At 37.4% G+C, this 57,671-nt stretch carries 51 protein-coding genes and 1 riboswitch (2 of these 52 cut by a window edge); of the genes, 26 read left to right on the plus strand and 25 right to left on the minus strand.

Annotation, left to right across the window (positions count from 1 at the left end; all coding sequences use genetic code 11):
- On the plus strand, positions 1–287 hold the end of the coding sequence (locus U859_RS0111450) for a hypothetical protein (protein ID WP_162799919.1). Its footprint begins 445 nt before the window's first position; the window shows 287 of its 732 coding nt (coding positions 446–732); the start codon falls outside the window, past its left edge; it ends in the stop codon at positions 285–287.
- A 124-nt stretch (positions 288–411) separates the two neighbouring features.
- On the opposite strand, the gene U859_RS0111455 is transcribed toward U859_RS0111450, so the two are convergent.
- Complete coding sequence (locus U859_RS0111455) at positions 412–2,148, minus strand: phospho-sugar mutase (protein ID WP_025143513.1); 1,737 nt, start codon at positions 2,146–2,148, stop codon at positions 412–414.
- Between the two features lie 347 nt (positions 2,149–2,495).
- Between U859_RS0111455 and U859_RS0111465 the strand changes: the two genes are divergently transcribed.
- On the plus strand, positions 2,496–3,809 hold the full coding sequence (locus U859_RS0111465; RefSeq protein WP_025143515.1) for an aspartate kinase: 1,314 nt from the start codon (positions 2,496–2,498) through the stop codon (positions 3,807–3,809).
- On the opposite strand, the gene U859_RS31985 is transcribed toward U859_RS0111465, so the two are convergent.
- The gene (locus tag U859_RS31985; protein ID WP_162799920.1) at positions 3,798–3,962 is read right to left on the minus strand and encodes a hypothetical protein; all 165 of its coding nucleotides are present in this window, start codon (positions 3,960–3,962) and stop codon (positions 3,798–3,800) included. The two genes, U859_RS0111465 and U859_RS31985, sit on opposite strands and share 12 nt — an antisense overlap.
- 165 nt (positions 3,963–4,127) lie before the next feature.
- On the opposite strand from U859_RS31985, the gene lysA reads away from it, so the two are divergent.
- The gene (lysA, locus tag U859_RS0111480; protein WP_025143516.1) at positions 4,128–5,297 is read left to right on the plus strand and encodes a diaminopimelate decarboxylase; all 1,170 of its coding nucleotides are present in this window, start codon (positions 4,128–4,130) and stop codon (positions 5,295–5,297) included.
- Between the two features lie 177 nt (positions 5,298–5,474).
- On the opposite strand, the gene U859_RS0111485 is transcribed toward lysA, so the two are convergent.
- From U859_RS0111485 to U859_RS0111500, 4 genes are read right to left on the minus strand one after another with little or no spacing between them, the layout of a single operon-like run.
- Entirely contained in the window at positions 5,475–6,170 is a 696-nt protein-coding gene (locus tag U859_RS0111485; RefSeq protein WP_025143517.1) for an ABC transporter ATP-binding protein, read from the minus strand.
- A 57-nt stretch (positions 6,171–6,227) separates the two neighbouring features.
- Positions 6,228–8,483, minus strand: a complete 2,256-nt coding sequence (locus tag U859_RS0111490; RefSeq protein WP_025143518.1) for a TonB-dependent siderophore receptor — start codon at positions 8,481–8,483, stop codon at positions 6,228–6,230.
- Between the two features lie 35 nt (positions 8,484–8,518).
- Complete coding sequence (locus U859_RS0111495) at positions 8,519–9,943, minus strand: DUF3526 domain-containing protein (protein WP_025143519.1); 1,425 nt, start codon at positions 9,941–9,943, stop codon at positions 8,519–8,521.
- Complete coding sequence (locus U859_RS0111500) at positions 9,930–11,369, minus strand: ABC transporter permease subunit (RefSeq protein ID WP_025143520.1); 1,440 nt, start codon at positions 11,367–11,369, stop codon at positions 9,930–9,932. Before U859_RS0111500 ends, U859_RS0111495 begins: the two co-directional genes overlap by 14 nt.
- A gap of 96 nt (positions 11,370–11,465) precedes the next feature.
- Here U859_RS0111500 and U859_RS0111505 point away from each other — a divergent pair, with 96 nt between their 5' ends.
- From U859_RS0111505 to U859_RS0111520, 4 genes are read left to right on the plus strand one after another with little or no spacing between them, the layout of a single operon-like run.
- Entirely contained in the window at positions 11,466–13,667 is a 2,202-nt protein-coding gene (locus U859_RS0111505; protein WP_025143521.1) for a peptidase domain-containing ABC transporter, read from the plus strand.
- A gap of 12 nt (positions 13,668–13,679) precedes the next feature.
- Positions 13,680–16,313 (plus strand): lantibiotic dehydratase, encoded by a 2,634-nt coding sequence (locus tag U859_RS0111510; protein ID WP_025143522.1) that lies wholly within the window; start codon positions 13,680–13,682, stop codon positions 16,311–16,313.
- 5 nt (positions 16,314–16,318) lie between these two features.
- The gene (locus tag U859_RS0111515) at positions 16,319–17,152 is read left to right on the plus strand and encodes a thiopeptide-type bacteriocin biosynthesis protein (protein WP_025143523.1); all 834 of its coding nucleotides are present in this window, start codon (positions 16,319–16,321) and stop codon (positions 17,150–17,152) included.
- A 2-nt stretch (positions 17,153–17,154) separates the two neighbouring features.
- Positions 17,155–19,023 (plus strand): lanthionine synthetase LanC family protein, encoded by a 1,869-nt coding sequence (locus U859_RS0111520; RefSeq protein WP_025143524.1) that lies wholly within the window; start codon positions 17,155–17,157, stop codon positions 19,021–19,023.
- A gap of 104 nt (positions 19,024–19,127) precedes the next feature.
- Here the strand turns inward: U859_RS0111520 and U859_RS0111525 are convergent, their stop codons facing one another.
- From U859_RS0111525 to U859_RS0111550, 6 genes are all read right to left on the minus strand, one after another.
- A complete protein-coding gene (locus tag U859_RS0111525) occupies positions 19,128–19,319 on the minus strand; it encodes a pinensin family lanthipeptide (RefSeq protein ID WP_025143525.1) in 192 nt (63 codons plus the stop codon).
- A 256-nt stretch (positions 19,320–19,575) separates the two neighbouring features.
- The gene (locus U859_RS0111530) at positions 19,576–19,791 is read right to left on the minus strand and encodes a hypothetical protein (protein ID WP_025143526.1); all 216 of its coding nucleotides are present in this window, start codon (positions 19,789–19,791) and stop codon (positions 19,576–19,578) included.
- 42 nt (positions 19,792–19,833) lie between these two features.
- Complete coding sequence (locus U859_RS0111535) at positions 19,834–20,646, minus strand: hypothetical protein (RefSeq protein ID WP_025143527.1); 813 nt, start codon at positions 20,644–20,646, stop codon at positions 19,834–19,836.
- A gap of 15 nt (positions 20,647–20,661) precedes the next feature.
- Positions 20,662–21,042: an SRPBCC domain-containing protein gene (locus tag U859_RS0111540; RefSeq protein WP_025143528.1), complete on the minus strand. Its 381-nt coding sequence runs from the start codon at positions 21,040–21,042 to the stop codon at positions 20,662–20,664.
- Positions 21,029–23,716: a DUF3857 domain-containing protein gene (locus tag U859_RS0111545; RefSeq protein ID WP_025143529.1), complete on the minus strand. Its 2,688-nt coding sequence runs from the start codon at positions 23,714–23,716 to the stop codon at positions 21,029–21,031. The genes U859_RS0111540 and U859_RS0111545 overlap by 14 nt, the downstream gene beginning before the upstream one ends.
- Before the next feature lie 13 nt (positions 23,717–23,729).
- Positions 23,730–24,920 carry an acyl-CoA dehydrogenase family protein gene (locus U859_RS0111550; RefSeq protein ID WP_025143530.1) on the minus strand — a complete coding sequence of 397 codons (1,191 nt, stop codon included), beginning with the start codon at positions 24,918–24,920 and terminating at the stop codon, positions 23,730–23,732.
- Between the two features lie 113 nt (positions 24,921–25,033).
- Here U859_RS0111550 and U859_RS0111555 point away from each other — a divergent pair, with 113 nt between their 5' ends.
- Both U859_RS0111555 and U859_RS0111560 read left to right on the plus strand, forming a co-directional pair.
- Positions 25,034–25,402: a dihydroneopterin aldolase gene (locus U859_RS0111555; protein WP_025143531.1), complete on the plus strand. Its 369-nt coding sequence runs from the start codon at positions 25,034–25,036 to the stop codon at positions 25,400–25,402.
- A gap of 1 nt (position 25,403) precedes the next feature.
- Positions 25,404–26,807, plus strand: coding sequence for an FAD-binding oxidoreductase (locus tag U859_RS0111560; protein WP_025143532.1), 1,404 nt, complete (start codon positions 25,404–25,406; stop codon positions 26,805–26,807).
- Positions 26,808–26,896: 89 nt separating this feature from the next.
- Here U859_RS0111560 and U859_RS0111565 read toward each other — a convergent pair whose 3' ends face one another.
- A complete protein-coding gene (locus U859_RS0111565) occupies positions 26,897–27,379 on the minus strand; it encodes an acyl-CoA thioesterase (protein WP_029985669.1) in 483 nt (160 codons plus the stop codon).
- A gap of 76 nt (positions 27,380–27,455) precedes the next feature.
- On the opposite strand from U859_RS0111565, the gene U859_RS0111570 reads away from it, so the two are divergent.
- Both U859_RS0111570 and U859_RS0111575 read left to right on the plus strand, forming a co-directional pair.
- Complete coding sequence (locus U859_RS0111570; protein ID WP_025143533.1) at positions 27,456–27,890, plus strand: Hsp20/alpha crystallin family protein; 435 nt, start codon at positions 27,456–27,458, stop codon at positions 27,888–27,890.
- Positions 27,891–28,184: 294 nt separating this feature from the next.
- Positions 28,185–29,501, plus strand: a complete 1,317-nt coding sequence (locus U859_RS0111575) for a hypothetical protein (RefSeq protein WP_025143534.1) — start codon at positions 28,185–28,187, stop codon at positions 29,499–29,501.
- A 325-nt stretch (positions 29,502–29,826) separates the two neighbouring features.
- Here the strand turns inward: U859_RS0111575 and U859_RS0111580 are convergent, their stop codons facing one another.
- The 7 genes from U859_RS0111580 to U859_RS0111610 form a co-directional block, all read right to left on the minus strand.
- Positions 29,827–30,525 (minus strand): LytR/AlgR family response regulator transcription factor, encoded by a 699-nt coding sequence (locus U859_RS0111580; RefSeq protein ID WP_029985670.1) that lies wholly within the window; start codon positions 30,523–30,525, stop codon positions 29,827–29,829.
- Complete coding sequence (locus U859_RS0111585; RefSeq protein ID WP_029985671.1) at positions 30,522–31,565, minus strand: sensor histidine kinase; 1,044 nt, start codon at positions 31,563–31,565, stop codon at positions 30,522–30,524. The genes U859_RS0111580 and U859_RS0111585 overlap by 4 nt, the downstream gene beginning before the upstream one ends.
- Before the next feature lie 152 nt (positions 31,566–31,717).
- Positions 31,718–32,941, minus strand: a complete 1,224-nt coding sequence (locus tag U859_RS0111590; protein WP_025143537.1) for an ABC transporter permease — start codon at positions 32,939–32,941, stop codon at positions 31,718–31,720.
- 12 nt (positions 32,942–32,953) lie between these two features.
- On the minus strand, positions 32,954–33,700 hold the full coding sequence (locus U859_RS0111595; RefSeq protein ID WP_025143538.1) for an ABC transporter ATP-binding protein: 747 nt from the start codon (positions 33,698–33,700) through the stop codon (positions 32,954–32,956).
- On the minus strand, positions 33,700–34,893 hold the full coding sequence (locus tag U859_RS0111600) for an efflux RND transporter periplasmic adaptor subunit (RefSeq protein ID WP_025143539.1): 1,194 nt from the start codon (positions 34,891–34,893) through the stop codon (positions 33,700–33,702). Before U859_RS0111600 ends, U859_RS0111595 begins: the two co-directional genes overlap by 1 nt.
- 45 nt (positions 34,894–34,938) lie before the next feature.
- Entirely contained in the window at positions 34,939–36,234 is a 1,296-nt protein-coding gene (locus U859_RS0111605; protein WP_025143540.1) for a TolC family protein, read from the minus strand.
- Between the two features lie 306 nt (positions 36,235–36,540).
- Positions 36,541–37,767, minus strand: a complete 1,227-nt coding sequence (locus tag U859_RS0111610) for a multidrug effflux MFS transporter (RefSeq protein ID WP_025143541.1) — start codon at positions 37,765–37,767, stop codon at positions 36,541–36,543.
- Positions 37,768–37,968: 201 nt separating this feature from the next.
- Between U859_RS0111610 and U859_RS0111615 the strand changes: the two genes are divergently transcribed.
- The 4 genes from U859_RS0111615 (at position 37,969) to U859_RS0111630 (ending at position 40,447) form a co-directional block, all read left to right on the plus strand.
- The gene (locus tag U859_RS0111615) at positions 37,969–38,739 is read left to right on the plus strand and encodes a queuosine precursor transporter (protein WP_025143542.1); all 771 of its coding nucleotides are present in this window, start codon (positions 37,969–37,971) and stop codon (positions 38,737–38,739) included.
- A 21-nt stretch (positions 38,740–38,760) separates the two neighbouring features.
- Complete coding sequence (locus tag U859_RS0111620) at positions 38,761–39,210, plus strand: hypothetical protein (protein WP_025143543.1); 450 nt, start codon at positions 38,761–38,763, stop codon at positions 39,208–39,210.
- 89 nt (positions 39,211–39,299) lie between these two features.
- A complete protein-coding gene (locus tag U859_RS0111625; protein ID WP_025143544.1) occupies positions 39,300–40,100 on the plus strand; it encodes a type II toxin-antitoxin system antitoxin SocA domain-containing protein in 801 nt (266 codons plus the stop codon).
- A 2-nt stretch (positions 40,101–40,102) separates the two neighbouring features.
- On the plus strand, positions 40,103–40,447 hold the full coding sequence (locus tag U859_RS0111630; protein WP_025143545.1) for a hypothetical protein: 345 nt from the start codon (positions 40,103–40,105) through the stop codon (positions 40,445–40,447).
- A gap of 76 nt (positions 40,448–40,523) precedes the next feature.
- On the opposite strand, the gene U859_RS0111635 is transcribed toward U859_RS0111630, so the two are convergent.
- The 3 genes from U859_RS0111635 to U859_RS0111645 form a co-directional block, all read right to left on the minus strand.
- Complete coding sequence (locus tag U859_RS0111635; RefSeq protein ID WP_025143546.1) at positions 40,524–41,768, minus strand: homoserine dehydrogenase; 1,245 nt, start codon at positions 41,766–41,768, stop codon at positions 40,524–40,526.
- A gap of 125 nt (positions 41,769–41,893) precedes the next feature.
- Entirely contained in the window at positions 41,894–42,991 is a 1,098-nt protein-coding gene (gene metX / locus U859_RS0111640; protein WP_025143547.1) for a homoserine O-acetyltransferase family protein, read from the minus strand.
- A gap of 45 nt (positions 42,992–43,036) precedes the next feature.
- Positions 43,037–44,368 carry an O-acetylhomoserine aminocarboxypropyltransferase/cysteine synthase family protein gene (locus U859_RS0111645; RefSeq protein WP_025143548.1) on the minus strand — a complete coding sequence of 444 codons (1,332 nt, stop codon included), beginning with the start codon at positions 44,366–44,368 and terminating at the stop codon, positions 43,037–43,039.
- A 262-nt stretch (positions 44,369–44,630) separates the two neighbouring features.
- Positions 44,631–44,741, minus strand: a riboswitch (SAM riboswitch).
- Positions 44,742–44,954: 213 nt separating this feature from the next.
- On the opposite strand from U859_RS0111645, the gene U859_RS0111655 reads away from it, so the two are divergent.
- Entirely contained in the window at positions 44,955–45,968 is a 1,014-nt protein-coding gene (locus tag U859_RS0111655) for a hypothetical protein (protein WP_025143549.1), read from the plus strand.
- Positions 45,969–46,111: 143 nt separating this feature from the next.
- Here U859_RS0111655 and U859_RS0111660 read toward each other — a convergent pair whose 3' ends face one another.
- On the minus strand, positions 46,112–47,227 hold the full coding sequence (locus U859_RS0111660) for a trans-sulfuration enzyme family protein (RefSeq protein ID WP_025143550.1): 1,116 nt from the start codon (positions 47,225–47,227) through the stop codon (positions 46,112–46,114).
- Between the two features lie 123 nt (positions 47,228–47,350).
- Between U859_RS0111660 and U859_RS0111665 the strand changes: the two genes are divergently transcribed.
- The 6 genes from U859_RS0111665 to U859_RS0111690 all read left to right on the plus strand — a co-directional run bounded on the left by U859_RS0111665 (position 47,351) and on the right by U859_RS0111690 (position 52,392).
- Complete coding sequence (locus U859_RS0111665) at positions 47,351–47,845, plus strand: hypothetical protein (protein ID WP_029985675.1); 495 nt, start codon at positions 47,351–47,353, stop codon at positions 47,843–47,845.
- A 424-nt stretch (positions 47,846–48,269) separates the two neighbouring features.
- Positions 48,270–49,463 (plus strand): aminofutalosine synthase MqnE, encoded by a 1,194-nt coding sequence (gene mqnE, locus U859_RS0111670; RefSeq protein ID WP_025143552.1) that lies wholly within the window; start codon positions 48,270–48,272, stop codon positions 49,461–49,463.
- A 103-nt stretch (positions 49,464–49,566) separates the two neighbouring features.
- Positions 49,567–50,193, plus strand: coding sequence for a histidine phosphatase family protein (locus tag U859_RS0111675; RefSeq protein WP_025143553.1), 627 nt, complete (start codon positions 49,567–49,569; stop codon positions 50,191–50,193).
- A 39-nt stretch (positions 50,194–50,232) separates the two neighbouring features.
- Positions 50,233–50,958, plus strand: coding sequence for a menaquinone biosynthetic enzyme MqnA/MqnD family protein (locus U859_RS0111680; protein WP_025143554.1), 726 nt, complete (start codon positions 50,233–50,235; stop codon positions 50,956–50,958).
- A gap of 55 nt (positions 50,959–51,013) precedes the next feature.
- Entirely contained in the window at positions 51,014–51,790 is a 777-nt protein-coding gene (locus U859_RS0111685) for a Fic family protein (protein ID WP_029985676.1), read from the plus strand.
- Positions 51,787–52,392, plus strand: coding sequence for a hypothetical protein (locus tag U859_RS0111690; RefSeq protein WP_029985677.1), 606 nt, complete (start codon positions 51,787–51,789; stop codon positions 52,390–52,392). Before U859_RS0111685 ends, U859_RS0111690 begins: the two co-directional genes overlap by 4 nt.
- Before the next feature lie 98 nt (positions 52,393–52,490).
- Here U859_RS0111690 and U859_RS0111695 read toward each other — a convergent pair whose 3' ends face one another.
- Positions 52,491–52,805 carry an HPF/RaiA family ribosome-associated protein gene (locus U859_RS0111695; protein ID WP_025143556.1) on the minus strand — a complete coding sequence of 105 codons (315 nt, stop codon included), beginning with the start codon at positions 52,803–52,805 and terminating at the stop codon, positions 52,491–52,493.
- 453 nt (positions 52,806–53,258) lie between these two features.
- Between U859_RS0111695 and mutS the strand changes: the two genes are divergently transcribed.
- The 4 genes from mutS to U859_RS0111720 form a co-directional block, all read left to right on the plus strand.
- A complete protein-coding gene (gene mutS, locus U859_RS0111700) occupies positions 53,259–55,871 on the plus strand; it encodes a DNA mismatch repair protein MutS (RefSeq protein WP_025143557.1) in 2,613 nt (870 codons plus the stop codon).
- A 75-nt stretch (positions 55,872–55,946) separates the two neighbouring features.
- Positions 55,947–56,474, plus strand: coding sequence for a C40 family peptidase (locus U859_RS0111705; RefSeq protein ID WP_025143558.1), 528 nt, complete (start codon positions 55,947–55,949; stop codon positions 56,472–56,474).
- A gap of 515 nt (positions 56,475–56,989) precedes the next feature.
- Complete coding sequence (locus tag U859_RS0111715; protein ID WP_025143559.1) at positions 56,990–57,457, plus strand: TlpA disulfide reductase family protein; 468 nt, start codon at positions 56,990–56,992, stop codon at positions 57,455–57,457.
- A gap of 6 nt (positions 57,458–57,463) precedes the next feature.
- Positions 57,464–57,671, plus strand: partial view of a thioredoxin family protein gene (locus U859_RS0111720; protein ID WP_025143560.1) — the beginning only. 398 nt of this gene lie beyond the right edge of the window; 208 of the gene's 606 nt are visible here — the first part of the coding sequence; it begins with the start codon at positions 57,464–57,466; the stop codon falls past the right edge of the window.

Genomic DNA, 57,671 nt, shown 5'->3' on the forward strand with positions numbered 1-57,671 from the left:
CTAAAATAAAGATAAAAGAGAATTTAGAGCCAATTAATGGAAACCCCGATCATAATTACATTTTAAAAAGTGATATTGAGGTTTTAAAAAATGGATTTTCAGAAATATTGAAGGTTCCATTTAATAATCAGCTTACCAACTTACATCTGGATAAGTTAGGAAGGCTTTATGTTTCTGCAACAAGGAGTATACATGATAAAAATACAGGGAAAGCCTTGGCAGCCGAAAAAAATGAACCCGCAATTATTTATATTTCTAAGAAAAATGTGAGGGAATTAATCGATTAATAGAAAAAATATTGCTCCGTGTTAATCTGAGTCTCCGTGACTAACTCTAATACGGTTAAAACAAAAAAACACAGATGAAGATCATTCATCTGTGTTCATCTTTTTTATCGCATAACGGATAAAACTATGCCTGCAAATCAGCCATTACCGCTTTAATTTTTTCTCCAAGCTGCGCATTAACCGAATCAAAATCTTTTCTATCTGCTAAAGGTGCATTTACACTGCAATAGAATTTGATTTTGGGCTCCGTACCACTTGGGCGTGCAGAAACAATACTTCCGTCTTCAGTAATAAACTGTAAAACATCAGAAGTCGGGTAATCCAATTTGGTCACTTTTCCTGTAGCTAAATCAGTTTCCTGACTTAATTCATAATCTTTCAATACCGAAACTTTCGATCCGCCTAATGTTGCAGGAGGATTTTCCCTAAATTTAACCATCATGGCTTTAATTTCTTCAGCACCTGATTTACCTTTTTTGGTTAATGAAACCAGATCTTCTTTGTAAAGGCCGTATTCTACATACATATCTAACAATGCATTGTATAAACTTGCGCCTTTATCTTTGTAATAAGCTGTCATTTCAGAGATAAAAGCAGCAGATACCACTGCATCTTTATCGCGTACCAAATCACCGATTAAATAGCCGTAACTTTCTTCACCACCACCGATAAAGTATTTTTTACCTTCTAGTTCTGTCATTAACTGACCGATGTATTTAAATCCGGTTAAAGTATTATAATAGGTTACATTTTTCTTTTTGGCAATGGCTTCGATCAGGTTAGAAGTTACGATGGTTTTCACAATAAACTGGTTACCATCCAATTTACCGCTGTCCTGCCAGGCTGATAACAGGTAATTGATCAATAAACTACCGGTTTGGTTACCGTTAAGCAATACCCATTCGCCATTATTATCTTTTACTGCAATACCTACACGGTCAGCATCAGGATCGGTTGCCAATACCAAATCAGCATCAATTTCCTTTGCCTTGTTCATAGCCAAAGTTAAGGCTTCTTTTTCCTCTGGATTAGGATAAACTACCGTTGGGAAATTGCCATCTGGTGTGCTTTGCTCTTCAACAACGGTTACATTTGTAAAACCAAACTGCTCTAAAGCTTTAGGCACCAAAGTAATTCCTGTTCCATGGATAGGAGAGTACACAATTTTTAAATCGTGTTGTCTTTTTATTGCTTCCGGAGAAATAGAAAGTGCAGTAATTCCATCTAAGTATAGTTTATCTACATCTTCACCGATTAGTTCGATATTGGCCTCCACACGGTCGAATTTAACTTCATCGATGCTTTTAATTTTGTTTACCTCATCAATCACCAATTTATCATCAGGTGAAGTAAACTGGCCACCATCAGCGCCATAAGCCTTATAACCGTTATATTCTTTAGGATTATGTGAGGCGGTTAACATTACACCACTTTTGCAGCCAAAATGACGCACCGCGAAAGATAATTCAGGGGTTGGTCTTAAGGCTTTAAAGAAATAAACGTGAATACCGTTTGCTGAGAAAACATCTGCGGTAATTTTGGCAAAATAATCAGAATTATTACGGCTATCGTGTGCAATAGCCACGCTGATTTTTTCTCCAGGATATTTGTTGTTTAAATAATTTGCTAAACCCTGTGTTGCGGTACCTATGGTGTATTTATTGATCCGGTTAGAACCTGCACCCATAATGCCGCGTAAACCGCCTGTTCCAAATTCTAAACTTCTATAAAATGCATCGGTTAATTCTGTAGTCGCATCTTTATCTACAAGGGCCTGTATTTCTGCCTTGGTATTTTCATCGTAATTTCCACTTAGCCATTGGTTAATTGTGGCCTGTGTTGATTGGTCAATTGCCTGCATTGAGCTGTTTTTTTTAATTTAATATCTGGTGTTGAACAAATTTTAACGGATGATGTTTGGTTGAAAGCCATTTATTTCAGCCCATCCAAATTTTATTTTGTTGAGGGTGTTGCTTTTAAGCTGCTTTTGTTTAATTTCACGCCCCGATACAATAATAAAGAAAATCCAGTATTAAAGTGGGGCGATTGTAACTTTTTTAAAATAGTTATAGAACTCGTAAAGTTCCCATCGTTCATCACGGGTAAAAAACAATTAATAAAATAGATGAAAACATCATGGTTTTTCAAATCACAATTGGGATAAAAAACTTGATCGCTTCATTACCGTTAAAAACAATAGGCAAGTAAATGAAAATTTTAAAATTTGGGGGTACTTCTGTAGGTAGTCCTGAGCGTATGACGAAATTGTTGGATATTATTAATCCAAATGAAGAGCAGATTGTAGTATTATCAGCCGTGTCTGGAACTACAAACAGTTTAGTAGAAATTGCAAATTATTTTTTAGCTGGAGATAAGAAGAAGGGAAGCGAGTGTGTCGAAAATCTATATCAGAAATATAAAGCTTTTGTTGTTGAATTATTACCCGCTGCCGAATTTCAGGAGCAGGGAAATGAAGTAATCGATTATCATTTTGGTTTCTTAGCCGGACTGGCAAACGATATTTTTACTTCAATAGAAGAAAAAGTGGTGTTAGCCCAGGGAGAGCTGTTATCTACAACTTTATACCATATTTATTTAAAATCAATAGGCGTGCCTTCAGTATTGCTGCCAGCTTTAGATTTTATGAAAACGGATGAAGATAACGAACCTGATATTCCGTTTACCACTAAACATTTAACGCCTTTACTGGAACAACATAAAGACAATAAATTATTCATTACGCAAGGATACATCTGCCGCAACAGTTTTGGCGAGGTAGATAACCTGCGCCGCGGTGGTAGCGATTATACTGCATCTTTGTTAGGTGCTGCAATTCTGGCCGAGGAAGTTCAAATCTGGACAGATATTGATGGAATGCACAATAACGATCCGCGTATTGTTAAAGGCACCAAACCAATTGCTCAATTATCTTTTGATGAGGCAGCTGAGCTGGCTTATTTTGGCGCAAAGATTTTACATCCTCAATCTGTTTTTCCTGCACAGAAATATAAAATCCCGGTTCGTTTGTTAAACACGATGGAACCTTCTGCAGCAGGGACTTTGATTACCCACGACAGCGAAAAAGGGAAAATTAAATCAATTGCTGCTAAAGATGGCATTACAGCAATCCGTATCCAATCGAGCCGGATGTTATTGGCTTATGGTTTCTTACGTAGGGTTTTTGAAGTTTTTGAGCGTTATAAAACACCGATCGATATGATTACCACTTCTGAGGTTGCCGTATCTTTAACCATCGATGAAACTGCTCATTTACCACAGATTATCGAAGAACTGGAAAGTTTTGGTACCGTTGAGGTAGATACCGATCACAGCATTGTATGCGTGGTGGGCGACTTCGGTTCAGAGAAACATGGTTTCGCCAGCAGGGTTTTAGAAGGCTTAAAGCACATTCCGATCCGCATGATTTCTTACGGAGGAAGTAATTATAACGTTTCGCTCTTAATATTAAGTGAGTACAAAACCGAAGCTTTAAGAAGCTTGCACAACAGGTTATTCGAATAAGAGGAAAAAAGCGCCTGCAGCTACCAGAAAGCCGATAAGGAAATGAAAAGCCAGAAAGCTTGCCGGCAGCAATCCGTTTTTATATTTTTTGTAAGAGTTATATAATCCTGCAGAAAGAATAAGGATGATAAATATGGCAGCTGCTATCTTCATTTTTTGATAAATAAGAGGAATAGAACAATGAGAAGTAACACGATAAAAAATCGGATTTTTCCGTTGTATTGTTTCTGGGTAATTCTTCCATGCTTTAAATCCAGGTAATTACCCAAATAAATTAGCCCGAAGAATAAAATTAAAATTATAATAAGGAATTTGAACATGTTCGCCGATAAAGATATATCAAAGTTTAACAATATTGAAACACCTTTTTACTACTATGATACCGATCTGTTGCAAAAAACCTTGCGCACCTGTGCAGATGCAGCGGCTCCGTATCAATTTCATATCCATTATGCACTAAAAGCAAATTTCAATTCGGTGCTTTTAAACCAGATCAAAGAGATCGGTTTCGGTGCAGATTGTGTGAGTGCAGGTGAGGTAAGAAGAGCTGTTGAAGTAGGCTTTGACAACAAAAAAATCGTTTTTGCCGGAGTAGGTAAATCTGATAAAGAAATTAATGAGGCTTTAGACCTTGATATTTTCTGCTTTAATGTAGAATCTATTCAGGAGTTAGAAGTTTTAAATGAACTGGCTGGTAAAAAAGGCAAAACCGCTCAGGTGGCTATTCGTATCAATCCTAATGTTGATGCACATACCCACCACAACATTACCACCGGTTTGGATGAGAATAAGTTTGGTATCAACTCATGGGATTTACCAGAGTGCGCCGAAACTTTAAAAGCTTCACCAAACCTGAAATTTATCGGTATTCACTTTCATATTGGTTCTCAAATCACTAATCTGGATGTTTATAAAAACCTTTGCGTACGCGTAAACGAATTTGCAGCCTGGTTTGAAGATAAAGGTTTTAACCTTAAAGTATTAAATGTTGGTGGCGGTTTAGGCATCGATTATTACAATCCTGACCATCAAATTCCTAATTTTGAATCTTATTTTAAGATTTTTAATGAATTTTTGACTGTTAAACCTGGGCAGGAAGTGCATTTTGAGCTGGGTAGGGCATTGGTTGGTCAATCAGCTTCACTAATTACCCGTGTACTCTACATTAAAAACGGTAAAAAGAAAAACTTTGTGGTTTTAGATGCTGGGATGACCGAATTAATGCGTCCGGCTTTATACCAAGCTTATCATAAAATCGAGAATCTTAGTCAGTCCGGAGTCGGAAGTCCAAAGTCTGAAGTCGTAAAATATGATATCGTTGGACCTATCTGTGAAAGCACCGATTGCTTTGGTAAAGAGGTTGAACAACCAGAATCTTTCAGGGGTGATATTTTCGCTATCCGAAGTGCTGGAGCCTACGGCGAGGTGATGGCTTCAAAATATAACTTAAGGGATGCAATAAGATCTGTTTATAGTTACGAGATATAATTTTTTAGTTTTTTGTCATCCTGAATGCAATGAAGGATCTTTAAACGAAAAATGCCTACTATAATAAATAACAGAACCTTTTTTCGTCATTGCGGAATATTTAACTGGTAAATCAAGACCCTGAAATGAATTCAGGGTGACGGCCAGAGTGATAGCTAGCAATGACGATTAATCATTTTAAATCGTCTCTAAATACAATTTCTGAAGATCAACTGCCGAAATATCCCTGGCATCCAAAGTATGTACAAGCGCTCCTTGTCGCATAATCCCAATCCTTGTACCCACATTTACCGCATTAAAAATATCGTGCGTGGCCATAAAAACACTTCGGCCATCGTGCGAAAGCTGTTTTACAATTTCACTAAATTCATCTGTAGCTTTCGGGTCGAGGCCACTTGTTGGCTCATCCATTAAAATTACCTTCGCGTTTTTAGCTACTGCAATAGCAATTCCTACTTTTTGCCGCATGCCTTTGCTGTAACTACCCACTCTTTTATGAAAAGCATCTGTCTGTAAACCTGCCTGCAATAAAAATCCTTCAAGTTCATTTGTTTTATAGGTGTATCCTGCGATACGGCTAAAAAAGTCGAGGTTTTCTATACTGCTGAGGTGACTATACAGCATCACCACTTCGGGGATGTAGGCTAAAAACTGCTTCGTTTGTTCATTGTTAGGGCTAACTACCAGGCCATTTACCTTCGCTTCGCCGCTACTGGCAGCTGTAAAGCCAAGAAAAAGGTTAATGGTAGTGGTTTTGCCGGCGCCGTTTTGCCCCAATAAACAAAATACTTCTCCGGCTTCTACCTTTAAATTCAGGTTATTCAGGGCAACATATTCCTGATACTTTTTAGTTAATCCGATTGCTTCTAACATATATAAATAGAATAAATGTATTATGGTCTGATTATCGCTAAACAGACCGCTTAAAAACTAAAATTTTACTCCCAGTGAAAGTCTGATGGTAAAAGGCTCACCTTCAATAAAGAAATAATTGTTACCTGTATATGGGAAATCAGTGGTAATATCTCCCGAAGCCATATAACGTTTATTGGTTAAATTGTCTGCAATTAGCCTAAACATATACTTCGGATTGCTAAAACTCAATCCTGCATCAAATTTTGTATAATTGGGTAAATAAGTATCTCTTTGGCTAATCGCCGAAAGTTTGATAATGGTGGTTTGGCCGGCGCTGATGGAAATTTTGTTGTAACCTTTTAAAGGGATGCTGTACTGCAGCCAGGTATTGAAAACCTGTTGAGGTACATCAGGCATTTTTTGCCCCACAATTGATGGATCATCAGCTGTTGGGTTCAGGTTATTATCTTTCGTTATCTTGGCATCCACATAAGTATAATTCGTGATTAGTGAAAGGCGATCGGTAATATTCCCGATTACATCCACTTCAAAACCATTGCTTACCACTTCTCCCAGCTGGAGGTAATAAGCAATTGCGCCTCCGGCAGCTGCATAACTTCTGAAATCTCTTGCTGCAACATTTCTTTTTACCGAATGGAAAGCATTTACAGTAGTTAACAAACGGCCATTAAACCAGTTCTTTTTAAGACCAAGTTCAAGGTTGGTGCCTAATTCAGGCTCAACAGGTTTTGATACGGTAACGGTTTTTTGTCCGGCCTGTGGGCCATCAACAGTTTCGGTTACCACCTGACCAGTTTTAGGCACAAATGACTGATCGAACAGAAAGTAAACGGAAGATGTAGAGTCAGGCATAAAACTTAAGGCCGCACGCGGCGAAAAAGCATGCTGTTTATAATAATCAGGTGTACGCGGACCTTTGGTTGTAGTTAAGATATTCCTGTTACGGTAATCCGTATAACGCGCACCAACGGTCAGCAAAAATTTATCAAGTGTTATGTTATCATAAACATAAGCAGCAGAGTAGTGAATGTGGTTTTCCTGTCTGATTGATCTTTTGGTAATGCTTACCGTATTCGCATCCACATAAAAATTAGGATTATTCCTTTCAAATGGGGTGGCATTGGTGCCATAATAAGTAGATAAGGAGTCCTTACCCGTGGTATAATCACTTCCAATCAGCAAAGTATGTTTTAATATACCTGTTTTGAATTTCCCCGATAAAAACAGATTGGTATTGTAGGTTTCGCCCAACAGATTCGAGTTGCTGGCAATACGGTTGGTTTTGCCCTGATCATTAAAACTGATCGAAGTCCGGTTGTTTGCCGATACCATGTACCATTGATTGGCCGGTGCCTTAACAAAGTTTGATTGTGAAGTAAGCTGCCAGTTTTCATTAAATTTATGCATGGCACTAAATCTGAAAGTATGTGTTTGCGAAACACTCAAAGGTAATCCAATACCTGCACTAAAATTTAGGCTGATCGGATCCTGCAATACATCTTTATCCTGGCGCAGTTTATTGATTGATGATCCGTTTTTAACTTCTCCGCGGATGTAATTGTATTCGGCTATCAAATAAGTGCGTGGACTAAAATTGTATTGTAATACCGGCGCGATTACATATTTGGTGGTTTTCATGTAATTGAGATAAGAATCCTGGTGCTGGAAAGCTGTGTTAAAGCGGTAAGAAAAACCTTTGCTTTTTAATGCACTCCCAATATCTGCAGTAGCGCGGAAAAGATTATAATTGCCGCCTGTAAGCTGCACATTCAATAGTTTTTCTTTTGGCGATTTGGTTACAATATTGAGCGTTCCACCTGGTTCGCCTAAAGCACTGATAAACCCTGCCGGACCTTTAATAAATTCAAGATTTTCGATGATGGATTCATCATCAAGCGTTGCACCTAAAACCAGGCGGTTTGGCATCCCGTTAATTGTAGTGGCGGCATTAAATCCCCTCACTTTTATCGATGCCGAATTATCAAAGGGTGAGCTGTTGTAGCCAAAATATACACCACTGGCATTTCTGGCCATATCTTTCAACTGCAATCCACCTTGTTGTTGTATCAGGGCAGAAGAAATGCTGATGATATTCTGTGGCATCTGTAATAACGGAACCTGCATCCTTAAGGTATTGGATAAGATATCCTTTTTTAGTTTCACCGCTTTTTGACCATCAATCCTAACCTCGTTAAGCTGGCGGACTTTCGCAGTGGAATCCTGTGCAGATCTGTTCCGTTTTTCGTGCTGTGCAAAAACCTGTTGTAAGGAAATTATTAAAAGTAAGGTGAGGTAAAGTGTTTTCTTCATTTTTGTGTGATTGGTGTTATATATTATTGTTTGAGTTAATTCTTGATACGGAATTTTGCAGAAAGAAAAATGATGCAAAAACTGATGCCCAACAGATAAATAATGTCCCGGATAATAATTGAGTTTTTGTTTGCTGCTGGTTTAAGTTTAAATTGAGGTAGATTTCTTAAATCATTTAAGCTTAGTTTTTTATCTGATATGATATAATCATTCATAAAATCAACCCAGATCTTCTGAAAAGCATTTACCTGATCCTGATAAGAGAGATAATCTTTTAGGCCGGTTTCTGCAATTCCGTTCAGCATATATTGTGTTTTGGTCGCCGGGTTGATCCAGCTTAAACGTACAGCTGCAGTATTTTGCTTTTCTGGATATTGATTATAGTTTTCGATACTACGCGTCATGCGTCGGCCCAAAAGATCATAATAAGCCGCAAAGCGTTTGTTGCTGTTTTCACTTGTATCTGATGGTACTCTTAAGCGGCGGTACTTAGGATTATTTAAGTAAAAAGTATCGATAAGTAGTTTGCGCGGCAGTGCCCAAACTGTTTCACTATTTTCTCTTAATGCAACAGCGGCATCTGTTTTTAAAGGAATTGGATGATACAACCTTATAGTGGCATTGCACAATGCCGGCAACAGCAGCAAGAAAAAACACCATAAACCAAACAGATAGAGAGCATTGTGTACGGAACTTTGATTCAATCTGATGATAAAAAAAACAATGGCAAACCAAAATAAAAGGTAAGCACTGATGCTGAACAGCCATAATATAGCGGCTATTGGATCAAAAGAAATCAGCAATACCGAACTGATAAAACCGATTACACTGAGCAACCAGGCCATTATACCAATCAGCACAAACCTAAAAACCAGTTTATAACTTATAATTCGGCTAAAATATAGACCTTGTAAGGAAAGTAATTTATCCGTCTGCTGTTCTTTTTCTTTAGACAGGGTGTTATAGGTTAAGGCAATGGCGAGTAAGGGAAGCAGATAAATAATGACATAAGCAAGATCGAAATTGCCAGATGCAAGCACCTCAGGATTTGAGATTTCGGCATTTGCACCCTGCATAAAATTGCGCTTGCGTGTAATTACATCATAATATGGTGCTAAATCGCGTTGCCCAATAGATAACATGCTTATTGAATGAGGTTTATGGATAGCATTTAAAGGGTTTTTATATTCAATTACAGCAGGGATACCAGCCTGATTAAATAGTGTTTTACCTTCTGCGGTAGTGGTATCAGCAGAAAAACTGGCCACAGCTTCATTATACTTTTTTTGATATCCGTGCTGAAGGCTATCAATGGCGGCTAACTGTTTCTGGGTAAAGCGATAGCCAGAATAAATACTATAAAGGCCGGCTGCAAAGAAAAAACCGATTAAGAAAACAATGAATTTTTGTCTGGCGAGCAGTCGTAGTTCAAATAGAAATATAGTTTTAAACAGATGCATAATTAAGGGCTAAAACACGTGAAGCAACAAATTGAAGTAAAAGAACAAGCATTAAAATCCATCCTGTTAAAGAAAGTATGGCTACTTTTTTTAGCTGCAATACCTCATTAAGCGGAGGTAACTGGTACTTGAAATCTTTAAGCCGACTGAAATATTTAGGGCCAACCGTATATTCACCTTTAACATCTTTGCTATGCATGGCCAGTTGCATGTTCAATTGCCTGATGAGGCTATTGCGGTAAACCTGGGCTTGTTTAAAAAAGGTTTCATGATGGTGATAATCTGAGCCTGCTAAGGCCATCGAAAGACGTTTTGTAGATAGAAAAGGATCAAAAATACCTGACAGACTTAAAAAATGTTGCTGTTTATTAAAAGTATTTTCAATCTCCCTGAAATAATGATTAAAAGCCATGGTACGGTAATCTTCATTAAACTGAAGCGTTAAGCCTTCAATGTTAAATGGCAATGCAGAAACACTATCCACGTGATATTTCTTTAGCAAACCGTTTATGTAGCATTCACCGCGAATATTGTAAGCATCTTTTCCATTTAATCCTTTTCTATAGCCTTGCTCAACTAAATCGCTAAATGCAGCACGCGACATTAATGGATAACTGCGATCGGCCACGCCAGTTATAACCTTCGGAAAAATAATGCTCATAAAAATCCAGAAACATAAGGCACCCAGCAATGCTTTTCCCGAATGGTTGCTTATAGCCGAAACAATGGTGCCTAATAAGGCAATTAACAAATAGTACAATAAGAAAGTAAGGAGTATCCACAGAAGCCTGGTTAAAAGCAAAGCCATATCTTCTGAACATAAAACAGCTATTGTCATTAATATAAAAAAAGGAAGTACAATAACTACGATAAGCAGGTAATTGGCCCAAACCTTTGCCCAGATAATTTTGCGGCTACTTAAGCCCTGGGCCAAAAGCATTTTAAGCGTGCCGCTTTCTTTCTCACCGGTAATGCTGGTAGAAGTGTTAAACAAAAGAAGTAAAGGGATAAGCAACTGTAAAATAAGTGCGAAAGTGAGGTTTCCAAAACGCATAGCAGTGTCATTGTTTTCAGCTTCGCTGTTGCTGATTTCGTGTTGAATATGGGCTTCTATGCGGTAGGTATTTCCTGTATAGTCGTTAATACCCGTATCAAAAACATTAAGCAAATTAACAGGCTTGAACAGGTAAGTTCCAAAGTGGGCTGCATCATGCGGATTGCGTTGTTGGTGTTCCCATTGCTGCCTGAATAAGGCATTGGCTTCCAATCGCTGTGTATGGCCTGAATTATAATTTAAGAACGTACAAACTGTAGCAGCTATAAATAACAACCATATCATAACTCCTGAAATCAGAACAGTTTTGTTCCGGTAGCTTAGCAATAATTCTTTTTTGATCAGCATCTGCCAGGTGGCAAAACTTTCCATTCTCATCTAAAATTTTATGTTTTATTTAATGCATCAAAGTTGCATTATATTTTACATATTTGCAACTGTATTGCATTTACTAATTTTCTTTTCTTCATGTTTAAAGATTTTATCCGTAGAAATAAGTATCCGTTTTATAAGCAACCTGATGCGATGGATTGCGGCCCCGTTTGTTTAAAAATGGTTGCAACCTATCACGGTAAAAATCTTTCCATGCAGTATTTAAGAAAGTTGTGTGGAATAGGAAAGCAGGGAACCACTATGCTTGATCTGATTGATGCTGCCAATCAGATGGGTTTTAAAACCCTTGCTGCAGAGCTACCTTTAGCTAAACTGCCTAATGTGCCATTGCCTTGTATATTGCATTGGCAGAAAGAACATTATGTTGTGCTTTATGAAGTAAATGATCAATATGTTTATCTGGCTGATCCGGCTTTAAATGGTAAAATTAAACTCGGTATAAAAGATTTTTTAGCCGGTTGGGCAATAAGTACGGAAAAGAAAACAGGCAGGGTTTTGTTGCTGCAGCCAGATCAGGCTTTTGTTGATTTAAAAGAAATTCCTGAGCATAAAACTTCGCTGTGGTCATTATTACCTTACCTCAAAATGAACCGTAAGGGCTGGCTGCCTATAGTAGTTAGTTTGCTTTTGGCGAGTGGCTTTTCGCTTGTTATTCCATTGCTTACCCAAATGGTGGTGGATAAAGGTATCAACGCAAAAAATACAAATCTGCTATTGCTAATTTGTCTTGGCCAGTTGATGCTTTTTTCGGGAAAGATGCTGATGGATTTTATGCGGGCCAGAATTCTGTTCAGGATTGGAGCTAAAACAAGTATCATCATGTTGAAGGACTTTCTTGCGAAACTGATGAAACTGCCTTTTTCATTCTTTGATAACCGGCAGGCGGGCGACAATATGCAAAGGGTAAACGATAACCAGCGCATTGAAGAATTTTTGACAAATTTTCTGATCAACTTTATCTTATCGGCCATTACCTTGTTGGTACTTGGTGGCGTACTATTCTATTACAATTGGAAAATATTTGTGCTTTTTATTATTGGTGCGGCAATCAGTATCCTTTGGTCTAATTCTTTCCGGCAGAAACGAAAAATCATCGATCAGAAAAAATTTAAAGTACTTTCTGCGAATCAGCAATTGCTCCTGGAGATTTTTTATGCCATGCAGGAGATTAAACTTACGGGTAGCGAGGAAGATAAAAAAGAACTGTGGGAAAGCCTGCAGGATCAATCGTTCGACCTCAAACTTGAAGCACTTCAGCTCGATCAGCGCATGCAAGGAGTAGGTTCTTTTATTAATGAGGTTAAAAATGTATTGATTACCTATGCTGCAGCTATGCTGGTCATCAACGATCAGATTACACTTGGAGGCATGCTGGCGGTTACTTATGTATGTGGTCAGCTAAATGCACCTGTAAATCAACTTGTAGAATTTTCGAGGGTATCGCAGAATACCAAATTCAGTTTAATGCGGATGGACGAGGTACAGCAGGAAGAAGAGGAAGATCTGGAGTTGAAAGAGCAGTTAAAAAATGCGGGACCTGTTGATATCATGCTAAATAAAGTTTCCTTTAAATATGGAAGCAGGCATTCGCCCTATGTTTTAAAAGATATTGATCTGTTAATTCCGGCAGGAAAAGTTACCGCAATTGTGGGCATGAGCGGTAGCGGTAAAACAACCCTTATTAAGCTGTTACTGAAATTTTACGCCCTCGCTGATGGAGAAATTGCCCTTGGTGAGCAAAACATCAGTCAGGTGAATGCCAAATCGTGGCGGAAACATTGTGGTGTAGTAATGCAGGATGGTTATGTTTTTATGGATTCTATCGCCAATAATATTTTCGCTGGGGCCGAAGTAAAAGATCTTAATCGCCTTTATGAAGCTGCAAAAATGGCCAACATGCACGATTTTTTCTCGTCAATGCCCTTTGGTTACGATACTGTAGTAGGAAGAGATGGTTACGGCCTTAGCGAAGGGCAAAAGCAGCGTCTTTTAATTGCCAGAATGATTTACCGTAATCCAGATTATGTATTCCTTGATGAAGCGACAAATGCACTTGATGCCCAGAATGAAAGGTCGATCGTAAATAATTTAAATACTTTTTTTAAAGGCAAAACCGTGTTAATTGTGGCTCATCGACTTAGTACTGTTAAACATGCCGATCAGATTGTGGTGCTGCATCAGGGTAGAATTCAGGAACAGGGCAGTCACGAAAGTTTACTCCTCAATAAGGGAAGTTATTATAACCTGATCAAAAACCAACTCGAACTGGGAAAATAAATACCTATCAATATGAGCTTACAGATTTTTCCTTATTCTTTGGTGCGTTACGCCGGATTGCATCATCAACTTTTTGATCAGCTAAAGCTAAAAGATTTAACCAATCTATTAAAATCTTATAATACAATAATCGCTGAAAAAGAGCAGTTAAAAAATAGTTTTTGCGATGCACTGTATCCCATAATAAATCAACAAAAAGATGATAAAGTAAGACAGCAGATGATTAATCTTAAACGGCAGATATTCAATGATAAAAAGATAAATTATGGTCATGTTGGTTTACTGCCAGAAGAACTGCAGATCAACCTGTACATTTATTTAAATAAGGTAGAAGAACTTACTGTTTTCGAGAATAAGAATGCTTTAAAATTTGATCAAGAACAAAATCTTCAGCGAAAATGGCTGCAAGAAATATCACAACTACCTGAACTTCAAAATGGTCTTTTATTGTCCAGTCCATTGCTATACGAGCAATTAAGCAGTTTTATTAAAAAAGATAGCGGAAGCTTTAAACAAAAGGAGCAACGCATCATGTTTAGCCTGCTACGCTACATCAGCAGGATGGCCTTTAAAACATCGCCTTTCAGTAGTTTTACCTATACAGGTTTAGCGACTTTAAGCACAGCAGGAAAGTTCAATCCCATTCATGAAGTTAATAGCCGCTTAAAATTAAATAATGCAATATTCGAATACCTCAAGTCAATATTAAAAAGACATCCCTTGTTAAATGAATATTTATTGATTAAACTGAATATAACCGCAGAAATTAGAGAAAATAAAATCTGCTTTTTAAGCAATTTCAATAACGTAGAATCTTTTCAGCAGATCAATGCAAATGGCTTACAGCTAATTATTTATCAATATCTGAATGAAAATCAGCATCCTGTTTCACTTAAAAGATTGATCTTAAATCTTGACCAATATCTGGAAAACCCAGATCACGAAAGCATCAAAATATACCTGTTAAAACTAATTGAAGCGGGAATGATCGAAATGGACCTGGGATTTTCAGGCATGGATCAGGAATGGGACCATAAACTATTGCTTTTTCTTGGATCCTTAAAAGGAGTGGAGCCATCGGTAATACCACTTATTGCACTTTTTGAAAATCTACAGAAACACCGGTTTGAATATCGCTCAGCCAATTCTTCTGCCCGTTATCGGCTTCTTCAGGAAGCAGAGAAAGAACTGAACAATGCCTTTGCTGCGTTACAGCAAGAAGCCGGACTTCCGTTTCACACCAGTGTTTCTGATCAGAAAATAGATCAGGAAAGCCCGGGAGCAGAAACATTTTCAGTCGATAAATTTGTACCATATTACTTTTCAGCCAGAAATATTTTTTTCGAGGATTGCTTTACTGCTGAAAATTTAATACTTCCCGAGTCAAAGATTAAAGATTTTGTCACTAAAACAGAAGAACTGATCAATTATCTGCTTCCGCTTGATGTGATGCGTAAAGAAAGGAATAAAATGCGTGATTTCTTTTTACAACATTATCATAACAATGAATCAGTTGCTTTAACAACTTTTTATAAGGACTATTATTTTTATGTTAAAAAACCCGAAAAAGAAAGCGAATTGACTCTGGAAACTAATTTTTTAGCCTTAAAACATTGGAAAAATTCCGTTTTAGTAAAATTATCGCAAATTGATACTGCTGATGAAAACCTTATTAAATTAGATAGTAATTTCTTTTCAGACCTTTCAAATGATCGCGATTTGTCGCAAAATTCTACAGCAGGGATGTTTGTGCAGTTTGCCGAGGATGAAAATGGTTTTTATGGTGTTATAAATGCTTTATTGCCCGGAATGGGCAAAATAAGTGGTCGGTTTTTATCGCTTTTTGATCAAAAACTTACAGAAAGCCTTGTTCAACATAACGAAAAACTGTATCCCGATAAAATTAAGGTGGAGTTGAATGATGCTTCAACATTCAACGCGAATATCCATCCACCATTATTAAACCATGAACTTGAACTTCCTGGGGGAAATAACATCTATCCACCGGACAAACAATTTAATGTGCACAACTTAAGGGTTCGATATGATGCTGAAAAAGATAAACTCACGCTTAATAAAGATAATTCGGAATTGTACAGTTACGATTTGAGTTTAGAATCTTTTTACAATAGGTCTAATCTTTATCAGTTGCTTGCGCATTTCAACCCTGATGCCCGCATCTCTCTGCAACCTTTTATTCAACTGGTCGATCAGTTTTACCAGGATAAGCTTCCTGTTCCGGCACCAGATTTATTTGTACTGCCCAGAATAGTTTATGCAGATAATGTGGTCATCAGGCGTAAAACGTGGCGTATAAAAACGGCTATTGTTCCACATCAGGAGCAGCTGGAAACAGACTTTGAATATTTTATCAGATTAAATAACTGGCTTATTGATCATGAAATACCAAAACAGATTTTTCTCTTCCTTCGGAAACGTGCTTATCAGGTTAAATCTGATGAAAAAAGGGAAGGTTTGCACGATGATTATAAACCACAATACCTTTCTTTTGATAATCCTTTATTGATAGCACTGTTTAAGAAATTGCTGTTAAGGGCTGGCCATTACATTACGCTGGAAGAGGTATTTCCGAAGCCAGATCAGCATCCGGTACGAGAATATTTAATACAATGGTACAATAATTAGTGGCTATGGAAAATCTTGAAGAAAAATGGCTATCAATATATATATTCTACAATGGAGATGCAGATCAACTTTTGAAACAGATGGTACATCCTTTTATCCGGCAAAGGGTTTACCGATGGTTTTTTATCAGGTATTGGGAAGGTGGGGATCATATTCGTTTGAGGTTAAAAGTTGCGGTTGATCAGCATGATTCTATCATTAAAAAGTTTAGTTTACAAAAAACACTGATCAAGTCGGTTCAAATTGCAGCATACGAGCCTGAAATAGAACGATATGGCAATATTCAAAGCATGGCCTGGGCAGAACACTATTTTGAATGTTCTTCTGTATACATCTTAAACTGGATTACGAAAAAGGAAGTAAATCAATCGGTACTCATACAAGCTATAAAACTACACCTCACCTTGTTATTTGCCTCAAAATATGATGACAAAATATTGATTGATATATGCAATTTCTTTTTAGAAGGCTGGCTACCTAAACTCTTCAACCAAACAGATCCGAAAGAAACGCAAAGGTTGTTTTGGCTAAATCAATTTGAAACGGTTTTCGAAACTTCAAAACATCAGATTATTAAAGCAGCAGATCAATTTTGGCAAAGGCTGAATAAGAGAGAAATAGATCATGATTTAGATGCTTATTTATCCGAAACCATCAGCGTGATGAACTTGTATAAAAGCGCTGTATTTGAAGAAGATAAGTTATTTCAGATAATTTCGAGCTTTATGCACATGAACAATAACCGATTAGGTATTTCGAATTATGAAGAAGCTTATATTATGTATTGCATTATAACGTGCCTTCAATTTATTCACGAAAATTCAGTCCATAAAGTTTAAATATGTTTACTGCAAAACAGAATGAAAACCTGGAAAAACAACTCTACGAAATTTACGGGGAATTGTATTTCAATCTTAGGGAAACTGATCAGGAAATCTGGTGGCCAACGCCATTTTACATTAACCCTGATGAATATGAGTTTAGGGAAAGTTATGACCTTTTCAACGGCAACTGTGGTATTATCCTGTTTTTTTTAGCATTATATAAATTCGATGGAAATATTGATCATTTGAGAATAGTGAATAAAGGAATGCACCGGATCTTAAATGCTAATGAGGTCCTTAACCCAAAATTCTTTGCCTTATATACTGGCTTGGGAGGAGTAGTTTATACCTGTATTAAAGTTTTTGAAGTTACAGGTGATATTTTCTACAAAGAAAAAGCACTTGAACTTACTTTGAAGAATCAATTGCAATTGACCACAGGTTTGTTGAAAACCGATCTTTTAAGTGGTTATAGCGGTAATTTATTAATGCTGACACTGCTTTATCATCATACCAACCATCCAGAAGTTTTAAATGAGGTTAGTTCATTAATCGATCGGTTAATTGCTGAAGCGCGGATTTCAGAGCAGGGCTTAAAATGGGATTATTCCAGCTCTAAAAAGGCTTACGATAGCATGACGGGGTTTTCTCATGGCGCATCTGGCATAGCCTGGGTATTGATGCAGGTTGGTCAGTATTTTAAGGCTGCGGGTTTGATTTATCTTGCCGAAGAGGCTTTAAAATATGAAATGCAGTATTACCATGCACCTGCTAAAAACTGGCTGGATTTACGTCTTGGTCCGCACCGGCTAAACAAACCTGACCTACATCAATGGAAGCTGGAAACTTTTTTACCCGAAATGACCGATGTAAATGCCTGGGCACATGGTGCTGCAGGAATAGGAATAGCAAGGGAAATGGCCTTTAACCTCACCAAAAGTAAAAATTACGATGTAGACTGCCAAAATATTCTCGATCGTTGTTTAAGTGATCTTAAAAAGTTCAATCGGACTGATTTTACACTTGTTAGTGGTTATTGCGGCATAATCCCGTTCTTGGTTCATCGTAATATGGGATCTCAAATCCTCTTCATATTAAATAAAGCTGCAGAACTGCATCAAAAAACGAAAAGTTATAATACTTATGTTTCTTGCGGTATTGATGATTACGGTCTGTTATCGGGAAAAGCGGGGATTGGTTATGTCATCCTGAATTTATTAAGTAAGAAAAATGCGGATAGCATATTAGCCCCAAAATTGCCAAAAGCCAGTGGAGAACCCTTTTTTAAAGATAAGTACAACAAAAATCAGGTTAAAAAATCCGTTTTTTCAAAATATTTTGCCAGAACATTGGAAAAATTAGATGCTGTCGATTTTACGTTTTTTGACACTGAAGGTATCCATGATTTTAAAACAAGGCTCGTATCAAAAAACAATGGTGCAGAAATTCAAAACTTATTCGATTTAGAAAGCAGGTTAGTTGATTTGTGGAAACGGCATAAAGGTTATTTTAGCTTTGAACAGAAACATAAGTATTTGCATAAAATAACCAGCGAAAGCCTTATGATAACTGACCAAGCTTTGATGGAAAAATCTTTCAGGTTAAGTGGGCATGTAGAAATTTATCGACATAATAAAGATCTAAATATTCATTTATTGATCAGTGAAGGAAATGGAATAAAAGAATTGAAGGTTGGTGTGTTTGCGGCAATGATTTTAAATGCAATCGAGAAAGAGAAAATGAAAGGAGTGAAGCTCGTAAAATCGCTTCAATTTATTCTATTTGGTGAGAATCCAATTGAAAAATCTTTGGTTGAATTAGAGGATAAAGTGGTTCAGCAGATCCGTTTATTGATTAAGGCTGGGTTTATTAAGATAGTTGGTTAACTGGTTAATTGTTTAAATCGGTTAATTGACGCCAACCGCTTGTCGCTCAGCGCATCAAACAAGGCGCCATAAAGACGCCTTGAGATGAAAACACCTGTTATTAACTAACAAATAACGGTGGTACATTTAACAGGTGGCGTATGATGGTCATCTGTTTGTTCGGTATGGGTAGGCTCTGATAAATTACCTAAACCGCCAGATAAACGCATAGCCACTTCGCTATCAATACTGGTTACAAAACTCTCTAATTGAAGGTCTTCTAAACTTAAAGTGATTTTTTCTGATTGATTTTTCATAAAATAATTGATTAATGTTGATGCCTACTGGTGGTTACGGGGTTTCGGCTTATCCCCGGTTGCAACAGTACTAAGTTAGTTAATTGCAACTATGTTGCAAAATAAAGAGCGATATTTTTGCAACATAGTTGCGAAAATAATCAACAAAACCATTAAGATGTTGAAAATCAATTGTTTAAAAATTTTACAATAATGAGCTAGAGCACAGATTATTGCCGAACTTGATTGAAAAGAATGCCAAGAAAGATTAGGTATATTACTTTTTGTTTTTGGAAGCCATAAATACAATTACACCGGCAACTAAGATGATACCACCAGCATATGGAGGCCAGTTAACAGATTTTTCCTTATCGGCAGATATTTGAATGGGGCCTGCGTCAACAATTTTTTCTCTTTTAGTATAAGAGAAGCCAGTCCAGATGAGCATGGCGATGCCCACAACTATTAATACAATTCCTAATGTTCTGTTCATAATATTTTATTTATATCAGAACAGTACCTGATCCATTATGTTTTATTGAAATGAATAGCCGAAGCTTATTTTTTGTGCATAATTAACGTTATCAGCCAATTCATAAGAAAGAGAAAATTGCTTGATGTATAAGAAATAATTAAAAACCCAGCCAAATGAGTTTTTCCCGTTAATTTCATCGTAGGCTTTTACCCCAGATCTGAAACTATTTGCAAAATTAGGCGTACCGCCAAGAAAAAATCTAAATGCGTGCCGTATACCATGGTCATTTCTGGCTCTCCAGATCACTTCCGTAGATAATCCTGTTGTCCAAAGTATTTTTCTATTTGTTACCGCTACGTAATCTGGAATAGGGTTGTTGTATACCTCTTGTCTGAATTTGGTATAAGCCCCACCCTCGAAACTAAGTGCATTTTCAAAGTTAATGTACCTGAAATCTGTATTGCCATTAGCTGAGGTATTATGAAATCCGGCAGATAACCGTAAACCAACGCCACTAATGGATTTTTGAAATGATGGAAGATAATTCTTTAAATCAGGTGCATTTTTATCCCTATCTCCACCTTTTGCTTTTCCTACATAACCGAAAATTCCATAAGAAATATTTGCTTTTTCGAAGGTATGCGAACGGCTTATATTTGCCATTCCTAACCCGAAATTGGTACCAGTGTTCGGCGAAGTAGAACCAGCATAACTTGCTGATGCCGTTGTTAAGGTTTTTAGGGTATCTGCACCCATTGCTTTTGGCATATAACCCATATTGTTACCCAATACAGCTGGGGTAAGCAAAGATGTGCAAGAAGTAAATGCGGCAAGGAAAAGTAAAGAAGAAAGAGCGATAATTTGATTTTTCATTTTGTTGATTCTTATTTATTCATCAAAAAAATCAACCAGTCCACCTAAAAAATATTCCTGAATACCTTCAGTAAAATCCTCATAATCTTCATCAGGGATATTGGTCTGCTTAAATTCCAACGATGTTCCCTTTTTATCTTCGTGAAGTTTAATGGTTACGATAGAAGGTTCGTTTTCTTCTCCGAAATACCACTGCTGCACAATCTGCTTGCCATAAGTAAATTCGATGTTTTTACCCGTAATATCTCCATCCCAGAAAGAAAATTCCGTTCCAGGCACTTCTTCAAACTCAACTTCAGCACCTGTCCATAGTTTTATGCTTATATCTTTGGTAAGCGCTAAATAAACTTCTTCAGTTGAGGCAGGTATGTAGGTGTATTTTTTAAAGTCTTTCATTTTCTTCTATTCTATTATGCGCCTCAAAATTAGAAGTATTATTTGGAATATTATTGCTCTCGAAGTTTTTAGATAAATCTTGTATCAAAGCCATAGTCCATAAGTGTTTAGGATAGGTAAATACAAATGTGGCTTTAACCCGGTCCGATTTTAAGAAGTATAAAATCCATATGCAAGAAGCAATTGCCTGCCCTAAGAGTGTTGGGAAGGTAGTATAATAAAATGTTTTGTCTGTAGTTTCGCTCACTAAAACGACACTTAAAATATCCAATAATGCAGCTACGAATGCTAAAATTTTGAAAGTAATAATGGTTTTTGGAAAAATTTTCCTTCTTTCGAAAAATAAAAATATAATCAATATGCTTGAAGCCAATAAACAGGCATTAAAAACGCATTCGAAAATAAAAGTAAACTTAAACCCAAAAGTTGCAAATCTGCTTAGATTATCGAGGTTATCCCAATTGAGCTGATTATACAGTCCAGACTTAACTACACTGATGAAAATAGTTATTGGAGATATTGCAACTCCAATAGCAACCAATATGAGCCAGCCACCAATTTGAGGTGCGGATTTAATCGCTTCTAAATCAAAAGATTGCTTTTTGAAATAAATGATCAGCGTTAAACCAATAAATAACAGGAAAGAGAAGATCGTTAGGGTTACAAGCCAGTAATTGATGTTTGCATAAGATTTTGATGCGCTATTATTTCTTCCATTGTAGAAGCCGTTCCCATCGTAATAAATGCCATAAGATATGGTGTTTTTAATCTCTTTTTTGTCTTTAATGTACTGTTCTAAGCTATTGGTTTCCAATACAGGTTTAAAATTTTGAAAATAATAGGATAGGTATAGCGTATCAAGCTTAGAATGTGCCGAGTACAGAAAACGATAATTTTCATTATCTATATTTACATTTTCCCGTTCTACATTTGCCACAAATGGAAGTATAATATTGATCTCCTGATCGATATTGGAAGGGTATACTGTTGAAAGTGGTACATCCCTGTACTTTTTTAATGAAACAAGTTCGTCTTCAATCAGATCTCCATAAAAAAATGCAGATAATTTTGATTTATCAGATTCATCTTTTGCCCAAAAGTTTTTGATCTCGTAATCTTCTGTTACCGTAATGATATTTTCCTCCTCATTATCATCCACTTTAAGCGGTTTTTTTACGGTAAGTCCTGGATAAATCCCTACATAGTAATCTAAGTAGGTTTTTTCGTAAGAATCAATACCATCTTCGCTTAAATTTGCTCTATAATCATCAGCGTAGTTATTGGAATAGGTGGTTACTATTTTAAGGCTCGTTTTTTCTTTTTTGGCCGTGTCGCCAACTTTAAATACCGTACGTGATTTTGTTTTGCCAAGGATACGCGATGGTGTAGTTTTTAAAGCGTTGGTTCCCGGTTTTATGACCAGAACATTAGCATCGTATGGAAAATTGATACTTGTTATCGGGCCCCTTTGATCGGAAATAGTGGGGTCGATATAAATATTCCGATCGTCAATTTCAACCATTACTACCTCGTGGTTAAATACTGTCGGACTAGGTAGTAGGGCTGCTGTTTCTTTTTCAAGATAGGTATTGATAAAAACTGAATATGCCTTAATCCTATTGGCATTTAACAGGTAGCAAAGTAAAGTTGCTTTATCCTTACAATCGCCATAACGCTGTTGCAATATTTTTTCGGGCGTGTTGGGGCGGTGCGAATATTCCCCAATTTCGATGCCCATATAACGGATTTCATCCTGAACAAACCTGGTTGCAAGTGTTAGGTATTTTTTCTGATCATTTTTGGACTTAACCTTAAGCTCGGCTATTTTATCGTTAATGATTTTTGAATTTTTTAAGTCGTAATTTTTTAAATTCAGTCCCCAGTTAACAATTTCTTTCCAGCTATTGTATTCAGAAAGCTGAACCCTGGCATAGGGATTATAATAAGAAGGCTCATTATCGTTATCCGGATAAGTTTTGGTCATGGCTGTTTGCCATTCGAAAATATTAAGACCGTTTTCAGCTGTTTTTTTAAGTTTAGGCGCATCATTAAAATTTTTGGTATTAATATTGCGTTTGTTGCTGAAAATGATGTTGTTATATACATTTACAATCTGACTGCCACCTTCAAAATAAATGGTATTCGAGTATTTGGTAAAGGCCGGATTACTTCCCTTAATCGTATATGAATATTCTATTTTGTCGCCTTTTCTAATGTCGTCCAGAATTAAATAAGCAGTATATAGGCCACTGTATATAAAACGCGAAAGTTCTTTCTCCTTTTGAATAATCTTAAATTTCTGGGCGTTTAGTTTATCCAGCGGCTTGTTGTTCCGCCAGATCACCAGCTTATGAAAGATGAGTTTTTCGTAACTCGGATCGTAAGAAATAGAGATTTCGGAACCATTTTGAACGCCATTGCCCGAACTAATGTCCCTGATCATGTGCTGGTAGTATTCGTTGGTTTCCAGGTTATTTTGCTTTTCAAATAAAAAGATGTAATAACCATCCTGGATGTCTTTGTTCGCAGGTTTCTTATCTACTGTAACTACCTTTCTAATCCACGAAGGTTCTGTACGCGAGGTAGAAAAATTTTTACCCTGCGCAATTGATTCTAAGGATAATAAGGTGAAGACAAAAAGAAATAAAAGTTGGAGAGCGCTTTTTCTAAGCATATAATTATTGTTGTTATTTAAAGGCGTTTAATCCTGTTACGTCCATTCCCGTAATCAGTAAATGTATATCGTGTGTACCCTCATAGGTTACTACCGATTCGAGGTTCATCATGTGTCGCATAATCGAATACTCGCCGGTAATTCCCATTCCGCCAAGCATTTGGCGGGCATTTCGGGCAATATCGAGTGCAATTTCCACACTGTTTCTTTTGGCCATCGATATTTGCTCAGCCGAAGCCCTGTTTTCACTTTTTAATACGCCTAAACGCCAAACCAAAAGCTGACCTTTGGTTATTTCGGTTACCATTTCAGCCAGTTTCTTTTGCTGTAACTGGAAACCACCAATGGGTTTCCCAAACTGTACACGTTCTTTTGAATAGCGTAGAGCAGTGTCGTAGCAGTCCATTGCTGCGCCTAAAGCGCCCCAGGCAATACCATAACGCGCCTGGTTTAAGCAGCCCAACGGTCCTTTTAATCCGCTGATTTCAGGGAAAATATTTTCTTTAGGTACTTTAACATGATCAAAAACCAATTCACCTGTTGCTGAAGCCCTTAAACTCCATTTGTTATGTGTTTCCGGAGTCGAAAATCCTTCCATTCCACGTTCTACCACCATTCCCCTGATCTTGCCTGATTCATCTTTTGCCCAAACCACAGCAATATCTGCAAAAGGGGCGTTGCTGATCCACATTTTGGCACCGTTTAATATATAGTGGCTCCCTGCATCTTTAATGTTCGTTACCATTCCGCCCGGATTAGAGCCATGATCAGGCTCTGTTAATCCGAAACAGCCCATCATTTCGCCACTAGCAAGTTTAGGGAGGTACTTTTTACGTTGCTCTTCTGTACCATAGACATAAATAGGATACATTACCAACGAGCCCTGAACAGAGGCGGTTGAACGGATACCAGAATCGCCACGTTCAATTTCCTGCATCAAAATTCCATAAGCCGTATAATCTAAACCGGCTCCTCCATACTCAACCGGAATGGTTGGTCCAAAAGCACCAATATCAGCTAAACCTTTTATTAAATGTTTTGGGAATTCTGCTCTCTGAGCATAATCTTCAATAATCGGGCTAACCTCTTTTTTTACCCAATCTCTCGCTGTTGCACGGATTAATTTATGCTCATCGGTTAACAGTTCGTCCAACAAATAATAGTCTGGTGCCTCATAAAGGTCTTTTTTTGTTGATTTGCTCATGTAATTTCGTGTTATCTGGTTAAGAAATCGCGTTCATTTCAAAGGTAACAATTTACGGCAAGGGGCATTATATTCATGAATAAAAATTTAATTTTGCAGCTTACAGAACATACATGAGCCATTTCAAACAAACAGTAGCCTTAAAAGATGTAAAATGTTTTGCCCTGCATGGTTATTATCCGGAAGAGCAACTTATTGGAAATCATTTTGTTGTAGATTTAGAAACAGAATTTATACCACGAGGTTTTGATGATGAACTGGCTCAGACCGTTAATTATGAAGATCTGAATAATATCATTCTCCAGGAAATGAAGCATACTCAAAAGCTTTTAGAGACGGTTTTGAAGAATATCATTTCTAAAGTAATTGAACTTTATCCTTTTATTGATACCATTCAAGTGAGCATGAAGAAATTAAATCCGCCTATGCCTGGCCAAATCGGACACTCTTTTGTTAAATTATCTTACACATCAGCCAAATAAAATGAATTTTACCAAGATAAATCCTGAAATTTTAGCAGAAATTAAAGCGGCAATAGGAGCAGATAAAGTTTTTACTGATGCGGAAAGTTTAAATCATTACAGTCACGATGAAACGGAAGATTTACGCTATCAGCCCGAAATTGTGGTGAAACCAAATTCTCCGGAAGAAGTTTCTGCAGTGCTGAAAATCTGTAACGCACATCATGTTCCAGTAACGCCCAGAGGAGGTGGTACAGGTTTGAGTGGCGCCGCTTTACCAATTTATGGCGGTGTTTCCTTATCAATGGAAAAATTTAAAGCCATTATCGATATTGATACCGAAAACTTACAGGCAACGGTTGAACCGGGCGTAATTACAGAAGAATTTATTAATGCTGTTGCCGAAAAGGGACTTTTATACCCAGTTGATCCAAGCAGTAAAGGATCTTGCTTTATTGGTGGCAATGTGGCCCATGGTTCTGGTGGACCAAGGGTGGTGAAATATGGAACGATACGCGAGTATATTTTAAATCTGGAAGTGGTTTTGCCTAACGGTGATATCATCTGGACAGGTGCCAATACTTTAAAATATGCATCAGGTTATAATTTAACGCAGTTAATGATTGGTTCGGAAGGGACTTTAGGTGTGGTTACCAAAATTGTAACCAAACTTTTGCCTAAACCAACCCAATCCGTTTTAATGATGGGCTCTTTTAGTACTAACGAAGATGCATGCGCAGCTGTCTCAGCAATTTTTAGGGCAGGGGTTACGCCATCAGCTTTGGAGTTTATGGAAAGGAAAGGTGTGGAGTGGGTAATTAAATTTGACGATATTAAATTTGATTTAAAGGATGATGTTGCTGCATTGTTGATGATTGAGTTTGATGGCGATGATTTAGATGATATTTTTAAAAATTGTGAGAAAACCAATGTGGTGTTAGAAGAGCACAACTGTACAGAAGTTTTGTTTGCGGATACTGCTTCTCAAAAAGAAGAACTCTGGCGGATGCGCAGAACAATGGCCGAATCTGTAAAATCGAATTCTGTATACAAGGAAGAAGATACCGTTGTTCCGCGTGCAGCTTTGCCTAAATTAATCAGTGGAATAAAAGAAATTGGAACAAAATACGGTTTCGAAAGTGTTTGTTATGGTCACGCTGGTGATGGAAACCTGCATGTAAACATCATTAAAGCCGGAATGAGTGATGAAGACTGGAAAAATAAACTCAAATTCGGCATTGCCGAAATATTCGAATTAACCACTGTTTTAGGTGGAACTTTATCTGGTGAACACGGAATTGGTTTGGTGCAAAAAGAATTTATGCCGATCAAATATTCCGAAATCCATCTTAATTTAATGAGGGGCATTAAAAATGTTTTCGATCCGAATGGAATATTAAACCCTGGAAAGATTATGCCTGATTAATATTCGTCACCCTGAACTTGTTTCAGGGTCTTTATGGTAGCTTTTTATATTAAGATGCTGAAATAAATTCAGCATGACGACTGGTATTTTTACAGCTGTTCAAACCCCAGCATTTTCTGTTTTTCTTCTTCTGGGATTGCGGTGGGTTTACCTGTGGAGTAATCAACCGCAATGCAAACGGTTTTGCCTTTACTGCAGATTACTTCTTCAGTCCCTTTTATTTTTACAATCTGGTAATCCAGGTCAAAACTGGTATTGCCAATTCTTGATGTTTTTACATGGATGGCTATTTTATCGTTCATTACAATGGGTAAAATATAATCCAGCTCTGCATGGGCAATCACGATTCCGGTTTTCTTCCAGTCCCATTTTATAATTTCTTCCCAGTATTTGGTTCTGGCAATTTCGAGGTAAGTAAAGTAGATAGAATTATTTACATGCCCCATTATATCGAAATCAATAAAGCGCAAATGAATATTGGTTTTATAGTTGAATTTGTCTGAAAAAGCCTTAATATCTGTCAATTTGTCTTTTGATTTAGATTTATTTTGCCAAAATGTCTTAAAAATCATAAATATTTGGATTGGTATATAAGTTGAATAGGATGAATTATCAATTTAAAAATTAAAAAAATAAAGAATAAGCGATATGACACTAGTAAATTTTAACAACAGAACCCGTAACACAGCTCCTTACTTTAACAATGTTTTTGATTCATTGTTTAGCGATGCCATAACTAAAAACAAAATGGTTGATAAATCGCCAAATGTGAATATTCATGAAAATGAAACTGCTTACGTTATTGAGTTAGCTGCTCCGGGATTAAAAAAAGAAGATTTTCAGATCAATTTAAAAAAAGACACGCTTTCTGTTTGGGCAGAAGTTAAAAAAGACGAAACCCAGGTAGCTAAAGATTTTACACGTAAAGAATTTGATTACAGCTCTTTCGCAAGATCATTTAATTTACCTGATAGTGCCGATGGCGATAACATTACTGCTGAATATAAAGATGGTATTTTATCAATCAACATCAGCAAAAAAGACGATGCTAAATTACAACATAAAGAAATTATAGTATCGTAATAAAATATTCTCGGAAGAGGATTTTTCATAATAGTTTGGTTTAAGTTTAGGTTTTATAAGGTTAATGCCGGATGGCATTAACCTTATTTTGTTTATAGAAATTCGTCATTTCGACCGAAGTGGAAAAATCTGCTGATTGGATTTAAAATATAGATCTCTCCTCAGAAGGTTCGGGACTATGCTTCATCAGATAGCTATCGAACCAATATGACGATTAAAGGAATGCAGTATTTAGATTGATTTTAAGTTGCATTCTTAAAATCACGTTAATCTCATTTTTCGTACTTTTGCGGCATGGAGAGAGAAATTCTGGATACAAAGCGTAAAGCACTTAAAATAAACCTTGACCCACGAATTTACGGCACCTTTGCCGAGATAGGAGCGGGACAGGAAGTTTCGAGAAACTTTTTTAATGCTGGCGCAGCATCCGGAACGGTTGCCAAAACGATGTCGGCTTACGACATGACTTTTAGTGACGCTATTTATGGAGCAGAAAGTAATGGTCGTTATGTAAGTCAGAACCGCCTTTTGCAGATGCTCGATCATGAATTTGGTTTACTTAATGAACGTTTATCGGGCGAAAAATACGAAAGCCGTACTTTTTTTGCTTTCGCTGATACCGTTACTACCCTGAATTATAAACGTACAAATGAACCTCATGGCTGGGTTGGTATTCGTTTCCAGAGCGAACCGGGCGGCTCACCAAATGAAATATTCTTCCATGTGCGTTTGTTGGATACGGATGTGAACATGCAACAGCGTGTTTTAGGGATAATTGGTGTAAACCTGCTTTATGCAGCATTTTACCATTATCAGGATCCAAAACTGATGGTAGAATCTTTAGCTGATAACTTAACCATCGGATCTGTAGAAATCGACCTGATTTCGGTTAAAGGACCAGCTTTTCCTGAAGTGGATAACATCTTGCTTAATCTGTATATGATTATGAAAGATTTTTCTGCAGCGGCCATTTTCGATGCAGATGCACATCCCAGGCAGGCCAAAGATCTGTTGTATAAGAAAGATATCATGATCTTACGTACCAAATATGGTCAGAAATCGTTGCCTAACTTTAATCTGTTCAATAAAGCTACCGATCAGTTTAAACGTACAAATAAAGTAGAGGAGGGGAACCTTGCGGTAATGATAGAGGTTTTGTTAACCAATGTTTTAACGGATGGACAAGAAACCCCTGATGATATTGACCTGGAAACGGTGGCTAAAAGAGCACAGGAAATGTGCGATACGGGCAACATTGTAATCGTATCTAACTTTACCCGCCATAACCGTTTAGCGAAATATCTGGCAAGGTGCAAGCCTAAAAGTGTTGGATTGGCAACAAACATCAACAACTTGAAATTTGTATTCAATTCTAAAAACTTTACCGGCGAAAATTATTCAGGTCAGTTATTAAGCTACGTGAACGATATGTTTAATACCAATGTGCGTTTATTTGCCTATCCTTTCCTGGATAAAAAAACCAATCAGGTAATTACCACAGCCAATATGCCGGTTACACCAGAGGCAAAACCTTTATTCGACTTTCTTTTGATAAACGGGTATATTACTGATATTAAAGATTATAGTGAGGACGAGGTGAAGACCGCTTAAGGTTTACATGCTGTCATTCTGAGGCTAAATTTATCGCATAAAAATCAATATTAACGAATAAGGATTTTTAGTGCATTCTAGGTCGTGTGAATCGTCATTGCGAGAAGGCTTTTTCAGCCGACGAAGCAATCTTTATGGCAGGGATCACTATTATGAAAGATTGCTTCGTCGTTCCTTCTCGCAATGACGACCTTGCTTTTGGAATCTGTCAATGGTAGGAACAAAGAATCTTTGACAACTCTGTTATTTAGCGTTAATTGAAATCAATTTTGCATTATTTTGAGATTCTTCACTGCGTTCAGAATGACAAGTTGTGCAAATTAAATTATTTAATCAACTTTTCAATTACCTGTTTATAGCTATCGCTTACCGGCAACTCCTTATCATCAATAAATAAAGCATTTTTTCTAATGGACGTTATTTGATTGATGTTTACGATAAATGATTTGTGGATCCTTTCGAAATGAGCAGGCAGTTGTTCTTCTACACTTTTCATGCTCATACGCACTACCGCGGCTTTCGGACTGGTTGATATATGGATCTGGATATAATCTTTGAGTCCTTCTACGTAGGTAATTTCATTAAAATTGATCTTCATTAAACTGTAGCCCACATTTACGAACATATAATCCTGTTTGGGTAGGTTGGCATGTTCTGCCGATTGTTTGAGTTCGTACAGATCTTTAGCTTTATTGCAGGCTTTCATAAAACGATCGAGCGATACCGGTTTCATTAAATAATCCACCACATCGAGTGCGAAACCGTCCAAAGCATATTGTTTATAAGCCGTAACAATAATTACCATTGGCTTTTTTACCAAACTCTGAATAAATTGTAAACCTGTAATGCCGGGCATCTGAATATCTATAAAAATCAGGTCTATCGATTGTTCCTGCATCATTTTATTGGCAGCAAAGGCATCATCGCAACTGGCGACCAATTCTAAAAAAGGAATACGGCTAATGTTGTCAGCCAGTAATTGCAGGGCTAAAGGCTCATCATCAATGGCTAAACATTTTATCATACTGTTAATTTTAAAGTGAGGTAAACATTAAACCAGCCATCTTTTTTCTCAATTTCCAGCTGATGTTCTTTGCCATAAAGTAAATTTAACCGTCTGCTTACATTTGCAAGGCCAATGCCAGATGCAGCATCTTTTACCTCAGTCTCGTCTTCGCTATATTTATTCCGGACAGTAAACGTCAAAAGTTCGTCTTCTGTTTTTAAGTTAACGAATATTTGGGGTTTTTCAATCATCCCGACCCCATGTTTAAAGGCATTTTCAATAAACGGGATCAATAACATGGGTTCAATCTCATCAAATTCACTTTCAATATCAATGTTCGTTTCTATAGTTACCTTTTTACCGAAACGCTGTTTTTGCAAATCAATATAAGCCTGCAGGTATTCGGTTTCGGTTTTGATGGATACTTTTTCTTCGTCAGTTTCATAAAGCATATATTGCATCAAACCTGATAATTTCATCACCGTTGGTTCCAATTCATTGCTTTTAAGCCTTACCAGCGCCACAATATTGTTTAAAACATTAAAAATAAAGTGTGGACTGATCTGTGAACGCAAAAATGAAAGTTCGGTTTTCATATTTTCCTTTTCGCGTTGCAAAGCTCTTTTCTCCTCGTTAATCCGGTCATAGATCATGGTAAAGGCAGTACTGGCTGCAATCGTTAATAAAAATGTCGGTGTATTAAACCAAAGTGTACGGCCAAGGCTGAAATCAAAATCGGGCAGTAAAATCCTGAATAATATAGAATGAATGGTGATAGCCAAAAGTAAACAGCCAATAAACGATAAGCCATACCACAAATATTTCTTTCTGTAAAAAAATGAGGGAATTAAAACCTTGTGATTTAAATAAAATATAGCAATCCAGTAGAAGTAACTGATGAAATTTAAGCGCAGGAACTGGTTTTCTTCGTAACTGCTTAGCGGGTGAGGAGGGCGGCTTCGGTTAACATTAATAATATAAGGCAAAGTGATCAAAATCACCCATACCAGAATATGCAGGGTAATTTTTATCCACTTTTTGGAGAAATTAATTGTCATTATTTTTTCTTTGGCGCTTTGCATCGCTAAGTTATTATTTATTATGTTTTTACGCTTTGTCACGCTGAATTAATTTCAGGGATCATGTTAAAATGCTTTAAGATCCCCCGCCTGCGCGGGCATGACGAGATCGCTAGCCCTGGTGCTAATCGCTATTCGTATCTTAATGCATCGATCGGATCTAAATTAGAGGCTTTTTTTGCCGGGTAGTAGCCGAAAAAAACTCCTGTTACCGCACATACAATAAAGGAAATAACGATTGAAGATTCGGAAATTAAAATTGGCCAGTTTAGGAAGTAAGAAATAAGGTAAGCTGAACTTACACCCAATATCACCCCTATAATACCACCTGTAATACTGATTAAAACCGCTTCTATTAAAAATTGCATTAAAACATCTTGTCCGCGGGCACCGATTGACATACGTAAACCTATTTCTCGGGTACGTTCGGTAACCGAAACATACATAATATTCATAATCCCTATACCACCAATAAATAGTGATATACCAGCAATAGCGGTTAAAAGAACGGTTAACATGCTACTGGTAGAACTGATGGTACTGATTAATTCAGCCTGTGTACGTACCTGAAAATCGTCGGTTTCTGCCGCAGTTAACCTGTGGCTTTCTCTTATGGCATCCGAAATTTCGGTTGTGGCAGCTGCGCTTGAAGCTTCCGTAGTTGCAGAAGCATAAATACTCTGTAAGTAATTGGTCGCCGTAATTCTTTTTTGTACGGTGGTGAAAGGAGCAAGGATAATATCATCCTGATCCTGACCAAAATTACTCTGTCCTTTAGGTTCTAAAATACCGATTACCTGAAAAGGAATATTTTTAAACCTGATGATCTGCCCGATCGGGTTGCTTCCGTCAGGAAATAGGTTATCGATTACGGTTTTACCCAACAGACAAACCTTAGCAAAACTTTTTACATCATTTTCTGAGAAAAGAATACCATCCTGAAGTTTTAACTGGCGGATGTTCAAATAATCCGGACTCACCCCGGTAATGGTGGTTGGCCAGTTATAACCACCTTTAATGGCCTGTCCACTCGTAGAGACTACTGGAGATAAGCCATTTATATTTTTGGATTGTAACTTTTGAATTGCTGTAATATCTTCCAGTTTTAAAGTCTGAATGCTGCTTCCCTGCAAACGTACACCACCGGGTTCATTACTTTGCGGCATAATGGTAATCATGTTTGAGCCCATTCCTGATAATGAAGACCTGATACTTTGTTTTGAACCTTCACCAATCGCCATCATGGCAATTACCGCGGCCACCCCGATAATGATACCGAGCATGGTTAAAAAAGCACGTAGCTTATTTCTTTTTAATGCCCTGAAGGCAATCTTTAATAAATTTATAATGCTCATGATCTTCTCAAATTAGTAATCATCAGATTCTGGTAAATTGGCAAGTGCCTCTTTGGCCGAACGTTGATTTTGATTGATACTGTCCTTTTGCACTTTTCCATCTCGAAGCATAATCGTTCTGGTACTAAAAGCAGCGATATCGGGTTCGTGCGTTACAAAAACAATGGTTTTACCTTCTGCATTCAGTTCCTGCATCAAAGCCATAATTTCGTATGAGGTACGGGTGTCTAAATTTCCGGTTGCTTCATCGGCTAAAATCATTACAGGGTGATTAACTAAAGCCCGGGCGATGGCTACACGCTGTTGCTGGCCACCAGAAAGCTGACTTGGAGTATGATCAAACCGCTCGGCAAGTTTTACCGATTCGAGCGATTTAATGGCTCTTTCTTTCCGTTCTTCAGCCGTGATGGTTTTGTTATAAAACAAAGGAAGCTCTACATTTTCCAGTGCCGATGTTCTCGGTAGCAAGTTATAGGCTTGAAAAACAAAACCAATCTTGGTATTCCGCAAGCCAGCCAGTTCATCACGGTTTAAGCTTTTAACATCAACACCATCAAGTAGGTAACTGCCCTCAGTAGGTTTATCTAAACAACCCAGGATATTTAAAAGCGTCGTTTTACCCGAGCCACTACTGCCCATAATGGTTACAAATTCGCCGGCCTTGATATCGAAAGTGATGCCTTTCAAAGCCCTAACGGTTTGATCGCCCATTACAAACTCACGTTTTAAATCGTGTATATCTAATATCTTCTGTTCCATTATTTCCTTCTGTTACCGCCTGGGCGTTTTGGCATAAAAGGACTAGATTGACCTTGAGCTGCCGCCTGACTTTTACCCATGCTTTGTGAACCAGTAATCACTACATCTGCCGCTGCTAATCCTGATAAAACTTCAACATGTGTATTGTCGTTTATACCGGTTTTAATTTTCTTCTGCACCAGTTCTTTCTGACTTTTTTGTACCCAAACATAAGCTTCGTCGGCTCCCGCCGGCTTTCTGTCTGGATTAATCCAGCTCATTTGATATTTACCAGCTAATGTTGAATCCGGAGCAAATTTTATAGCTTTGGTTGGGATAAGCAACGCATTATTTACCTCTTTGGTGAAGATGGTGATGTTTGCTGTCATACCGGGTTTTAACTTATTTGCATCATTCGAGGTATTGATAATGGTTTTATAAGTAACCACATTTGATGAAATGGATGGACTTAACCTGATCTCCTGAATGGTTCCTTTAAATGTATCGTTTAAAAACGCATCAACAGTAAATGTGGCTCTTTCTCCTTTTGAAATATCGCCTACATCTGCCTCATCTACAGATGCTTCTACCTGCATTTTGGTCAGGTCCTTCGCAATACTGAAAATGGTTGGTGTACTGAAACTTGCCGCTACAGTTGTTCCTTCACTTACACTTCTCGAAAGTACGGTTCCATCAATTGGAGAATAAATACTTGCTAGTGATAAGTTCTTTTGTGCCGAGGCAAGTTGTGCTCTAATGCTATTAACCGATGCTTTTGAAGCGTTATAGGTATATAGTGCATTATCATAATCTGCTTTGCTTACCGCACCAACTTTATACAAATTACTTTGACGGCTGAAATTGCCCTGCTGGTAAACCAATGCACTTTGAGCGCTAACCAGGTTGGCCTGATATTGGTTTACAGTCGCCTCAAACAAGGTTTTGTCAAGTTCGGCAAGGAGCTGTCCTTTTTTAACCTTTGAGTTGAAATCAGCATAAAGCGTTTTAATGGTTCCCGAAACCTGTGTACCTACAGCCACCGTATCTACCGGTTGTACTTTACCTGTGGCGGTAACATTTTCTGAAATATAACCCATTTTAGGTTTTTCGGTTTCGAGAACAACCACCTGTTCTTTTTTGCGCAAAGCGAAGTACCAAACCGCAAACAATGCAACTGCGATACCGATGATAATAAATATTGTTTTCTTTTTCATGATTCAAATATTAAGTAGACTAGGCGGTAGCCATCATCATGTATTTTAGTTAGTAATAGGAACGCCTGTGTAAAAATTATAGATCTTAGTGTAAAGGCTTGCGGTATATTTGGCTTGAACAAATGCCTGTAAAGCCTGCACATATAAGTTTTTCTGTTGGAGGTTTTCTACAATATTGTTGGTGCCTTCTTTTAAAGCAGCGTTCGAAATGCGCAAAGCCTCGCTTGTATATTTAAACTGTTCCTGTGCTGCCGCATATTGGCTATTTGCATTCTGTACGTTAATGTAAGCGCGTTCTACATTTTGAGTAAGTGTCGTTTTAGTATCCAAAAGAGATAAACGAGCCTGTTCTATACCAATATTTGCCTTTGCAACGTTTGTTTTGGTTACTTTTCTGTCAAAAATCGGAATAGATAGCGTTAAGCCTAAGTTTTGATAAAAGCTATTATTTAGCTGATAGCCATAGCCACCAATATTATTATTGTTATAGCCTGTATTTAGCGATCCGCCTAAACTCAGCGTAGGGCGTAAGGTTGACTTTGCTTTAGCCAGCTCGGTGGTTTGAAGCTGGATATTCAATTCACCGCTTTTAATTTCCGGACGGGTGCGCAATGCCTGATCTTGTGCCGAAGCTAAATTATCCAATGCCGGGGCTACTGCAACGGTATCAGTTGTACTTACTTCAAAAGGAGTAGCTGTGGGAATTTGTAACAGTTGTTTTAAGGTTAAAATATTCTGCTGTAAAGTATTCTGCGCTGTAACCAAAGTATATTTATCGTTGGCATAAGTAGCCTGCAACTGCAACAGATCTTTTTTTGCAATGGTTCCAAATTTAAATTGCTGTTCTGATTGTTTAACCTGCGCTTCGCTGGTGGTCAACAAATCTTTTAAATAAGTGATATTTTCTCTGGCCAATAGAATATTCAGATAAGCCTGTGTGATGGAGATGGTAATATCGTTTTTAGCGGCTTCTACCGATAGATTTGCAGTTTGCAGGCTAAGTTCTTTAGACTTGATGTCGTTTTTTAAATAACTTCCATTGTAAAGCGTCATATCAGAACTTAAGCCAAAACCACTGGTATTTTGCAAGCCTGATTTATAATTGGTGATGGCTTGTGAAACATTCCCGCTCAGATTTGGAAGTACAGCTGCTTTCGAAGCAATTAAATTTTGCTCAGCCGTTTGAGAACTCAGCTTTAAGGTATTGATGCTGATGTTTTTTTCTTTGGCGTACCCGATAGCCGTTTTCAGATCCCAAACTTGTGGGATATCCTGAGCTTTGGTTTTGAAGCCCGCACCAAGCAAAATGAGTACGACAATATATTTAATGTATCTGCTCATGGCGAATAAATTTTGTGTCTATAGAACTATTGAACACAAAAATATATCCGATTAAGGCCACATTTTAACAATTGAGACCAATGCAGAGAATACTGCGACGAAAGGTTAAAACTTTGAGATCAGTTGAAAACGGACTTCAATCAAGAAGTAGGACATTTTGTGTTTTTGGACAAAAAATAACACACATGCTTTAGATGTTCTCAGGTGACTTAAGTGGTAAAAAAAATAATTGAACTACCTAAGTTACCTGAGAACTATGCGCACCAAAAAGATACAATTGTTTTTTTGTGTCTTCGTGGTCAAAAATTAATGCGCTATAATAGTAGAATCAGATGAGGCTTCAACTTCACTGGTGATAAACCTTCTACCAATTAATAAACAAAATAGGGCTATAAAAGCGGCAGCAGTCATAACCAGTGGCATTGGTACTACTGAATGCTCACTAAATAAACTTACCATTACCGAGGCTAAAGCACCCAATCCCATTTGCAAGGCACCCATTAACGCAGATGCGCTACCCGCATTTTTGGTGAAAGGTGCGAGAGATAAAGCAGCAGCATTAGGATTGATCAGGCCTAGGCAGGCCAGAAATAATGCGATAAAACCAATGGTAGAATATAAGTTTAGCCAGTTATTTAATGCGAAAATCAAAAAGATCAAACTGAAAACACATTGTGCAATTAATGCCCAGGTTACAATCTTTTTGCTCGTAAACCATTTTAAAATCAGGCTATTCACCTGACTTGAGCCTATAAAAGCTACCGATAACAGGGCGAAAATCCAGCCATAACCTGTTTTACTTACTTCATAAATCTTCATGAATACCTGAGGGGATGAAGATACATAAGCAAACAAACCTGAAAAAGTGATGGAACTTATTAGCGCGTAGGTATAAAATTGCGGTTCTTTTAAAACGGTGTAAAAATTGGTTAAAATAGGCTTCGGTTTTAAAGAATAGCTCGGATCAGGTTTATAACTTTCCGGTAATTTAAAAATAGAGGCCAGAAGCATTAAAACCGCCATCAAACCTAAAAATACAAATACATATTTCCATCCTAAGGCCGAAATTAAGTAACCACCAGCAGTTGGTGCAAGCATCGGTGAAACAGCAATTACCAGCATTAATGAAGCAAAAACCTTTGGACTTTCTTCTACAGAGAATAAGTCCCTAACCATTGCCACAGAAGCTACGGCTGTGGCACAGCTCCCGATGGCCTGTACAAAACGTAAAACAATCAATTGATTCACATCAGTTACCGCCAAACATAAAAAAGAAGCAAAAATATATAGTGCTAAACCAAAGTATAAAGGTTTTTTTCTTCCATATTTATCCAAAAGCGGGCCGTATAATAACTGACCAGCAGAAATCCCGATAAAAAAACTCGATAAAGAAAGTGCAACAGTAGATTCGGTGCTTTTTAAATCCTTTGCAATATCCACAAAACCAGGTAGGTACATATCAATTGAAAAGGGGCCAAGCGCAGCCAGTGAGCCCAAAATAAGGATCAAGAAAAAGTGTTGTTTTTTAGCCATGAAATTACCAGAATTTGATGGCGCAAAGATTGGGAGATTTAAGTTCTTAACCTATTTTTAGCGTCGAATGATTGTAAAAATCATCATTTTATGTTGAACTAATTTTACAGTAGGGCAGATGCGTAATCTTTGTGTTATCAATGCTAAAAATAGAAGCCTCTTTATGCTAAAATCTGTGATTTATTTTTAGATTTATACTCTATGACTTTTAAGACGAAAGAAAGCCGTTTACTACTCATTCTGGGTAGCTTTTTTGTGGCCAATGCCATTTTATCAGAGTTTATCGGGGTTAAATTATTTAGTGTGGAGGAGACGTTAGGGATTAAAAAGTTTGACATTAACCTTCTTGGTGTTCCCAACTTGTCATTTGTGATGTCTGCCGGTGTATTAACCTGGCCTATTATTTTCATCATGACTGATATTATAAACGAATATTTTGGTGTTAAGCAGGTCCGCTTTCTATCTGTCCTTACCTCAATTTTAATCGCTTTTGCTTTTTTGGTGGTATGGGGATCAATGCATTTAAGTGCTGCTGATTTTTGGGTGCATCAAAACATTAATGGGGAAGACCTGAATATGAACAATGCTTTCGCTGGGATTTTCGGACAAGGCATGTGGATTATTGTAGGTTCCATCACTGCATTTATTATTGGACAGCTGGCAGATGTTTTGATTTTCCACCGGATTAAAAAAATTACCGGAGAACGTGCATTATGGTTACGTGCAACCGGCTCAACATTGGTATCGCAACTAATTGACAGTTTTGTGGTGATTTTTATCGCCTTTTATTTAAACCCGCAATACCATTACAGCTGGAAAATGGTCGCCGCAATCGGCTTGGTTAATTATACTTATAAATTTATTGTCGCCATTTTAATGACGCCTATTTTATATGTAGTACATGCCATTATAGACGGTTATTTAGGAAAAGACCTGGCGCACAAACTGATTAAAATGGCAGGTAGGGGATAATTTAACCAAATAATATAAAATATGAGATTAAACATTTTAATGCTCTTTGCTGTGCTTTCGTTATTGGCTTGTGCCAATAAAAACGAAAATAAAAAAGACCTTGATATTCAGGGTACCTGGCAATTGATTTCGGCTACCACTATTGATAAAGGAAAAAGTGAAACCACTGATTATTCAGGAAAACTGAAGATGATCAAGCTATTTAATAACAGCCATTTTGCTTTTCTGAAACATAGTCTTGATCCCAAAGATACCACTAGTTTTGATGCAGGCGGTGGAACGTTCATACTAAAAGGAGAGGATTACACCGAACACCTGGAATATTATAAAAACAAAAATTGGGAAGGCAAATCCTTTAATTTTAAACTGGCCATTCATCAGGATACTTTAATCCAAAAAGGAGTTGAAAAAGTAGAAGCCGCAGGGGTTGATCGTGTGATTATAGAGAAATATATTAGGGTAAAACCTTAACACGACTTATTATACTCAATTTTAATTCGAGATGTTTTTAAATAGAACATATTGTTGTTCTGATATAAAACATTTCTTATATTTGAGGTATGGGAAATGAGCTTTCGAAAAAAGAAATAGGTGAGCGTATTATAAATCTGCGTTTAAAAAAAGGATTCTCTCAGGATGATCTTGCAAAAAGTATTGGCATTTCGCGTCCATCATTAACACAGATAGAGTTGGGCAATAGAGGAATCAGTTTCAGTGAAATGCAAAAAATATCGGTTGTTTTGAGCTTTTCTCTGGATGACTTTGTATCTAAAAAATTTTACAACAAACAGTATTTAGAACTTCCGGATGAAGCAGAGGAAAATATTTCTGAAGAGCGTATTTCTGTACCTACATTAAATATAAATAAGTTTAAAAATATTTTGCTTTACATATTGGAGCGTTGTTCTGGCAAACCCAATGTAGGCGAAACAGTACTGTACAAATTGCTTTATTTCTCTGATTTCAATTATTACGAATTATATGAGGAACATTTAACTGGTGCCAATTATAAAAAACTTCCTTACGGTCCCGTTCCTCAAAAACTGGATATAATTATCGATCAGATGATTGAATTAAAACAGCTTGAAAAAATCAAAACAGATTATAAAGGCTTTCCTCAAAAGCGATTTATACCACTAGAAAAAGCAGACTTAACAAGGCTCAAAGCCAGCGAAAAGGATGTAATTGATAAAGTAATCGATCAGATGAGCGATTGGTCTGCCAATGCTATAAGCGATTATTCACATAAAGATTTGCCTTGGGAAGTAACCGAAATTGGCAACGATATCAGTTATAATTTAGCTTTTTATCGCGAATTGCCTTATTCAGTAAGGGTTTATAATGAGGAAGAAAACGATTGATTATGCACTTTGAATCCATAATAGAATTTGACAAAGACCTTAAAAAACTTTTAAAGCGATACTGTAGCCTGAATTCAGATTTAGAAGATGTTAAAACTATTTTAAGGGTAAAACCAGATGAACGTAATCCTTTTAGTTTTCGGATAGATAATTTAGGTATTAACACCTGTGTAATTAAGATTAAGAAAATAACCTGCGATAGTTTAAAAGGGAAAGGAGTAAATACAGGCCTGAGATTAATTTATGCCTATTTTGAAGAAGAAAAGAAAATCATATTTATTGAACTTTACCATAAAAACGATAAGGCCAACGAAGATAAAGACAGGATTTTAGCATATTTTAAATAAAGGCAAAAGGTCGGACTCGCTCCGACCTTTATACTTAACAACAAAACAAATAAAAAAATTAACCTTAAAAAATAAATTATAGGCTTGCCAATTCTGCGGCAAAAACATTTTCACTCAATTGCTCTTGTTTATAAATCTGTCTGCCGGTATAGGCAACAAAAACAGATTGATCTAAAAGCAAATCACGGTTTTTTATCAAACTTTCTAACTTAACGGTTCCAACCACATATTTATAGCTGCTGGCCGCATAACGCTCGCTAATGTTATCGAATTCCAATAAAGTAATCAGATCTTCATCTGCATAGCGCAAATAAACTTCTAAAAGAATTTCTTCTGTATGTTTTACCCCGTTTTCTGAATGGTATTTTTTATACTCATAACGGTAATCGTAACGTAAAGCCGCAATATCAGATAATACAGCTGCACCAGTAGGGTGGCCACCGGCACCTTTTCCATAAAAGAACTGTTTATCAGCAAAGGCTGCTTGTACCGCAACTGCATTGTACTCGTTTTCTACATTGTAAAGGAAATCATCTTTAGCCACCAGTTTTGGCAATACGTAAGTCACAATGTCTTTCGTATTTACTTTACGTGCCGTTGGAACCAACTTAATTTTAAAGTTTTTCTCACGGGCATATTTAATATCATGCTGAGAAAGGTTCTGGATACCGATATTTAAAATTTTATCGGGATTTACAAATAAACCATAAGCATGTGCTGTAGCAATCGCCAGTTTGTATTTAGGATCATAACCTCCCACATCCAAAATCGGGTCGGTTTCTGCAAAACCTAAATCCTGTGCCTCTTTTAATGCCGAATCGTAACTTTGGTTTTCGTTAAATATTTTCGACAGAATATAATTTGATGATCCGTTAAAAATACCACTCAGCGCATGGAAAAGTTCATTGTCGTAATACTCTTCCAGGTTACGGATAATTGGAATACTACCGCAAACCGCGCCTTCGTACAATAGGGAAGTGCCATGTTCCTGCTGTAAATCAACCAATTCCTTTAAATGTGTCGCGATCATTTTTTTATTGGCCGATACTACGTTTTTACCGTTTTTTAATGCAGTAGTTACAATTTCGTATGCCGCATCAGCATCATTGATCAATTCTACAATGGTATTGATCTCTGTGTTATTTAATATTTCATTACGATCGGTAGTAAACAGGTCTTTGTTTAAAGTACGTTTCTTCCTTGGATCTTTTATCGCAATTTTAATGATCTCCAGGTTCAGGTTCTGACTTTGGATAATATCCAATAAACCTTGTCCCACAACGCCAAAACCAAATAAACCGATTTTTAAATTCTTACTCATTGTTATTTTGTGATTACACAGATAGGAGGATTGCACCGATACTAACTGTTCTTATTTTGTAATTTGTTTTAAATTTTGTTTAGACATCCAATTCCTTACCTTCCGCCTTTATACCCTCAACCTCTCTAAGCGGTATGCTGCAATTTGATGATCTTTTTATCCCGGCTTTCCTTGATAAAATTTCCGATTACATTGGTCAGGGCATCTGTTTCGATCAGGAAACCATCGTGGCCATAATCGGAATGTAAAGCCGTAAATTCTGCTCCAGTGATATGATCGGCTAAATACTTTTGCTCTGATAATGGAAATAAAACATCGTTTTCTATGCCGATTACCAAAGTATTTGCGGTGATTAATTTTAATGCATCTGCAATGCTTTTGCGGTTACGGCCAACATTGTGGCTATCCATTGCTTTAGTTAAATAATAATAGCTGTAAGCGTTAAAACGGTTAATCAGCTTTTCTCCCTGGTAATTCTGATAAGAAGATGACCTGAAATTGTCCGTTTTATCATTTACACTTTCTACCTGGGTGCTTCCATAAGCGCTATAGGTTCTATAACTTAATAGTGCAATGCTGCGTGCCGTTTTTAAACCCTTGCTACCGCCATTTGGCTGGTTTGCGTAAAAAGTTCTGTCGGTAGTAATGGCCAAACGCTGACTTTCGTTAAAAGCGATACCCCATGGAGAATGGGCTGCATTAGTCGCAATTAAAATCAGGTTTTCAATTTTATTAGGTTCTGAGATACTCCACTCAACTGCTTGCTGTCCGCCCAATGAACCACCAATTAACAGTTTTATATAATCGATGCCCAAATGCGTAGCCAATAACTGGTGTGCAGAAACCATATCGCGTATGGTAAACTGCGGAAACGAAAGGTAATAAGGCAGGCCATTTACCGGATTTGTATTCAGCGGACTTGTACTTCCATAATGAGAACCCAAAACATTTGCACAAATTATATAATGCTCCTCTGGATTGAACAAGGCATTTTCACCGAATAAACCTTCCCACCATTCAAAAACATCCGCATTAGCCGTAAGCGCGTGGCAAACCCAGATTACATTATCTTTATTGGCATTTAATTTACCATAAGTTTGATAAGCAATCTGAAGATTGCGAATTTTTTTTCCGCTTTCTAGTTTAAACTGTTTGTTATAATGATATGTTGACGCAAAATTCCCCGAAGTGGATTTTACATTATCTTTTTTACTGTTGTGCATTTTGTAATGTTGTTGTTGTTAAAAAGCCCTTTAAGGGGCAAGAATCTAGGCGAGTAAACTTTCAGTAGGAACCTGCGCATTAATGGCTGCAAATGCCTGTTCGAAATCGGCTTTAATATCATCGATATGCTCAATACCAACCGATACCCTTAATGCATTTGGTTTTACACCTGCAGCCAACTGTTCTGCTTCACTTAATTGTTGATGTGTGGTAGCTGATGGTTGAATAATCAATGTTTTAGCATCGCCTACATTGGCCAGGTGCGAAACCAGTTTTAAACTATCGATCACTTGCGAGGCATTTTCTTTGCTGCCTTTTAATTCGAAAGATAAAACTGCTCCAAAGCCATTACTTAGATATTTTTTAGCCAGGTTGTTGTATTTACTGCTCGCTAAGCCTGGGTATTGCACTTCTTCAACCAGTGGATGGTTTTCTAACCAGGTGGCCAGTTCTAAGGCATTATCTACGTGGCGTTGTACGCGGAGCGATAAGGTTTCTAATCCTTGTAATAAAAGAAACGAATTGAAAGGTGATAGGGCAGGCCCTAAATCTCTTAGTCCTTCTACACGTGCCCTGATAATAAACTGAATATTACCAAATGGTCCGCCGATGCCAAAAACATCACTGAAAACCAAACCGTGATAGCCTTCTGATGGCTCAGAAAACTGAGGGAATTTTCCATTGCCCCAATTGTAGTTTCCACCATCAACAATAACGCCACCGATACTTGTACCGTGCCCTCCAATCCATTTGGTTGCCGATTCTACTACAATGTTTGCACCGTGCTCTAATGGTTTAAACAAATACCCTCCTGCTCCGAAAGTATTGTCGACCACTAAAGGAAGATCGTATTTTTTAGCAATTGCAGCAATTTTCTCAAAATCAGGCACACTAAATGCCGGGTTGCCAATGGTTTCCAAATAAATGGCTTTGGTTTTATCTGTTATTTTTGCTTCAAATTCTTCAGGCACATCCGGATTTGCGAAATCAACATGGATACCCAAACGTTTAAAAGCCACTTTAAACTGGTTATAGGTTCCGCCATAAATGTGAGAGGAAGAAACAATACTGTCTCCAGCTTCCAAGATATTATTTAAGGCAATAAACTGAGCAGCCTGTCCTGATGCAACAGCTAAAGCTGCTACGCCACCTTCTAAAGCTGCAATTCGTTTTTCGAAAACATCATTGGTAGGATTCATGATCCTGGTGTAGATATTCCCAAACTCTTTTAAGGCAAATAGGTTAGCACCATGTTCGGCGCTGTTAAATCCATAAGAGGTAGTTTGGTAAATTGGAACGGCCCTTGAGCCTGTTGTTGGATCTATTTCCTGACCAGCGTGTAATTGTAAAGTTTCAAATTTATATGATGTTGACATGATTGCTATTTTATTTGTTGAACGATTAGATATGTTGGTTTAGGTTGATCCTAAAACCTGGCAGGGCGTATCCCGATTTATCGGGACCTTCCAGTTTGAAAGAAACAAAAAAGGAAGATTTTTAAATTACTGTATGCAACAGCACATACAAGTAACCGCACGCATATCGCAACAAATAAAAGAAATAAAAGATTGTTCTACTTTTTTCGGTTTTGCACTGGGCTCGCTTAGCGATTGAAGATTTAATGTTTTCATCAGTTCTAATTTATATCTCCGAACAACACCGTGTTATCCGGTCAGGAATTGGCACCTTCTCTTTCTGAGGGTTGCCAGTGGGTCATCGAGCCAGTCTCTCGCCACTTCTTTATAAATCAACCCGTGAAGATTGACTTTTATTTAGCTTCTCGCCAAATAATATTCCAAATGTCTGAATTTAATTTTAATCCACAAAATAAAATTTTGATTTTAAATTAACTACCTATAAATGAACTTCTTATTTTTATCTTAGGTTTATCGTTAAAAACTTTTAATATAAAATTAACGCTTAATATTCTAAGTTTGTGCATCCTATTTAAATCGTAACTTCATGAAAAACACAAAATCCCTATGTTTAGGGCTATTATTTATAGTAGCAAGCTTAAATAATGTAAACGCTCAATTTGGAGGCTTAAAAGACAAATTATTAAAAGTGGGTACAGCCCAGGGCGCTAAAGCTTTGGGCGTAGATAAGTTTTTAAAACAGCCTGCTGCCATTACCACCAGTTTTGAAGATGTAAACAGGGAAGGTGAGAAAATGCCCGACTTTATTACTTCTTTAAAATTAAAAGCTCAGCCTTTATATTTATTACCTAAAAACCCTGAAGGTGGTTTCGTGCTCTGCGAAGGTCTTTATGAGATGACCAATAAAAGTTATTGTTTAAAGGCCGGAACTTTTGCACCGTCAAAAGGAGATGGTTACATGTTTGCACCGGTTTTAGGCCCGAAAGAAGAGATTGTAGTTTCTATTCTGAAGAGTGCAGAAAAACATCCTGAAGTAGAACAGCACGATATACAAGCACTACTCTGGACGATTATTGCCAGAACAAAATTTGCCGATTATAACGGACAAGTTAAAGTAACCGCCATTAAACTATTAACAACCAAACAGCTTACCCAATTAGAAGGTGGCGCCTTAGGTGTTTTGCCTTTTGATGTAATGGAAAAAGCCAAAGATCAATTGCCATCGGGTGTGAGGGCTGTTTTTGAAGCAGAAAACAATATCCGTCAGCTAGTGGCTTCAGGAAATTATACTTATGCCGATATGGAGAAATATGCCATAGTAGCAGGCATGGCTCCACCAAGAAGCGATGTGCCAAGTGGCATCTGGACAAAACACCCTGACGGTTATTATGTGCGTTATTTTCCTTCAGGATATTCGATTACCAAAGTGCAGGTATACGTGCCAAAAGAATTGTTAGCAAACGGAAATAAATTGGTTTATGATGCAGCAGGAGATATTGCTTGTCCCGCCAATACAGGATCGCAACGTTTAGCACAGACTAATGAGCCATTGGAGGCAAATTATTCGTTAAAGTTGACTACGATTTGTAATCCTAAGTAAGATAAAATAAATCGTCACTGCGAGGAGGAACGACAGCCTGCCCCGACTTTTCGACGAAGCAATCTTACAACGATCGCTACTAGCGTTCGCATTAAGATTGCTTCGTAGGCTGAAAAAGCCTTCTCGCAATGACGAAAATCTCCTTATCCCAGCGCCTGCGCTAAATCGGCAATAATATCATCTACGTGCTCTAATCCTACTGAAATGCGGAGCAAGTTTTTTGGTGTTTTGCTATCAGGCCCTTCTACCGAATATCGGTGTTCTATTAAACTCTCCACTCCACCTAAACTGGTTGCCTGAGCAAATAATTGAACTTTATTTACCACTTTATGGGCTGCTTCAACATCACCTTTAACCAGGAATGACATCATTCCGCTAAAATCTTTCATCTGTTTTTTTGCAATTTCATGCTGTGGGTGACTTTCCAACCCAGGATAAAATACAGCTTCCACATTTGGGTGTCCGTTTAAATAATCGGCTACTTTTTTTCCGTTTTCACAATGGCCTTTCATGCGGTAGGCCAGGGTTTTAATGCTACGGGTTAATAAAAAGCAATCGAAAGGAGAGGGCACAGCGCCGCCGGTTTGCTGTATATTTTTGATGCGCTCCCATAATTCATCTTTTTTGGCCGTAATTAAAATTCCGCCAAGCACATCGCTATGTCCACCTAAATATTTAGTACTGCTATGCATTACAATATCAGCGCCCAATAAAATCGGATTCTGTAAAATTGGAGAAGCAAAGGTACTGTCGCAAACCAAAGTGATATTTTTAGCGTTAGCAATTTTGGCAATTTCTTCAATATCTGTAACCTTGAGCAATGGGTTAGATGGTGTTTCGATCCAGATTAACTGCGTATTGGGTTTAATGCTGCTTTGCATCAGGTTCAAATCCGTTTGATCGACAAAATCAAACTCCAGACTCTCATTAAAAATAGTAAGCAACTGTTTTTTTATTCCCCAGTACATGTCATCCGGTGCTATAATATGGCTACCAGGTTTTAATGCCTGGAACATGGCTAACCCGCAGGTATTACCTGAAGAAAAGGCTGCTGCATCTTCACCATATTCTAATTTGGCTACAGTGTTTTCTAAAGCAGACCGGTTTGGATTGCTTACCCTGCTATACATGTGTCCGCCCGGATAGCCGCCATCTTCGCCACGAAAAAAAGTTGTAGATAGATTAATGGGCGGTGTAACATCACCTGTGGCAGTTTTAACAAGATTAGAGGCGTGAATAGCAAGGGTTTCGGGTTTCATGATAATTGATGGTGGTATGAATAATATTGGGATGCAATTTAATAATTTGCCGCTAATTTAAGGTTCGTAATGGTTTTGGCAAGATTTATGTAACAAGTTTGTCGAAATTTAATTACACAAAAAATGAAAAGATTATTTATAGCTATCGCAATAGCATGTTCTACTTTAGTAATGTTACAAAGTTGTAATACCGCAAAAAGGGTAACTGCTGGTGTTACAGGTAGCAGGGGTACAGTTGTTCGCGACTGGGTAGTTAGTAATGTAGCTTTAGAAGGTTTACCTGATGGTGCTGTACAAGGCCTATTTGGTGAAAAATCTTACAAATGTTTTCAAGGCAGTACATGGCATTTAACAAACAGTGGTAATGGCTCTTATACTTTACCAGGATCAAGTGCTTGTGGCGCTGTAATGCAAACTATTTTCTGGTCTGCAGCTCCTAAAGATCAAACTTTCCAGTTCAAAAAAATATTTGAAGGCGATAAAGCTAAAAATGTAGCAGAAGGTTACCGTTTGGTATTAACTGATCTTTCTAGCACACAGATGATCTTGAAATCTCCTATTGAATTTGGAGGCAGAACTGCAAACATTGTATTAACGTTTACACCAGCAGCAAGATAATTTAATATACCTTTGAAAAACATAAATGAGAGCACTTCTGAAAAGAGGTGCTTTTTTTGTTTCAACTTTCTTTTTTCTTTGCCACGGATGCACAGATTTACACGGAGGTTTAGCGTTTATTTTCTATGGACAGTTTCTAAAACCGTCATTTGGTTTTAACAACTAATCATTCAGATATAAACTATCCTGTTTTAGTAACAGAAATACCGATTTATAAAGTGTTTTTTCCGTGCATTCCGTGTGTTCGTGGCTGATATTATTATGCTCAAGTGAGTTTTTAACTGGATACCCAATCAAAATCTGTGTTTATCCGTATTTATCTGTGGTTGATTATTACGATTAACATTCAAAAATCGCTGTTTGTTACAAGAAAATGATTTTCAAATCGCCTCATTATTGTATTTTTGTTCAAAATAAATCAGGAATGAATACAACTGAGCAAGTTGAAAAAATATTAGCTGATACCAATTTATCAACTGAATTACAAAACATAGCACACAAAGTTCTTCATGGAGAGCGGATTACATTTGACGAGGGTGTATACCTTTATGAACATGCCGAATTAGGTTATGTAGGTGTACTCGCTAACTTTATCCGTGAGAAAAAGCATGGCGATAAAACTTATTTCAATCGCAATTTCCATTTAGAGCCAACCAATCTTTGCGTTTACGACTGTAAGTTCTGCTCTTACTCGCGTTTACTTAAACAAAAAGAAGAGGGCTGGGCTTTAACCATGGAGCAAATGCTCGATATTGTTAAAAAATACGATGGTGAACCGGTAACAGAAGTCCATATTGTTGGCGGCGTGCTTCCACAATATGATGTAGCTTTTTATTCGGCATTGTTTACCGCGATTAAACAACATCGTCCTGATCTGCATGTAAAAGCATTAACACCTGTAGAGTACCACTATATTTTCAAAAAGGCTAAGATCGATTACGCAACAGGTATGCGTTTGATGAAAGAAGCCGGATTGGAATCGATACCGGGCGGTGGCGCAGAAATTTTCCATCCAGAAATTAGGGAGCAGATAGCAAAAGATAAATGTACCGGTCAGCAATGGTTGGATATACACGAAGAATGGCACAAATTAGGCATGCGCAGTAATGCCACCATGCTTTACGGACATATCGAGAAATATTGGCACCGCGTAGATCACATGGAGAAACTCCGTGAACTGCAAGACCGTACAGGAGGCTTCCAGACTTTTATTCCTCTAAAATTCAGAAATCAGCATAATCAAATGAGCAATGTGCCTGAAACTTCAGTAATTGAAGATTTAAGAAATTATGCCATTGCCCGTATCTACATGGATAACTTTGACCACATTAAAGCTTATTGGGCAATGATCAGTCGCGAAACAGCTCAGTTATCTTTAAATTATGGTGTGGATGATATCGACGGTACTTTGGATGATACCACAAAAATATATTCAATGGCCGGTGCAGAAGAACAGACGCCTGCAATGAGCACTAAAGAACTGGTTAATCTGATTAAACAGGTAGGAAGAAAAGCCATAGAACGCGATACGTTATATAATGTGGTTACGGATTTCGAAAATGTAGTGTTTGAAGAGGAAAAGAAACCGCAATATTATAAGCTACCGGTAGTGAATTAGGATTGTTATGATGACAGGATTTTGATCTTATTACAAAGTCCAAAAAATTTAGTCAACAAAAACATTAATCCTACAATCCCATAATCTAAAAAAATCCATTTTAATGGTTAAAGAAATATACATCATACGCCACGGCGAAACGGAACTTAACAGACAAGGAATAGTACAGGGAAGAGGTATAAATTCTGACTTAAATGATTTAGGCAGGGCACAGGCGGAGGCTTTTTACCAGACTTACAAAGACATTCCTTTTGATAAGATATACACTTCGGATTTAAAACGTACCTGGCAAACGGTTCAGAAGTTTATTGATTCGGAGTTGCCATGGGAAAAGCTTTCAGGATTAGATGAGTTGGCCTGGGGTGTTTGGGAAGGAAAACCGAATACCGAAGATGCACGGGATGCTTTCCGAGAGATGTTACAGAGCTGGGAGAATGGAGATTATACCGCTCATTTTGAGGGTGGTGAAAGCGTACAGGATGTTTATGAACGCTTAAAACAACCTATGGACGTTTTAATGACCCGACCTGAAGAAAAAACAGTGCTGCTTTGTATGCATGGCAGGGCAATGCGTGTTTTTCTATGCTTATTATTGGGTAAGCCATTGAACGAAATGACAGAATTCCCTCATCAGAACACCGTGCTTTATAAAATGGGTTTCGAAGACGGGAAATTTTCTGTTCTCGAATTTAACAGTGCCGTCCATTTAGACGGTTTAGTAATTGAATAATACGCTTATCGCCAAACGCGAAGCGCAAAATATAACACCTTGAATAAGATTAAAATATCGGCTGTTGCCTACACCAACACCAAAGCTTTTATATACGGATTAAAACATTCGGACATTATAAATAAAATTGATTTAAGTTTAGATATCCCTTCAGATTGTGCAGCAAAAGTAATTAATGGTCAGGCTGATATCGGCTTAATGCCTGTTGCAGCAATTCCATTGGTTCCCAATGCGAACATCGTAGCAGATTACTGCATCGGTAGCGATGGTGGTGTAAATTCTGTATTCATTTTTAGTGAAGTTCCGGCGGCCGAAATTAAAACGGTAAGATTGGATGCCCATTCCCGTACATCGAACAATTTAGCTAAAGTATTGCTTAAGTTCCATTGGAAAAAAGAAGTTGAGTTTACAACTGATCCAAATGCAAAAACAGATGCTTTTGTTTTAATTGGCGACAGAACCTTTGGTAAAAAAGACGATTTTGCTTATGCTTATGATATGGGCGAGGAGTGGAAAAACTTTACCGGTTTGCCATTTATGTACGCAGCTTGGGTGGCTAATAAAGAAATCCCGCAGGAATTTAAGACCGAATTTAATAAGGCTTTAAAATTTGGCCTGGATCATAGAAAGGAAGTATTAGAGGAGTTACCAGCATCGCCAAATTTCGATCTTGAAGACTATTTGTATCATAAACTTCAGTTTGATGTATCTGACGACCGTAAAAAGGCATTGAATTTGTTTTTGGGGTATATTGAGCAGTTGTAAAATAGAATCGCTTTTTACAGAATCAAATCCTAAATTAGCCTAAAATCCATTTTTAATGTTAGATGAATTAGAGATTATTCCTGTTGATTTGTTGGCACCCTATTCTTCGCAGGTTAATGATGATTTACAGGAGAAATGGGATCAATTACAGGATGCAGAATTATCTACAAATGAATTTAGTTTTTACACATCAGTAGCATCAGTTTATTCAAGCAAAATAGAAGGCGAGGATATAGAACTTGATTCTTACATCAAACATAAAAGGTTTGGTATTGAGTTTTTACCTGATTACACAAAAAAGATCGACGACTTATATTCCGCATACGATTTTGCCAAAGTTAATCAGATTAAAACCGACAATATTGCGAAGGCCCATCAATTATTGAGTAAACACATTGTGGCCAAAAATTATCAGGGGAAGTTTAGAAACCACAACATGTATGTTTCTACCCCTGATGGACGTATAGAATATGTAGCTGTATCTCCAATAAAACTTGCCAAAGAAATGGAAAAATTACACCATGATTTGACTTTATTGTTAAAGGCAAGATTAAATATTAAAGAAATCTTCTTTTTTGCATCCATGATCCATTTGGTATTTGTGAAAATCCATCCTTTTAATGATGGAAATGGCCGCACAGGTAGATTGTTGGAAAAATGGTTTCTATCTGAAAAACTAGGCGATAAGGCCTGGTTTGTTCAATCAGAGAAGATGTATTATGAAAATCATCAAACCTATTATCAAAACTTAAGGGTTTTAGGTTTAGAATATGAAGAATTGGATTATACAAAAGCATTATCCTTTTTATTGATGTTGCCCAAGGCATTATGATTAAACAGATCAAAAGGAAAAAATGCCTTGCAACGTATCCAATATTTCCGCTTAGAACGTATAATGATGATATTGAAGATTATGATTATTTCTATCCAGATATTTTTTCAAGTTATATTTTAATACTGAAATCGAAAAGCTATAAAAAGCTCCTAAATAATTTAGGAAAAGAACTTTCAGATCTCTGTGCTGGTTTAAAATCAGGTAGTTTGATTTTCCTTGGTGATGAAAAGTTGGCATGGAGGTTTCGCGAAGGGAAATATAAGAATTTTAAAAAAGGAATGGAGTATTTTGCTAATCAGGGTATTAACAAAACATTTTCTGGTGGTTTAGCCGTTGGTTCAGATGATATGGTTGAATTTGTTAAATACCTTACCGACCTGACAGCAGTTAATGGACTTATACAATATGTTCACTTTATTGATGAATCTAAAAACATTATCGGCTCAATTTGCAATTATGGGGATATTCATATTACTACAATGAATAAAGATGGCAATGAGCTGTTTATACAAGCTGTTTCAAATACAAAATTTGAATTTGTAAATGGAAAATGTTATTCGCAGTTCTATATTAAAGATAGAAGGCCAACATCGTTTTAAAAACAAAAAGCAACCTGTTCAGATTGCTTTTTGAGTTAAATTATTTTGATTGATAGACCTGATCCCAATGTTAAAATCGGGACAGGATAACAATGCCCTTAATGCGTTTTCATCTTCCCAGCCACTTTTTCGAGTGTACTTTTTAATTTTGTTAAAGCGCCTGTAATGGCCAGATCGTAGGTATTACCGAGGTTAGAAACTGCAATCGGTTCTTTGCCTGTGATCCTGGCTTCTAATAAACATCTTTTATCATCTAAGCCATCTTTACTGCCATTTTCATCAGATAAATGTACTTCCAGGCGTGTAATTAAATCACTATATCTGCTCAAACCTTCACTTAACTGTGTCTGGATTTTTTCATCGTATTCCTGGTGTATGGTTAAATTTTTGTCGGTATTTAGTTGGATCGTCATAGTTAAAAGATTAAGTTAAATTTATATTAGGTTAACACATGAGTGAGGTTAATTGTTTCTATTGGTTAACTGGTTGATCGTATAAATTGTTAACTGTACAAGTACGAGAACAATTATGCAAATTGGTTTAAACAGCCCGTTGTTAAATAAACCTGATTGAAATGAAAAGCCCGTAAGTGAGGAACGAGCGCGGACTTGTAATGAAAAGCAGGACTGCACAATCCCAAATGAACAAAACCCTTCATTTTCAAATCATGGTTTAACTGTAGAGAAATGGTTAACTGTTAGAGCAATAGTTAATTGTTTAAACTGTATAAATTGGTTAATTTTAACAGATGCGCTAATTCCTACGATTAACCGATTAAACCACCAATTTTTTTTAACTTTTCAACAAAACAGTTGTAAAATGCTTATTCGTGTTATCTTTATGGCTTTTGTAAATTAATTTCAGTTTTGGCTAAAGACACAAATAAAGAAACCCCGTTAATGCAGCAATACAACGCAATTAAAGCGAAGTATCCGGGCGCACTTTTACTATTTAGGGTTGGCGATTTTTATGAAACCTTTGGCGAAGATGCCATTAAAACGGCACAGATTTTAGGCATAGTATTAACCAGAAGAGGTACAGGGCCTAATGGCGGTGCATTAGAATTGGCAGGATTTCCGCACCACTCATTGGATAATTATTTATCCAAATTGGTTAGGGCAGGACAACGTGTGGCCATCTGCGATCAGCTCGAAGATCCTAAAACCACAAAAACCATTGTTAAACGTGGTGTAACTGAATTGGTTACACCGGGGGTAGCTTACGGTGATAATATTGTAAACCAGAAATCGAACAACTTCCTGGCCTGTGTTTTCTTTGATAAAGCACAATTGGGTGTTTCATTTCTAGATATATCGACAGGCGAATTTTTAATTGCTCAGGGAAATAGCGATTATATTGATAAACTTTTGCAAGGTTTTAAACCTACGGAGGTTATTTTTCAGAAATCGAAGCGACAGGCTTTTACCGAAAACTTCGGCGACCGCTTTTATACTTTTGGTTTAGATGAATGGCCTTTTACTTCTGATTATGGTAATGAAACCTTGATGAAACATTTTGAGGTTTCTTCTTTAAAGGGTTTTGGTGTTGAGCGTTTGCAGAGCGGAATCGTAGCTGCAGGTGTGATTTTGCATTATCTGGGCGAAACAGAACATCGTAACCTGCAGCACATCAGCTCGATAGGTCGTATTGAGGAAGACCGCTATATGTGGTTAGATCGTTTTACCATCCGTAACCTGGAGCTGGTAAATTCACCTAATGATAATGCAGTAACGCTGTTTGATATTTTGGATCATACCTGTACGCCAATGGGTGCACGTTTGTTGCAAAAGTGGATCATAATGCCTTTAAAAGAACTTAAACCGATTCAGGAGCGACTTGGAATGGTAGAGTATTTTGTGAAGCATGAAGAATTACAGGGCGAGTTTTTAAATAACATCAAACAGATTGGCGATTTAGAGCGATTGATTTCTAAAGTAGGCTTGCAGCGCGTTGGCCCGAGAGAATTGGTTGCCTTAAAACGGGCGCTTTATCATATCGAAGCCGTTAAAAAACTGGCTGCTGACTCTAAAAATCCTTTTTTAATCAAAATAGCAGATCAGTTAAATCCTTGTTTGGCGATTAGAGAAAGAATTGAAAGGGAATTACAGCCTGAGCCACCAGCTTTGCTGATTAAAGGAAATGTAATCGCAGACGGCATTGACGAAGATTTAGACCGCTTGCGCAAAATAGCTTTCGGTGGCAAGGATTATCTGGTGCAGATACAGAAACGTGAGGCAGAAGCAACAGGTATCCCATCCTTAAAAATTGCCTTCAATAACGTCTTTGGTTATTATTTAGAAGTTACCCATACCCATAAAGATAAAGTACCAGAGGGTTGGATTCGTAAACAAACGCTGGTAAATGCCGAGCGATATATTACTCCTGAGCTTAAAGAATACGAGGATCAGATTTTAGGTGCTGAAGAGAAGATTCAGACCATCGAAATCCGCTTGTATAACGAACTGATGTACGAAACCGCCAGTTACATCAAACCGATCCAACTCGATTCGTTTTTAATTGCTCAGCTGGATTGTTTATTGTGTTTTGCACAGCTGGCCGCTAAAAACCATTATAACAAGCCAAAAGTCACTGAAAATAAGGTGCTTGATATTAAAGGTGGTCGTCACCCGGTAATTGAAAAGCAATTGCCTGTAGGGCAGGAATACATCACCAATGATGTTTACCTGGATACCGATAGTCAGCAGATTATTATGATTACCGGACCCAACATGGCCGGTAAATCGGCTATTTTAAGGCAAACGGCTTTGATTGTGTTGATGGCACAAATGGGCTCATTTGTACCTGCCAAGGATGCCGAAGTAGGTTTGGTAGATAAGATTTTTACTCGCGTAGGAGCTTCTGATAATATTTCGTCGGGAGAAAGTACGTTTATGGTGGAGATGAATGAAACGGCTAGTATTTTGAACAATATTTCGGATAACAGTTTGATTTTATTGGATGAGATTGGCCGTGGAACAAGTACTTACGATGGTATTTCGATTGCCTGGGCCATCGCAGAGTTTTTGCATCAACATCCAACCTCGAGACCTAAAACGCTTTTTGCTACCCACTACCACGAATTGAACGAGTTGGCGAATACCATGCCGCGCATTAAAAACTTTAATGTTTCGGTAAAAGAAATGACCAATAAGGTAATCTTTTTACGCAAGCTGGTTCCGGGTGGAAGTGAGCACAGTTTTGGTATTCATGTGGCTAAAATGGCCGGTATGCCACCAAAACTGATTGGTCGTGCAAACGAAATATTAAAAAAACTTGAAATTGACCGTACTGAAGGACAAAGCATTAAGGACAGCATTAAAAAAGTGCAGAACCAGGCTTATCAGTTGCAAATGTTTGCCATTGACGATCCTGTTCTGGTAAAAATCCGCGATACCCTGAATAACCTGGATGTGAATGCATTAACGCCAGTAGAAGCACTGTTAAAATTAGACGAAATACAGCGATTGATTAAGAATTAGGAAAAGTGTGGGGTGTGAGGTTTAAGGCATAAGGTCTTAGTATTCCTATACCCCAGCGCCATTAATATTGATAGAATGGAAATAACCATAAACCTTCCACCTTATACCTTAAGCCTCAAAAAAAATATTTTTTATTTAATAGCGCTCATGCTATTCCTGTCATCCTGCGGGTCAAGAAAATATACCGTTAGAAGTGATACCAAAGCCTCGAAAGCGGCTGATGCCATGGCGAATTTAAAAAGCAAACAACTTTACCGCTTCATTACGGATTGGACAGGGGTGAGGTACCGTTTTGGCGGATTGGATAAGAGTGGTATCGATTGTTCTGGTTTTGCCTTTTTATTGGAGAAAGAAATTTATGGAGTTACACTTCCAAGGATTTCACGCGATCAGGCCAATGCGATAAGAAGAAAGGATGTGGACAATTTAAAAGAGGGCGATCTCGTATTTTTCTCTTTTGGTGGAAATGATGTAGATCACGTGGGGGTTTACCTCAATAATGGTTTTTTTGTACATGCAAGTACCACAAGAGGGGTAATTGTCGATGATTTAACCTTGCCAGCTTATCAGAAGGTTTTGGTAAAATCAGGATCGGTGAATTAGTTTTTCCAGGGAGGGCGGCGTCATTTCGACTGAAGTGCAACGGAATGGAGAAATCTTTAATATTGGTTTATTCATTCCCAACCCGATCGTGTGGACACAATTAATTATAACATTTTTCTATCGCTCTATGCCGCGGGGCATGGTACTTTGGAGCGCCAAAGTACCCAAAGCGCTTTGTCAATCCAGCAATGAGCCTTTTGCACAATCTCACGCGCATCAAAAAAACAGTGACACTTCGTTTTGTGTTCAATATTTTTTTTAAAATTAAATCATCGTTTATGAACACAAAACCACTGCGTTTCAGGTTTGTTACTGCCATTTTTACTGTTGTGCACCTGTTTTTTTGATTTCCCTGGCCCTTGGGATTGACAGCGTCCTTGGTTAAAATCCGTACTTTATTAAAGTTGGTTAGCAAAATGCCTAAAAATACTTAAAAAAGATGTGTCAACACAATAGGCTTGAGCGGGAATGACGAGCACTTTAAAACAAACTTTAACATTTTTCGTTATCCATTTATGCGTATATTTTTCATAATCTGCTTATCTTTAATTACTTATTCTGTTAATGCGCAGGTGAAACTGCTCAAATTGGATGATTTGGATAAACGCATTGCCAATGGAAAAGATACTACTTATGTGATTAATTTTTGGGCTACTTGGTGTTCTCCATGTGTTGCAGAGCTACCGAATTTTGAGAAATTACGCTTAGCGAATTTAAAAAAACCGGTTAAAGTACTTTTGGTGAGCCTGGATTTTAAATCAAAACTGCAAAAGGAAGTAATTCCATTTGTGGAGAAGAATAAGATTAATGCTGAAGTATTTCTTTTGAACGAGCCCGATCAGCAACAATATATAGAAAGAATTGATAAAAAATGGTCGGGTGCTATTCCGGCTACGCTTTTTGTAAACAAAAACACCAGACGTTTTTACGAAAAGGAATTTACGGAAACGGAACTGAAAAATACTTTGTTAAACTTAAAATAGATCGTGATGAAAACATTGATTTTAATGGCTTTTATGTTATTTTCCGTAGTAACATTTGCACAAACTGAAGGTTATAAAGTAGGCGATGTAGTGAAAGATTTCTCTTTGAAGAATGTAAACAACAAAAACGTTTCGCTAGCCGATTATAAGGATGCCAAAGGTTACATTGTGGTCTTTACCTGCAATACCTGTCCGGTAGCTAAAGCTTATCAAA

Origin of the sequence: Pedobacter jeongneungensis (assembly GCF_000633455.1) — a bacterium.
Taxonomy (GTDB): domain Bacteria; phylum Bacteroidota; class Bacteroidia; order Sphingobacteriales; family Sphingobacteriaceae; genus Pedobacter; species Pedobacter jeongneungensis_A.

Bases quoted from the DNA above. Each gene is read 5' to 3' on its own strand.
- U859_RS0111455 (WP_025143513.1), bottom strand. From the start codon at position 2,148: ATGCAGGCAATTGACCAATCAACACAGGCCACAATTAACCAATGGCTA.
- U859_RS0111465 (WP_025143515.1), top strand. From the start codon at position 2,496: ATGAAAATTTTAAAATTTGGGGGTACTTCTGTAGGTAGTCCTGAGCGT.
- U859_RS31985 (WP_162799920.1), bottom strand. From the start codon at position 3,962: ATGAAGATAGCAGCTGCCATATTTATCATCCTTATTCTTTCTGCAGGA.
- lysA (WP_025143516.1), top strand. From the start codon at position 4,128: ATGTTCGCCGATAAAGATATATCAAAGTTTAACAATATTGAAACACCT.
- U859_RS0111485 (WP_025143517.1), bottom strand. From the start codon at position 6,170: ATGTTAGAAGCAATCGGATTAACTAAAAAGTATCAGGAATATGTTGCC.
- U859_RS0111490 (WP_025143518.1), bottom strand. From the start codon at position 8,483: ATGAAGAAAACACTTTACCTCACCTTACTTTTAATAATTTCCTTACAA.
- U859_RS0111495 (WP_025143519.1), bottom strand. From the start codon at position 9,943: ATGCATCTGTTTAAAACTATATTTCTATTTGAACTACGACTGCTCGCC.
- U859_RS0111500 (WP_025143520.1), bottom strand. From the start codon at position 11,369: ATGGAAAGTTTTGCCACCTGGCAGATGCTGATCAAAAAAGAATTATTG.
- U859_RS0111505 (WP_025143521.1), top strand. From the start codon at position 11,466: ATGTTTAAAGATTTTATCCGTAGAAATAAGTATCCGTTTTATAAGCAA.
- U859_RS0111510 (WP_025143522.1), top strand. From the start codon at position 13,680: ATGAGCTTACAGATTTTTCCTTATTCTTTGGTGCGTTACGCCGGATTG.
- U859_RS0111515 (WP_025143523.1), top strand. From the start codon at position 16,319: ATGGAAAATCTTGAAGAAAAATGGCTATCAATATATATATTCTACAAT.
- U859_RS0111520 (WP_025143524.1), top strand. From the start codon at position 17,155: ATGTTTACTGCAAAACAGAATGAAAACCTGGAAAAACAACTCTACGAA.
- U859_RS0111525 (WP_025143525.1), bottom strand. From the start codon at position 19,319: ATGAAAAATCAATCAGAAAAAATCACTTTAAGTTTAGAAGACCTTCAA.
- U859_RS0111530 (WP_025143526.1), bottom strand. From the start codon at position 19,791: ATGAACAGAACATTAGGAATTGTATTAATAGTTGTGGGCATCGCCATG.
- U859_RS0111535 (WP_025143527.1), bottom strand. From the start codon at position 20,646: ATGAAAAATCAAATTATCGCTCTTTCTTCTTTACTTTTCCTTGCCGCA.
- U859_RS0111540 (WP_025143528.1), bottom strand. From the start codon at position 21,042: ATGAAAGACTTTAAAAAATACACCTACATACCTGCCTCAACTGAAGAA.
- U859_RS0111545 (WP_025143529.1), bottom strand. From the start codon at position 23,716: ATGCTTAGAAAAAGCGCTCTCCAACTTTTATTTCTTTTTGTCTTCACC.
- U859_RS0111550 (WP_025143530.1), bottom strand. From the start codon at position 24,920: ATGAGCAAATCAACAAAAAAAGACCTTTATGAGGCACCAGACTATTAT.
- U859_RS0111555 (WP_025143531.1), top strand. From the start codon at position 25,034: ATGAGCCATTTCAAACAAACAGTAGCCTTAAAAGATGTAAAATGTTTT.
- U859_RS0111560 (WP_025143532.1), top strand. From the start codon at position 25,404: ATGAATTTTACCAAGATAAATCCTGAAATTTTAGCAGAAATTAAAGCG.
- U859_RS0111565 (WP_029985669.1), bottom strand. From the start codon at position 27,379: ATGATTTTTAAGACATTTTGGCAAAATAAATCTAAATCAAAAGACAAA.
- U859_RS0111570 (WP_025143533.1), top strand. From the start codon at position 27,456: ATGACACTAGTAAATTTTAACAACAGAACCCGTAACACAGCTCCTTAC.
- U859_RS0111575 (WP_025143534.1), top strand. From the start codon at position 28,185: ATGGAGAGAGAAATTCTGGATACAAAGCGTAAAGCACTTAAAATAAAC.
- U859_RS0111580 (WP_029985670.1), bottom strand. From the start codon at position 30,525: ATGATAAAATGTTTAGCCATTGATGATGAGCCTTTAGCCCTGCAATTA.
- U859_RS0111585 (WP_029985671.1), bottom strand. From the start codon at position 31,565: ATGACAATTAATTTCTCCAAAAAGTGGATAAAAATTACCCTGCATATT.
- U859_RS0111590 (WP_025143537.1), bottom strand. From the start codon at position 32,941: ATGAGCATTATAAATTTATTAAAGATTGCCTTCAGGGCATTAAAAAGA.
- U859_RS0111595 (WP_025143538.1), bottom strand. From the start codon at position 33,700: ATGGAACAGAAGATATTAGATATACACGATTTAAAACGTGAGTTTGTA.
- U859_RS0111600 (WP_025143539.1), bottom strand. From the start codon at position 34,893: ATGAAAAAGAAAACAATATTTATTATCATCGGTATCGCAGTTGCATTG.
- U859_RS0111605 (WP_025143540.1), bottom strand. From the start codon at position 36,234: ATGAGCAGATACATTAAATATATTGTCGTACTCATTTTGCTTGGTGCG.
- U859_RS0111610 (WP_025143541.1), bottom strand. From the start codon at position 37,767: ATGGCTAAAAAACAACACTTTTTCTTGATCCTTATTTTGGGCTCACTG.
- U859_RS0111615 (WP_025143542.1), top strand. From the start codon at position 37,969: ATGACTTTTAAGACGAAAGAAAGCCGTTTACTACTCATTCTGGGTAGC.
- U859_RS0111620 (WP_025143543.1), top strand. From the start codon at position 38,761: ATGAGATTAAACATTTTAATGCTCTTTGCTGTGCTTTCGTTATTGGCT.
- U859_RS0111625 (WP_025143544.1), top strand. From the start codon at position 39,300: ATGGGAAATGAGCTTTCGAAAAAAGAAATAGGTGAGCGTATTATAAAT.
- U859_RS0111630 (WP_025143545.1), top strand. From the start codon at position 40,103: ATGCACTTTGAATCCATAATAGAATTTGACAAAGACCTTAAAAAACTT.
- U859_RS0111635 (WP_025143546.1), bottom strand. From the start codon at position 41,768: ATGAGTAAGAATTTAAAAATCGGTTTATTTGGTTTTGGCGTTGTGGGA.
- metX (WP_025143547.1), bottom strand. From the start codon at position 42,991: ATGCACAACAGTAAAAAAGATAATGTAAAATCCACTTCGGGGAATTTT.
- U859_RS0111645 (WP_025143548.1), bottom strand. From the start codon at position 44,368: ATGTCAACATCATATAAATTTGAAACTTTACAATTACACGCTGGTCAG.
- U859_RS0111655 (WP_025143549.1), top strand. From the start codon at position 44,955: ATGAAAAACACAAAATCCCTATGTTTAGGGCTATTATTTATAGTAGCA.
- U859_RS0111660 (WP_025143550.1), bottom strand. From the start codon at position 47,227: ATGAAACCCGAAACCCTTGCTATTCACGCCTCTAATCTTGTTAAAACT.
- U859_RS0111665 (WP_029985675.1), top strand. From the start codon at position 47,351: ATGAAAAGATTATTTATAGCTATCGCAATAGCATGTTCTACTTTAGTA.
- mqnE (WP_025143552.1), top strand. From the start codon at position 48,270: ATGAATACAACTGAGCAAGTTGAAAAAATATTAGCTGATACCAATTTA.
- U859_RS0111675 (WP_025143553.1), top strand. From the start codon at position 49,567: ATGGTTAAAGAAATATACATCATACGCCACGGCGAAACGGAACTTAAC.
- U859_RS0111685 (WP_029985676.1), top strand. From the start codon at position 51,014: ATGTTAGATGAATTAGAGATTATTCCTGTTGATTTGTTGGCACCCTAT.
- U859_RS0111690 (WP_029985677.1), top strand. From the start codon at position 51,787: ATGATTAAACAGATCAAAAGGAAAAAATGCCTTGCAACGTATCCAATA.
- U859_RS0111695 (WP_025143556.1), bottom strand. From the start codon at position 52,805: ATGACGATCCAACTAAATACCGACAAAAATTTAACCATACACCAGGAA.
- U859_RS0111705 (WP_025143558.1), top strand. From the start codon at position 55,947: ATGGAAATAACCATAAACCTTCCACCTTATACCTTAAGCCTCAAAAAA.
- U859_RS0111715 (WP_025143559.1), top strand. From the start codon at position 56,990: ATGCGTATATTTTTCATAATCTGCTTATCTTTAATTACTTATTCTGTT.